53 protein-coding genes, 1 other RNA gene and 2 pseudogenes (2 of these 56 cut by a window edge) are annotated in these 56394 nt (G+C 71.4%); 30 read left to right on the top strand and 26 right to left on the bottom strand.

The genetic code is table 11. The features are described 5' to 3' along the window. Positions 1–650: the 3' portion of a GAF domain-containing sensor histidine kinase gene (locus MMF94_RS23160; protein ID WP_241039247.1), read on the top strand. 571 nt of this gene lie to the left of the window's left edge; 650 of the gene's 1221 nt are visible here — the last part of the coding sequence; its start codon lies off the left edge, out of view; it ends in the stop codon at positions 648–650. Positions 651–655: 5 nt separating this feature from the next. Here MMF94_RS23160 and MMF94_RS23155 read toward each other — a convergent pair whose 3' ends face one another. Continuing rightward, a complete protein-coding gene (locus tag MMF94_RS23155; protein WP_241039246.1) occupies positions 656–1543 on the bottom strand; it encodes a LysR substrate-binding domain-containing protein in 888 nt (295 codons plus the stop codon). Positions 1544–1647: 104 nt separating this feature from the next. On the opposite strand from MMF94_RS23155, the pseudogene MMF94_RS43590 reads away from it, so the two are divergent. After that, a pseudogene (locus MMF94_RS43590) lies at positions 1648–2178 on the top strand (NADH-quinone oxidoreductase subunit C); the annotation flags it as partial. Between the two features lie 43 nt (positions 2179–2221). Here MMF94_RS43590 and MMF94_RS23145 read toward each other — a convergent pair. Continuing rightward, a complete protein-coding gene (locus tag MMF94_RS23145; protein ID WP_241039245.1) occupies positions 2222–3931 on the bottom strand; it encodes an MFS transporter in 1710 nt (569 codons plus the stop codon). A gap of 48 nt (positions 3932–3979) precedes the next feature. After that, positions 3980–4372 carry a hypothetical protein gene (locus MMF94_RS23140; protein WP_241039244.1) on the bottom strand — a complete coding sequence of 131 codons (393 nt, stop codon included), beginning with the start codon at positions 4370–4372 and terminating at the stop codon, positions 3980–3982. Between the two features lie 1208 nt (positions 4373–5580). On the opposite strand from MMF94_RS23140, the gene MMF94_RS23135 reads away from it, so the two are divergent. After that, positions 5581–6174 carry a sigma-70 family RNA polymerase sigma factor gene (locus MMF94_RS23135; RefSeq protein ID WP_277398800.1) on the top strand — a complete coding sequence of 198 codons (594 nt, stop codon included), beginning with the start codon at positions 5581–5583 and terminating at the stop codon, positions 6172–6174. A gap of 23 nt (positions 6175–6197) precedes the next feature. On the opposite strand, the gene MMF94_RS23130 is transcribed toward MMF94_RS23135, so the two are convergent. Further along, entirely contained in the window at positions 6198–7127 is a 930-nt protein-coding gene (locus tag MMF94_RS23130) for a serine hydrolase (RefSeq protein ID WP_241039242.1), read from the bottom strand. 321 nt (positions 7128–7448) lie between these two features. Between MMF94_RS23130 and MMF94_RS23125 the strand changes: the two genes are divergently transcribed. Continuing rightward, positions 7449–8441: an AraC family transcriptional regulator gene (locus MMF94_RS23125; RefSeq protein ID WP_241039241.1), complete on the top strand. Its 993-nt coding sequence runs from the start codon at positions 7449–7451 to the stop codon at positions 8439–8441. 35 nt (positions 8442–8476) lie between these two features. Here the strand turns inward: MMF94_RS23125 and MMF94_RS23120 are convergent, their stop codons facing one another. After that, positions 8477–8662: a hypothetical protein gene (locus tag MMF94_RS23120; RefSeq protein ID WP_241039240.1), complete on the bottom strand. Its 186-nt coding sequence runs from the start codon at positions 8660–8662 to the stop codon at positions 8477–8479. Between the two features lie 132 nt (positions 8663–8794). On the opposite strand from MMF94_RS23120, the gene MMF94_RS23115 reads away from it, so the two are divergent. The 4 genes from MMF94_RS23115 (at position 8795) to MMF94_RS23100 (ending at position 14111) form a co-directional block, all read left to right on the top strand. Next, entirely contained in the window at positions 8795–9382 is a 588-nt protein-coding gene (locus MMF94_RS23115) for a transglutaminase-like domain-containing protein (protein WP_241039239.1), read from the top strand. Positions 9383–10035: 653 nt separating this feature from the next. Then, entirely contained in the window at positions 10036–11133 is a 1098-nt protein-coding gene (locus MMF94_RS23110) for a uroporphyrinogen decarboxylase/cobalamine-independent methonine synthase family protein (protein WP_241039238.1), read from the top strand. 193 nt (positions 11134–11326) lie between these two features. Further along, complete coding sequence (locus tag MMF94_RS23105; protein WP_241039237.1) at positions 11327–12661, top strand: glycosyltransferase; 1335 nt, start codon at positions 11327–11329, stop codon at positions 12659–12661. A 184-nt stretch (positions 12662–12845) separates the two neighbouring features. Next, the gene (locus MMF94_RS23100) at positions 12846–14111 is read left to right on the top strand and encodes an erythromycin esterase family protein (protein WP_241039236.1); all 1266 of its coding nucleotides are present in this window, start codon (positions 12846–12848) and stop codon (positions 14109–14111) included. A 135-nt stretch (positions 14112–14246) separates the two neighbouring features. Here the strand turns inward: MMF94_RS23100 and rnpB are convergent. From rnpB to cobC, 5 genes and pseudogenes are all read right to left on the bottom strand, one after another. Beyond that, positions 14247–14664: RNase P RNA component class A (gene rnpB, locus MMF94_RS23095), an RNA gene on the bottom strand. A gap of 41 nt (positions 14665–14705) precedes the next feature. Then, positions 14706–15796 (bottom strand): annotated as a pseudogene (locus tag MMF94_RS43770) (bifunctional RNase H/acid phosphatase). A gap of 2 nt (positions 15797–15798) precedes the next feature. Further along, positions 15799–16536: a zinc ribbon domain-containing protein gene (locus MMF94_RS23085; protein ID WP_241039235.1), complete on the bottom strand. Its 738-nt coding sequence runs from the start codon at positions 16534–16536 to the stop codon at positions 15799–15801. Positions 16537–16565: 29 nt separating this feature from the next. Continuing rightward, positions 16566–17732: a Nif3-like dinuclear metal center hexameric protein gene (locus MMF94_RS23080; protein WP_241039234.1), complete on the bottom strand. Its 1167-nt coding sequence runs from the start codon at positions 17730–17732 to the stop codon at positions 16566–16568. Next, positions 17729–18808, bottom strand: a complete 1080-nt coding sequence (cobC, locus tag MMF94_RS23075; RefSeq protein ID WP_241039233.1) for an Rv2231c family histidinol phosphate aminotransferase CobC — start codon at positions 18806–18808, stop codon at positions 17729–17731. Before cobC ends, MMF94_RS23080 begins: the two co-directional genes overlap by 4 nt. A 131-nt stretch (positions 18809–18939) precedes the next feature. Between cobC and MMF94_RS23070 the strand changes: the two genes are divergently transcribed. Together MMF94_RS23070 and MMF94_RS23065 are read left to right on the top strand one after the other, a co-directional pair. Continuing rightward, entirely contained in the window at positions 18940–19419 is a 480-nt protein-coding gene (locus MMF94_RS23070; RefSeq protein WP_241039232.1) for a low molecular weight protein-tyrosine-phosphatase, read from the top strand. Continuing rightward, positions 19416–20243 carry a fructosamine kinase family protein gene (locus tag MMF94_RS23065; protein WP_277398799.1) on the top strand — a complete coding sequence of 276 codons (828 nt, stop codon included), beginning with the start codon at positions 19416–19418 and terminating at the stop codon, positions 20241–20243. Before MMF94_RS23070 ends, MMF94_RS23065 begins: the two co-directional genes overlap by 4 nt. Positions 20244–20311: 68 nt before the next feature. Here MMF94_RS23065 and MMF94_RS23060 read toward each other — a convergent pair whose 3' ends face one another. The 4 genes from MMF94_RS23060 to MMF94_RS23045 all read right to left on the bottom strand — a co-directional run bounded on the left by MMF94_RS23060 (position 20312) and on the right by MMF94_RS23045 (position 25493). Then, positions 20312–21238, bottom strand: a complete 927-nt coding sequence (locus tag MMF94_RS23060) for a GNAT family N-acetyltransferase (protein WP_241039231.1) — start codon at positions 21236–21238, stop codon at positions 20312–20314. Between the two features lie 152 nt (positions 21239–21390). Further along, positions 21391–22791: a WS/DGAT/MGAT family O-acyltransferase gene (locus MMF94_RS23055; protein WP_338104325.1), complete on the bottom strand. Its 1401-nt coding sequence runs from the start codon at positions 22789–22791 to the stop codon at positions 21391–21393. Positions 22792–22866: 75 nt separating this feature from the next. Continuing rightward, positions 22867–24096, bottom strand: a complete 1230-nt coding sequence (locus MMF94_RS23050) for an SAM-dependent methyltransferase (protein WP_241039373.1) — start codon at positions 24094–24096, stop codon at positions 22867–22869. Beyond that, a complete protein-coding gene (locus MMF94_RS23045; protein WP_241039230.1) occupies positions 24096–25493 on the bottom strand; it encodes an FAD-binding oxidoreductase in 1398 nt (465 codons plus the stop codon). Before MMF94_RS23045 ends, MMF94_RS23050 begins: the two co-directional genes overlap by 1 nt. Positions 25494–25725: 232 nt before the next feature. Here MMF94_RS23045 and MMF94_RS23040 point away from each other — a divergent pair, with 232 nt between their 5' ends. The 3 genes from MMF94_RS23040 to MMF94_RS23030 are packed head-to-tail and all read left to right on the top strand — an operon-like array spanning position 25726 to position 28538. Further along, positions 25726–26868: an acyl-CoA dehydrogenase family protein gene (locus tag MMF94_RS23040; protein WP_241039229.1), complete on the top strand. Its 1143-nt coding sequence runs from the start codon at positions 25726–25728 to the stop codon at positions 26866–26868. Positions 26869–26905: 37 nt separating this feature from the next. Then, a complete protein-coding gene (locus tag MMF94_RS23035) occupies positions 26906–27541 on the top strand; it encodes a DUF47 domain-containing protein (RefSeq protein WP_241039228.1) in 636 nt (211 codons plus the stop codon). Position 27542: 1 nt separating this feature from the next. Beyond that, positions 27543–28538, top strand: coding sequence for an inorganic phosphate transporter (locus MMF94_RS23030; protein WP_241039227.1), 996 nt, complete (start codon positions 27543–27545; stop codon positions 28536–28538). 276 nt (positions 28539–28814) lie between these two features. Here the strand turns inward: MMF94_RS23030 and MMF94_RS23025 are convergent, their stop codons facing one another. The 4 genes from MMF94_RS23025 to MMF94_RS23010 form a co-directional block, all read right to left on the bottom strand. Continuing rightward, on the bottom strand, positions 28815–29405 hold the full coding sequence (locus MMF94_RS23025) for a Uma2 family endonuclease (RefSeq protein ID WP_241039226.1): 591 nt from the start codon (positions 29403–29405) through the stop codon (positions 28815–28817). A gap of 69 nt (positions 29406–29474) precedes the next feature. Continuing rightward, a complete protein-coding gene (locus MMF94_RS23020; protein WP_241039225.1) occupies positions 29475–30314 on the bottom strand; it encodes an ABC transporter ATP-binding protein in 840 nt (279 codons plus the stop codon). Beyond that, positions 30311–31405, bottom strand: a complete 1095-nt coding sequence (locus MMF94_RS23015) for a FecCD family ABC transporter permease (RefSeq protein ID WP_241039224.1) — start codon at positions 31403–31405, stop codon at positions 30311–30313. Before MMF94_RS23015 ends, MMF94_RS23020 begins: the two co-directional genes overlap by 4 nt. Further along, positions 31405–32454, bottom strand: coding sequence for a FecCD family ABC transporter permease (locus MMF94_RS23010; RefSeq protein WP_241039223.1), 1050 nt, complete (start codon positions 32452–32454; stop codon positions 31405–31407). Before MMF94_RS23010 ends, MMF94_RS23015 begins: the two co-directional genes overlap by 1 nt. A 168-nt stretch (positions 32455–32622) precedes the next feature. Between MMF94_RS23010 and MMF94_RS23005 the strand changes: the two genes are divergently transcribed. The 9 genes from MMF94_RS23005 (at position 32623) to MMF94_RS22965 (ending at position 38047) form a co-directional block, all read left to right on the top strand. Next, positions 32623–33387 carry a pyrimidine reductase family protein gene (locus MMF94_RS23005; RefSeq protein ID WP_241039222.1) on the top strand — a complete coding sequence of 255 codons (765 nt, stop codon included), beginning with the start codon at positions 32623–32625 and terminating at the stop codon, positions 33385–33387. Positions 33388–33459: 72 nt separating this feature from the next. After that, a complete protein-coding gene (locus MMF94_RS23000) occupies positions 33460–33960 on the top strand; it encodes an Asp23/Gls24 family envelope stress response protein (RefSeq protein ID WP_241039221.1) in 501 nt (166 codons plus the stop codon). Between the two features lie 28 nt (positions 33961–33988). Then, the gene (locus tag MMF94_RS22995; protein WP_241039220.1) at positions 33989–34315 is read left to right on the top strand and encodes a hypothetical protein; all 327 of its coding nucleotides are present in this window, start codon (positions 33989–33991) and stop codon (positions 34313–34315) included. Beyond that, positions 34312–34569, top strand: a complete 258-nt coding sequence (locus MMF94_RS22990) for a hypothetical protein (RefSeq protein WP_241039219.1) — start codon at positions 34312–34314, stop codon at positions 34567–34569. Before MMF94_RS22995 ends, MMF94_RS22990 begins: the two co-directional genes overlap by 4 nt. Positions 34570–34588: 19 nt before the next feature. Then, positions 34589–34768, top strand: coding sequence for a hypothetical protein (locus tag MMF94_RS22985; protein WP_241039218.1), 180 nt, complete (start codon positions 34589–34591; stop codon positions 34766–34768). Continuing rightward, on the top strand, positions 34765–35142 hold the full coding sequence (locus MMF94_RS22980) for an Asp23/Gls24 family envelope stress response protein (RefSeq protein ID WP_241039217.1): 378 nt from the start codon (positions 34765–34767) through the stop codon (positions 35140–35142). Before MMF94_RS22985 ends, MMF94_RS22980 begins: the two co-directional genes overlap by 4 nt. Before the next feature lie 21 nt (positions 35143–35163). Continuing rightward, the gene (locus MMF94_RS22975; RefSeq protein ID WP_241039216.1) at positions 35164–35703 is read left to right on the top strand and encodes a DUF6286 domain-containing protein; all 540 of its coding nucleotides are present in this window, start codon (positions 35164–35166) and stop codon (positions 35701–35703) included. Next, the gene (locus MMF94_RS22970) at positions 35700–36377 is read left to right on the top strand and encodes an Asp23/Gls24 family envelope stress response protein (RefSeq protein WP_241039215.1); all 678 of its coding nucleotides are present in this window, start codon (positions 35700–35702) and stop codon (positions 36375–36377) included. Before MMF94_RS22975 ends, MMF94_RS22970 begins: the two co-directional genes overlap by 4 nt. A gap of 89 nt (positions 36378–36466) precedes the next feature. Then, positions 36467–38047, top strand: a complete 1581-nt coding sequence (locus MMF94_RS22965; RefSeq protein ID WP_241039214.1) for an alpha/beta hydrolase — start codon at positions 36467–36469, stop codon at positions 38045–38047. 37 nt (positions 38048–38084) lie between these two features. Here the strand turns inward: MMF94_RS22965 and MMF94_RS22960 are convergent, their stop codons facing one another. From MMF94_RS22960 to MMF94_RS22945, 4 genes are all read right to left on the bottom strand, one after another. Continuing rightward, positions 38085–39362, bottom strand: coding sequence for a DUF732 domain-containing protein (locus MMF94_RS22960; RefSeq protein WP_241039213.1), 1278 nt, complete (start codon positions 39360–39362; stop codon positions 38085–38087). A 230-nt stretch (positions 39363–39592) separates the two neighbouring features. Next, positions 39593–40852 carry an aminotransferase family protein gene (locus MMF94_RS22955; protein WP_241039212.1) on the bottom strand — a complete coding sequence of 420 codons (1260 nt, stop codon included), beginning with the start codon at positions 40850–40852 and terminating at the stop codon, positions 39593–39595. Between the two features lie 81 nt (positions 40853–40933). Then, entirely contained in the window at positions 40934–41353 is a 420-nt protein-coding gene (locus tag MMF94_RS22950) for a VOC family protein (protein ID WP_241039211.1), read from the bottom strand. 84 nt (positions 41354–41437) lie between these two features. Further along, positions 41438–42616: a PucR family transcriptional regulator gene (locus tag MMF94_RS22945; RefSeq protein WP_241039210.1), complete on the bottom strand. Its 1179-nt coding sequence runs from the start codon at positions 42614–42616 to the stop codon at positions 41438–41440. 74 nt (positions 42617–42690) lie between these two features. Here MMF94_RS22945 and MMF94_RS22940 point away from each other — a divergent pair, with 74 nt between their 5' ends. Genes MMF94_RS22940 through MMF94_RS22925 form a run of 4 tightly spaced genes read left to right on the top strand, consistent with a single transcriptional unit; the run spans position 42691 to position 47917 of the window. Next, the gene (locus MMF94_RS22940; protein ID WP_241039209.1) at positions 42691–43269 is read left to right on the top strand and encodes an urease subunit gamma; all 579 of its coding nucleotides are present in this window, start codon (positions 42691–42693) and stop codon (positions 43267–43269) included. Beyond that, entirely contained in the window at positions 43266–44954 is a 1689-nt protein-coding gene (locus MMF94_RS22935; RefSeq protein WP_241039208.1) for an urease subunit alpha, read from the top strand. The genes MMF94_RS22940 and MMF94_RS22935 overlap by 4 nt, the downstream gene beginning before the upstream one ends. A gap of 12 nt (positions 44955–44966) precedes the next feature. Further along, positions 44967–46616: an amidohydrolase gene (locus MMF94_RS22930; RefSeq protein ID WP_241039207.1), complete on the top strand. Its 1650-nt coding sequence runs from the start codon at positions 44967–44969 to the stop codon at positions 46614–46616. A 2-nt stretch (positions 46617–46618) separates the two neighbouring features. After that, positions 46619–47917, top strand: a complete 1299-nt coding sequence (locus tag MMF94_RS22925; RefSeq protein ID WP_241039206.1) for an MFS transporter — start codon at positions 46619–46621, stop codon at positions 47915–47917. A gap of 9 nt (positions 47918–47926) precedes the next feature. Here MMF94_RS22925 and MMF94_RS22920 read toward each other — a convergent pair whose 3' ends face one another. After that, positions 47927–49045: a serine hydrolase domain-containing protein gene (locus MMF94_RS22920; protein ID WP_241039205.1), complete on the bottom strand. Its 1119-nt coding sequence runs from the start codon at positions 49043–49045 to the stop codon at positions 47927–47929. A gap of 104 nt (positions 49046–49149) precedes the next feature. On the opposite strand from MMF94_RS22920, the gene MMF94_RS22915 reads away from it, so the two are divergent. Further along, positions 49150–49851, top strand: a complete 702-nt coding sequence (locus tag MMF94_RS22915) for a class II aldolase/adducin family protein (protein ID WP_241039204.1) — start codon at positions 49150–49152, stop codon at positions 49849–49851. A 33-nt stretch (positions 49852–49884) separates the two neighbouring features. Here MMF94_RS22915 and MMF94_RS22910 read toward each other — a convergent pair whose 3' ends face one another. Further along, entirely contained in the window at positions 49885–51078 is a 1194-nt protein-coding gene (locus MMF94_RS22910; RefSeq protein WP_241039203.1) for a zinc-dependent alcohol dehydrogenase, read from the bottom strand. 121 nt (positions 51079–51199) lie between these two features. Here MMF94_RS22910 and MMF94_RS22905 point away from each other — a divergent pair, with 121 nt between their 5' ends. Beyond that, positions 51200–52000 (top strand): SDR family NAD(P)-dependent oxidoreductase, encoded by an 801-nt coding sequence (locus MMF94_RS22905; protein WP_241039202.1) that lies wholly within the window; start codon positions 51200–51202, stop codon positions 51998–52000. A 54-nt stretch (positions 52001–52054) separates the two neighbouring features. Here the strand turns inward: MMF94_RS22905 and MMF94_RS22900 are convergent, their stop codons facing one another. Next, positions 52055–53515 carry a dihydroorotase gene (locus tag MMF94_RS22900; protein WP_241039201.1) on the bottom strand — a complete coding sequence of 487 codons (1461 nt, stop codon included), beginning with the start codon at positions 53513–53515 and terminating at the stop codon, positions 52055–52057. A 43-nt stretch (positions 53516–53558) separates the two neighbouring features. Next, positions 53559–54911, bottom strand: a complete 1353-nt coding sequence (locus MMF94_RS22895) for an FAD-dependent oxidoreductase (protein ID WP_241039200.1) — start codon at positions 54909–54911, stop codon at positions 53559–53561. A gap of 167 nt (positions 54912–55078) precedes the next feature. Here MMF94_RS22895 and MMF94_RS22890 point away from each other — a divergent pair, with 167 nt between their 5' ends. Further along, positions 55079–55945 carry an IclR family transcriptional regulator gene (locus MMF94_RS22890; protein ID WP_277398798.1) on the top strand — a complete coding sequence of 289 codons (867 nt, stop codon included), beginning with the start codon at positions 55079–55081 and terminating at the stop codon, positions 55943–55945. Further along, positions 55945–56394: the 5' end (the start) of a CaiB/BaiF CoA transferase family protein gene (locus MMF94_RS22885; protein WP_241039372.1), read on the top strand. 759 nt of this gene lie beyond the right edge of the window; only the first 450 of its 1209 coding nucleotides appear in the window; it begins with the start codon at positions 55945–55947; the stop codon falls past the right edge of the window. The genes MMF94_RS22890 and MMF94_RS22885 overlap by 1 nt, the downstream gene beginning before the upstream one ends.

The following is a 56394-nucleotide window of genomic DNA, read 5'->3' as shown; positions in this document are numbered from 1 at the left end:
GGTTCACCGAGCAGGTGATCGCCGCCCAGGAGACCGAACGGCGGCGGCTCGCGGGCGACATCCACGACGGCATCTCCCAGCGCCTGGTCAGCCTCGGCTACCACCTCGACGCCGCGGCAGGCACGCTGCGCAGCGATCCGGCGTACGCCGAGCAGCAGCTGATCCTGGCCCGCGAGCTCGCCGACATCACCGTGGACGAGGCACGGATCGCCATCGGCGGCCTGCGTCCCCCGGTGCTGGACGACCTCGGGCTCGCCGGGGGCCTGACCAGCCTCTCCCGGACGGTGCCCGACCTCGACTGCGAGCTGATCCTCGGTGATGAGCGCCTGCCCGAGCACGTCGAGATCGCGCTCTACCGGATCGCGCAGGAGGCCCTGCAGAACGTGCAGAAGCACGCCAGGGCCACCCGCGTCGAGCTGCGGTTCGCGGTGCGGGAGGGCACGGTCCGGCTCGAGGTCAGCGACGACGGGTGCGGGTTCGACACCGGGGTGGGCGGCTTCGAGGCACGCGACCTGCAGCCGGAGGCCTCCGGCTACGGGATGCGCAGCATGGCCGAGCGGGCCGAACTGGTGGGCGGCACGTTGACGGTGCGCTCGCGGCCCGGTTCGGGCACCACCGTGACCGTGACGGTTCCGGCCACCCCGGCCTGATCCGCTCAGCGCCTGGGCGGCGGAGCGCTCCAGCCCAGCTCGGGCCGAGCCAGCAGGTGGGTCACGAACAGGTCGGTGCCCGCCGTGGCGTGCGGGTGGCTCACCACGTGCCACGGGCGGTTCAGCGGTGTGCCCGGCATCGGCAGCTCCACCAGGTCCCCGGCCTCGATCTGGCGGGCCACGGCCTGGCGGGACACCAACGTGACACCCAGACCGGCCTGGGCCGCGGCGATCACCGCGCCCGGCGAGCCGAGCACGAGCCGTGGAGGGTCGGCGCCCGCCGCCGAGAGCAGCGCCTCGCACGTCTCGCGGGTGCCCGAGCCCGCCTCACGCATCAGCCAGGTCGAGTGAGCCGGCGAGAAACCGGCGGCGAGCGACGGCGGGCCCACCGCCAGCAGCGTGTTGGGGCTGACGGCCCGGATCCCGGCCGCGAGCTCGTCGGGGGGACGTCCGGCGAGCACGAGGTCGACGTCGTGGTGGGCGAGCAGCGGCCACACCCGGGCCCGGTGAGCGACCTCCAGCCGCAGCGTGACCCGCGGATGCCGGCCGCGGAACGAGGCGAGCATCGCCGGAAGCACGTGCTCCCCCGCCGTGGTGACGGCGGCCAGCCGCAGCAGCCCTCGCTCCGGATCGGCCTCGCCGCGGGCGGCCGCCATCGCCTCGTCGTGCAACCCCAGGATCCGGCGGGCGTAGCCCGCGTAGCGCTCCCCGGCCGGGGTGAGCAGCACCCCTCGGCCGTTGCGGCGCACGAGCGGCACTCCCACATCCGCGGCGAGTGCGCTGACCGCTGCCGAGACGGAGGACTCCGTGACCACCAGGCGTTGCGCGGCCGCCCGTACCGAGCCGGTGTCGGCCAGCTCGACCAGGGCCCGCAACCTGGCGTTGGTGGTCATTCCCGCATGGTCCCTGCGGAACAGCCACTGCGGTACCCCCGGGTAGCGGCGCCTGACGCCGCGGAACCTTGGGCAGATGGTTGACGGTCTGCTGACGACTCTTGATGGACGGGGGCAGTTCCGGGCCCCATGGTGGAGCAGCGCCGGGGCAGCCCTCCCCGGGCGAGGGGATGGTGAGGGTGCCTGTGACGGGAGACGGTCGCCGCCCGGCCGCTCGGCTGCGGAACGGCGCAGGTGCGGGAGCGAACGCCGCTGCCGACGAACTCGCCGTGCTGGTCGGCGCCGCACTGGCGATGGGCGAACCGGAGATCGGGCAGCGGCTCGTCACGGTCATCGTCGAGCCCGGCGCGTGGTGCCACGCCCTGGGATGGGCCCGCGACGATCTGGGCTGTTCGTCCTTCGACTACCTCTGCGGAGTCGAGCAGCACGACTCCGCCACGATCCTGGTGACCGCCCATCTGCACAGTCCGGGAGGACGTAACCACGTGCTCGTGCGCACGCTGGTGCCCGCCGACCGGCGCCGGCTGCCCAGCGCGACCGGCCTGTTCCAGGTCGCGCAGCGGCACGAGCGCGAGACGCACGAGTCGGTCGGCGTGCTCTTCACCCACCAGCCGGACCTGCGCCCGCTCCCCGTCCCGGACGGCGACGAGGACCCGTGCACCCGTTCGGTGACCGAGGTCAGACCCGTGCGCTCGTTGCGGCCGGCAGGGGCTGGTCGGGCTCCTGGTAGCGGTACTTCCCGCCCCGCAGCGCCGACGCGACCGCGGCCACCAGGCACGCCGCCGCTGCGAACCCGAGGGCCAGCGTGAGACCTGCCGCGAACGGCCCGGAGATCAGCTCCGGGAAGAACGCGCGTCCGGTGAGAAACTGAGCGTCAGCAGGCGGCAGCGCCCCGAGCACCTGCGGCCCGAGCAGGTTCTGGATCGGGTTGACACCGAGCAGCGCGGCGAAGAGCGTGCCGACCGGAGGTAGACCTGCCACGCGGTTCGCGACGTCCGCGGGAACACCGTGCGCGATGAGACCGGTGGACAGCGTGCCCGGCAACGTCCCGGCGAGGCCGATGATGAGCAGCGAGAAGAACACCCCGATCGACAGCACCGTCGCCGCGTTCTGGAAGGTCGAGGTCATACCGGCGCCGACCCCGCGTTGCGAGGCCTGCAGGCTGTTCATGATCGCGGCCCGGTTCGGTGAGCTGAACATCCCCATCGCCAGCCCGTTCAGCACGAGGAGCAGCGCGAAGATCCGGTAGTCGAAGTCGACGGGCACGAGGTCGAGCAGGAGGAAGCTGACGGCGGCGAGCACCATCCCGCCGGTCGAGAAGGCGCGCGCCCCGAACCGGTCCGACAGAATTCCGGACACCGGACCGGCCACGAGGAAGCCCACGGTCAGCGGCACCATGTAGATACCTGCCCACAACGGCGTCTGCTCGAAGTCGTAGCCGTGCTCGGGCAACCAGATCCCCTGCAGCCAGATGATGAGGATGAACTGCAGCCCACCACGGCCGAGCGCGGCGAGCAGGTTGGCCACGTTGCCTGCGGTGAAGGCGCGTGACCGGAACAGCGACATGCGGAACATGGGCTCCGGCACACGCCTCTCGATCGCCACGAAGCCGGCCAGCACCACGATGCCGCCGATGATCAGACCGAACACCGACGGGCTCGTCCAGCCCATGACGTGCGTGCCGTAGGGCTGGATGCCGTAGGTGATGCCGGTGAGGAGCGCGACGAGCCCGACCGCGAACGTGACGTTGCCCCACCAGTCGAGCTTCGCGGGGACGCGGACACCCGTCTCGCGCAGCTTGTAGTAGGCCCAGATCGTCCCGAAGACGCCGACCGGCACCGACACCAGGAAGATCCAGTGCCAGTTCAGCGGAGCGAGCACTCCACCGATGACGAGCCCGAGGAACGAGCCGGCGATGGCCGCCACCTGGTTGACCCCCAGCGCGAGTCCGCGCTGGTCGGCCGGGAAGGCGTCGGTCAGGATCGCGGTGGAGTTGGCCAGCAGCAGCGCTCCTCCGACGCCCTGCAGCACGCGCATGCCGATCAGCCAGATGGCGGCGGCGTCACCATGGGTCCAGGTGACCGCGAGCAGCACGGAGAAGACCGTGAAGACCGCGAAGCCGAGGTTGTACATGCGGGTGCGCCCGAACATGTCGCCGAGCCGGCCGAAGCTGACCACCAGCACAGCGGTGACCACCAGGTAGCCCATGATCAGCCAGAGCAGGTAGCTGATGTCGGCCGGCGCGAGCGGGTCGATGCCGATCCCGCGGAAGATGTCCGGCAACGCGATGAGCAGGATCGACATGTTGATCGTCACGATCAGCACGCCGAGCGTGGTGTTCGAGAGGGCAATCCACTTGTACCGGCGCGCCGCGGAGTTCGTTAGCATTACGAACAATATACGCCGGGAACGCGACCGGCCGCCGCTTTGGCGCGGTCAGCGAACGCGGAGGATGCGCGTGGTGACGACGGCTGTCGTGGTGAGCACCGCAACCCCGGCGAGCTCCAGAACCAGCGTGGTCGGCACCAACGGCGTCGTGAGCTCGTCGACGAACCCGAAGAGACCCACGGTCAGGGCGAGCGTGAGCGCACCCAGGGTGCCGGCGATGAACAGCCCGCCCAGCGCGGCCGTCAACGGGACGTGCCGCGGCCGGACGGCGATCATCGCGGCCGCCAGGAACAGCGCCCCGGCAGCATTGGCCAGGAACGACACACCGATCCGCGGAATCGCCCCGTATCCGACGAACCAGAGCAGGAGGTGGCTGCCGCCCACCGCGAGGAGCAGCGCGGCGCTCAGGCCGCGGCCGAGGAGCAGGACGATCCGATCCATCGGGTTGGTGGTGCTGCGCGACGGTCGCGCCAGCCCCTCCGGCCCCCGCGGTTCCGGTTCGCCGGTCGACGGCGACAGCCAGGACACGGCGGTCATCCGACTGCGGCGCGGCGCGCTGGGCAGGCTGAGGCGCGCCGCAAGGTCCGTCCCGTCGAGATCGGGGGGACGCCGAGGTTGGCGCGGTACATCTGGACCTCCTGATTGCCGGGTGGCGCCCGGCGGCGCCCTGCAACCCACATGTGATCACGAAGTTCCGAGGCGGAAGGTTCATCGGATCCCCATGTGCTTCGGATCCCATCGGCAAAGGACGGACGCCGCGGTCACCGCCGGGAAGAACGACCGGCTATCGGAATCGCCGGTGATGATGCAACTCACAGCCCGAAAGCCGGATCGTCGCCGTCCGACGACTTTCGGTGAGGTCGACCATGCGGCACGGCCCGCCGACAGCAGGCGATCAGCCCCGCGACCACCGCCACCACCACAGCCGTCGACGTTCTCCGCATCCGCCCACGTCACCGGGCCTCCTGCCCGGCACCGGCCGCGGCGAGGACCCGCAGCGCCCGGTCGCGTCCCGGAGTGGCGCCTGGTTGCACCATTCAGCGGGATCGACACAGCGCAGCAGGCTCAACAGGGGCATCAGCTCCGCAATCTCCCGGCGGCAGTCCACGCAATCAGGGAGATGACGGTCGAACGCGGCACGCTCCGACTTCACGAGACTGCCGACCAGGTAGGCGCCCAGCGAGAGGCAGACATCGTCGTCCTCTCCGCTCACCACGCCACCGCTCCGCGGAAGACATCTGACCGCACCACGTGCCCCCTGACGGTTCCCGGTGTCGTCCGGTTCACTGCGATCCCTGCGTGTGGCCCAGGCCATCGCCACAGATCGCGATCCCCCCGACCAGTCAAAGCGCGCCGCCGACGCGCGGGGCTCGCAACCCCGCCAGACTCCTCGGGGGATCGTCCGGAAATCTCGGCAGAATCATCGCCGCATCCAGAGCGTAAAACTGCGTGAATATCCATGGTCCAGCACGTAACAGACAAACAGGATAATTTCGACAGAACAATGATAGAGATTTACTCAACGCTCTCCCGAGCTATACGTCACACGTATCCCAACAGGGCTCCGATTTACATGGCGCAAGCTAACGAAGCCCGTCGCTCCGGACTTTCTCCGAGGTGGATGTCGATATTGTGGATAGACTGTGCACGTGCCGGCCAAGAAAGACGCCACCCGGAGCGATAATCGTCTTCAGAACAGAGATCCGAGAGCCGCGGCGGCACTCATGCGGCACATCCACGATCAACACGGCCGGGCGCTCTGGTCGTTCGCCATGCGGCTCACCAGGGGCAATACCAGCAAAGCCGAGGACGTCGTCCAGGAGACGATGTTGCGCGCCTGGCGCCATCTCGACGCACTCGAGGAGAGCCGCGGCTCGCAGCGCACCTGGCTGTTCACGGTCGCGCGGCGGATCTCCATCGACGAGTGGCGGTCACGTGGGCAGTTCGTCGAGTTCACCGTGGACGTCGTCCCCGAGGTGATCGCGGAGGACACGATCGACCGGGCCGTCCAGAGCTGGACCGTCGCCGCGGCGCTGAACCGGCTCTCACCGGAGCACCGCACGGCGTTGCACGCGTGCTACTTCCACGGCCACACGGTGCGGGAAGCCGCACGGGAGTTCGGAGTACCCGAGGGCACCGTCAAGTCACGGCTCTACTACGGCCTGCGTGCGATGCGCGCCGAACTGGAGGCCGTGGGCGAGCTGGCGAGCACCTCGAGCGCGCGCTCGACGAGTAACACGTGACCCGGCGCCGCGACTGCCCCAGGTCATCGAGGCTGGGGAATCGCGGCCTCGGCGGCGGCCGTCGCCTTGTTCACGATCGTCCGGGCGGCGGCGGAACCCGCGTTCGCCGGGTTCTTGCTGAGGATCACCACGACGTACCGGTCGTCACTGCCCAGCACGCCGGTGGTGTGGAGGTCGAAGTCGGAGTTGATCCACATCCACCCCTGCTTCGCCGCCACATTCGACTGCCGCGGGGGTGCGATCAGGCCGAAAGCCTGGTCGAACCCGTCGGCTCCCTTGTCCTGCGCATGGCCGAGAGCGTTCATGATCATGCTGCGGCTGGCCGAGGACATCGACTGCAGCACGTAGTTGTAGACGGCGGTCACGTCGCGCGCGGAGATCTTGGTCTCGCCCCACTGCGACGGATCAGCAGGCGGCTGGCTGTCCTTGAGGCCCACCAGGCTGATCGTCTGCGACACCGTCTCGGCCCCACCGAACTTCACCCAGAGTGCATCCATCGCGTTGTCGTCGCTGGCGACGAGGGCCCGCTGGATGTCGTTGCGGTCGGTGGCCGACAGTGTCAGTTTCCCGGCGTCGACCCTGTGCAGGATCGCGACCACGGTGTAGAGCTTCACCACTGACGCCGAGTAGAAGCGGGTCGTCCCGTTGGTGCCGACCGCGAGCATTCCGGTCTTCCGATCGAGGACTGCTGCCCCGATCTGGGTGCGCGGGTTGGCCGCCTGGACGGCATCGGCCCGCTGCACCGCGCTGTCCACGGCGGCCGACGATGCCGCCGCCACCCCGGCGGTGTCACCGGCATCGAGAGCAGGCATCGCCACGGGCGCCATGGCAGTCCGCGACGCGACCGATCCCGGGCTTGCGTCCGCGACACCCGCGTCCGTGCGGCCCTCCAGCAAGAAGGCACCCGCACCGAGGAACACGGCCAGAGCCACCACGAGCAGGGCGGACCTCATCGGTGTGCTTCGACGTTTTCCTTCCACACCTTGATGACGTTGGGCGACGTCTGCCTGTTGCCGTCTGTGGAATCTTCACAGGAGATCAACAGCTTTCTGCAACTCACAGTGATGCGCGCCGCAGAACCTTGAATTCGCCACTCATGCAAGGGGCGACATAAGCGATCCGGACAGGAGAGCGCAAACCCCGTAGCCTGGACCTTCAGCAAATCCCGCATTGTCGTGACAGGGATCATAGATCAACCTGACCCGAACCGCAATCACGCTCATAGCATGGGCCGCAAGAGTGCACGTCGAGCCGGACCGGACCCTGGTTGGCACATGAGCGAGAATGCGCCGCGCGATCCCGGGCGAGCAGGTTCACCGCCCGTCGTCGCGACTACGGCGAACCTGGCACAGAAATGCTTCACCGCTTTCTACCCGGCGCGGTTCGACATTCTCGGCGAGCGCCGGTCCGGCGCGGTGCATCGCTTCAGCCGGATCGGGCCGATCACGATGGGTGACATCACCTACGGCCGGGACGTCCGGCTCGAGCTCGACGAGCTCGGATCGAGCTACCACGTGAACATCCCGGTCGCCGGCCGTCTGGAGTCCCGGCACCGGGGGGTGGACGTGGTGGCGACACGGGAGCGGGCCGCGGTGTATCGGCCCGACGGCGAGGTCATCCTCACCCGCTGGGCCGCTGACTGCCGGCAGCTGTGCGTGAAGCTCGACCGGGTAGCGGTCGACCGCACGCTGGAAGCCCTTCTGGGGCGTCCGGTCTCCGGACGGATCGCGCTCGCCGCCGCCATGGACATCAGGAGCGGCGCTGCCCGGAGCTGGACACAGTTGCTCCTGACGCTCAACGACCAACTTGCCTGCAGCGACAGCATCGTGCGGCAACCACTGGTCGCCGCCCCCCTCGCGGAAGGCGTGGTGCGCGGTTTCCTGCTGGCCGCCGAGCATCCCTATTCGCAGGAACTGAGCACATCCGCGGAGCCCTGCCGTCCGTCGGCGGTTCGCTCGGCGATCGACATCATGGAGACCGATCCGCAAGCGCCCCTGACCACCCCGGTGCTCGCGGCGAGGTGCCACGTCAGCGTCCGCACGCTGCAGGAGGGCTTCCAGCGCCATGTCGGTATGTCGCCGACGACATACCTGCGCCGGATCCGGCTCCACCGCGCACACGAGGAGCTCCGAGCGGCCGACCCCTCCCACACAACCGTCGCGACCGTCGCGCACAAGTGGGGATTCACCCACCTCGGCCGCTTCGCCGCCGCGCACGAAGGGGAGTTCGGAGAGCTGCCCGGCGAGACGCTGCGCGCAACCCGGTGACCATCGGGGCGCCTCAGCGCTCGTAAGGCAGGACGTCATCCGTCCTGGAGGTGCTCGCGCCGCCAGACGGCCGGCGTCGTCCCGTACTGCCGCGTACCTTCGCGAGGAGCGTGGCGGACCGACACCAGCAGCTCGATCGCGGCCCGTCCGGCGTCCAGCCGCTGCGGCGCGGTGAGCTCGTCGGCCACCTCGAACAGCCGACCGAGGTAGCCGGACAGCACGCGCCCGAGGCTAGTTCCGGGACATCCGCCCAGGTAGGAGCACTGCGAGTGCTCTTGGTACTACCAGATTGCCGTACCCGGGCATCGACAAATCGCAGGCGACACAACCCGGCCGCTGCCTACCATCCGCCGGTGACAGTGGACTCGGACGCCCCGGAGGCCTACCTGGGCCAGGACGCGGTCGTCGACTTCGGCCGGCCGGAGATCAGCGAGCTCGCGAGCGGCCTCCGCTCGCAGCACACGGACGACGTCGACTTCGCCCGAGCCGCCTTCGAGCACGTGCGTGACAACATCCGTCACTCCTGGGACGCGCAGGACCCCCGCGTGTCCATCAGCGCATCGGACACGCTCGCTCACGGCACCGGCCTCTGCTTCGCGAAGGCCCACCTGCTGGCCGCCATCCTTCGATCCCAGGGCATACCCACCGGCTTGTGCTACCAGCGGCTGACCGACGACGGGGCCACCTTCATGCTGCACGGGCTCGTCGCTGTGTTCCTGAACGGAAACTGGCACCGGCAAGACGCCCGTGGCAACAAGCCCGGCGTCGACGCCCAGTTCTCACTCGGCGAAGAACGCCTGGCGTGGCCGGTCCGCCGCGAGCTCGGAGAACGGGACTACAACCGGGTCTTCGCCACTCCCAGCCGGAAAGTCATCGAAACCCTCGAAGCAACGAACAACATTCTCGACCTCTGCCGCGGCGGACTCCCCAGCGATCTCTGACACGACACTGAGCTCCGAGGCCTCAGGGCAGGAAATCGGCCACCCGAATCGTTCTGTCGATCTTGCCGAGGATCGGGCGGCCTACATCGAGAGGCTTGAGGTGATCACGGAGCAGGGCGCGCTGACACGCCGCATAACCGACGTCAGTCGCCCCCTGAGCCGGGCCGCGCCACCCACATTTGCAGGCCGGAGCGTAGGCCGTGAATGTCTGCTCTGCACACCGCGCAACATCCGTCCAGCTGTCGCTGTATGTCCCGTTGCGGTACCGACCCGCCACGTAACCCTCGTGCCCGTCAGTACGCAGCATCTGGCCATCTTCCATCCTGGGCGTTGCAGGACAAGAAACTCGGCCGCATCTCACCCCCTCGGTCCAGTACCCGTGTCGAACATCCGTTCCTGTTCGAACGAAGATCGACAACCCGCGCGAACGGCTCTCATGAGGCATCGATTCGAGGCTGCCTGTTCGGGATCGGCGGCAACGACGACATCGAGGCGGTCACGGCGGAGGCACTCGAGGGCCGGCCGTGGTTCCCGCAGGACTCGTCGACCGAGAACGTCAGCCTGAGCACGAGTAGAAGCGGCACCCGACCGATCAGAATTCGCGGGTCGAGGCTGAGAAACCTAACGGGCCCCCCGAATGAGGAGTCGTCACAATGCCCCAGGCCGCACCGATGTCAGAGCCTTCTCCACGAAGAGTCCGGGCTCAGGGAGCTCACCTGGTCGGGAGCGTTCCGCTGGAGAGCGCCGCTGCGGTGTTCCACGCGGCCGGCGAGGTTCTGCCTGAGCATCTTCGGCGCGTCTCCGACGGGGAGACCGGAGTCCGCAGCGGCTGGATCGACTGGCAGGCGTCGGTCTTCCGGAGCCGGCCCGACCTGGTGGAGTCGGAGGCTACCGGCGCCGACGGGAAGTACGGGTCACGGTTGCGCGCCCGCTTCTCCCCGCGGCCCGGCGTCGATCCGGCCCAGCTCCGGTTCGGTGCGCTGGGCTACGCAGATCATGCGCTCTGTTCGTACGTGGAGTTCCGAGCCGCCCTGGACGCAGGCGTCATCCCCCGCCACTGGCGTTTCATGGTGGCGATGCCGACACCGTTGGCCCCGGTCAACCGGTTCATCGAGGCCGACCACCGTGCCGCGTTGGAACCGGCGTACGAGGCGGCGATGGTGGCTGAGCTCGCGACGATCGCTGCGGCCGTCCCACACGAGGATCTGGCGGTCCAGTGGGACGCCCCCCACGAGATCGGGATGTGGGAGGGCCTCTTCCCGCCATTCTTCGACGGGGATCCCCGGGTGGAGACGGTCGCTCGGCTCGCCCGGCTGGCGGCCGCCGTTCCCGACGAGGCGGAGCTCGGCTTCCACCTGTGCTACGGCGACGCGCAGCACCGCCACTTCGTGCAGCCGAAGGACACCGGAATCGCCGTCGCCCTCGCCAACGCGATCGCAGAGGTGGCGGCCCGACCGATCAATTGGCTGCACCTTCCGGTGCCGCGTGACCGCACCGACGATGAGTATTTCGCGCCGCTCATCGGTCTGCGGCTGCATCCGGAGACCGAGCTCTACCTGGGACTCGTCCACCTGACCGACGGCACGGAAGGCACGCGCGAGCGAATCCGCGCTGCGAGCCGGTACCTCGACGCGTTCGGGGTAGCGACGGAGTGCGGCTTCGGCCGCAGGCCCCCCGAGGACGTCCCGGCACTGCTGCGCATCCACCGTGACGTCGCGGGCCCTGCACCAGCGCGAGACCGGACGAGCTGATCATCCCCGGGCCTCGACAGAATGAGGACAGGGAAAGCGCGAAATAGAACGGAATACAACTGAACATTCAGCCGAATACAGGCCGAACCACGAGCACATCGAGTGCTATTCTTCGTGATAGTAGTGGCGATTATCCTCGCCGTAGAAATACCTGCGTTGCCCCGTCACCACATTTCTCGCTATCGTTTCCACCGTGGGCGGCGCACATTCCCGGACACCGAATTCGCGGGATGACCGGTCGGCGGTCCGGGCTCCGTCGGGGGTACCGCCCCGGCTCGAGACGGGCCGCATCACCGGACACGATCCGTCGCAGCTCGGCGCCCGGCACCTCCTCGCTCTGCAGCGGTCGATCGGGAACGCCGCGGTCGGTGCCCTGCTGGATCGGGAGCCGGTCGTGCAGCGGTTGCCGATGGAGGTCAAGAGCTTTGAGGGTGCGCCGCTGGACACCGAGGACGTCGAGGCGATCACGGATTCGGTGCTGAACGGGCTGGTCTACGGCGACTACGGCCATGTCCAGTTACTGTTGGCCGACCTACGGGTCAAGGATCCCAAGGCCTGGGCCGACCTCGACGAGTTCGTCGAGAGGATGCGGCCGCGGATGGCGGCGACCCGGCCCAAGAGGGCGCCGCTCGGAATGGGTTCCTGGCGGGAACGGCCGCGGCCGATAGAGCGGAACGTGCATCGGTTCTGGGCTGGTGGGCCGATGTCGGAGGGCACCAAGGCCAACCTGCTCAAGATGCAAGAGGTCGTGACGCGCAGCGAAGGCTCAGGAACGCCATGGCGGCAGTTCCTCTGGACGAGCAGCATCGTCAACCGGCAACAGGACTTCTTGGGGTTCGGCCGGAAGAACCCTCTGAACGTTCAGCTGAACGAGCTGCGTGCCGCCGGCATCCAGATCGTCGACATGGACAAGGAATGGAATTCGATGACCGTCGCGGCGGTCGGCACGGGCGAGCCCCGTACCGACGTGGAGGAGAAGGGGACCCGCTGGACCCGGGAGGCCAAGGCCGATCTCGACGATAAGAAATACGACAAGGTCAAGTACCTGTCGGACCTCATCCGGCTGGTCGCCGTCAACCGCTTCGGCGGGGTCTACCTGGACACCGACATCGGGCCCGGTGCGCTGAACCTGAGCAACAACGAGCTTTACCACACCGATCCCGAAGGCGAGATCGGCCACCACGCGCCACCGTTTCGGGTGCCGAAGGACTATCAGCGCGTCGCCGACGACGCGGCACTGGGCGACAGTGCACACGAGCGGGTGGCCCGGCACGCCGACAACATGATTCCCGTCCTCAACTACTTCCTCGCCAGCCGTAGCAACACCAAGCACCTGGGGCGGGAGCTCTCGGACCTGTTCGAACGCGACGACCTCACCTCCGGAATGGCATCGTTCGGCCGCCTGTTCGTGCCGATGGATCGGAGCATGCAGGAGAAGCCGACCCCGTACGCACCCACCCAGCAGCGGGTCACGCCGTGGGCCGCGGCGCTGGCCTGGACCACCGACGTCAGCCAGGGCGAGGGTTAGACGGGGTTCCCCCTCCCCCGACACATGTAGCGAGAGCAGGACAATTCCCGACTGGTACGCCATTACAAATCCGTGCACCTCCAGGCCTTTGCCACACCACGACCGCGTCCTACCGACTCGCAACAACGTCAACTGCGATGATCCTTAATCAGGTCGCGAAGTAACAGCCCAGTAGCATGGCCGAATGCCCGATGCGTTCCTTGACTTCGTTGACGACGAGGCAATGATCCTGGACATGCTGAATCCGCAAGCCCCGCTCGACGACCTGGAGCCGCTGGCTGTACGGCTGGCCGGTGCGCGCGTGGTGGCCATCGGCGAAAGCTCGCATCTCGTACGCGAGTTCTGTCTGCTGCGCCACCGGCTGACGCGGTTCCTGGTGGAGCGGATGGGGTTCACCGTCTTCGGCCTGGAATCCGGGTTCAGCGAAGGACTTGCCGTGGACGACTGGGGGCGCGGCGGTCCCGGTGACCTGCGGACGATCGCCGACGACGGGATCACGTACACGTTCGGGCGGTGCGCGGAGATGCGTGCACACCTGCAGTGGATGCGGGAGGCCAACGCCGCCGGGGTGACGCCCGTGCGGTTCTTCGGGATCGACGTACCGGGCTCCGCGGCGTCCCCACTGCGGGCAATGGACAACATCGGGCGCTACCTGAGCGCGGTCGACGGCGACGCGGTCGTCGCTGTCGAGCGGCTCGTCGTGCTGATGGAGAAGTTCGCGGGCGAGCACCCGCTGCCGGTGTACGCCGCGTACGGTCAGCTCGCCCAGGCCGAGCGTGACGGGATCACGGCGATGCTCGCGGAGCTGACGACCCGGTTCGAGGCGCTGCAACTGGAGTACATGTCGGCCGGTGGCGTCGAGTTGTACGAGGTCGCGTGGCGCGAGTTGCGCCTGGTCTGCCTGCTGGACCAGTCATTGCGGAGTACCGCTGCGCGGGTGTCCGGTGACAGGGCGCACCCGAAGGTGACCCCACGCGACCGTGGCATGGCCGAGACGGTGTTCTGGCTGCTCGACCGGTTCGGGCCGGACGCGAAGGTCGTCATCGGTGCGCACAACAGTCACATCCAGCGCATCCCGGTCGTCACGCCGTCGTTCTCGCTGTCGGCGATGGGGCACCATCTGGCAAACAGGTTGGGCGGCGACTACGCGGCGGTGGCGGTGACCAGCACCGCCGGCCGTGCGGTGACCCGCCGGGCGAACCCGGACCGGCCGGGCGGTGTCGAGATCGTCGGAGTCGACCTCGATCCGGTGCGGGAGGGCAGCGTGGAGGCGGCGTTTGCTCCGTTGTCGGGCGTGCGGGCGGTCGACCTGCGCGGGGCACGAGGACGGCTGACCGGTCCCGACCGCATCCGGGTCATGGACACCTATCAGGAGGTACAGCTGCTCGACGCCTACGACCTGGTGGTGAACGTTCCCGAGACCTCGACGACCGAGCAGGTGGCCGGCTGACCGAGCACGTCCCGCCGACACGGGTGGTGTCAACCTGCCGCAGGTCGTCGTGACGGCTCTGTTCGAGCACCTTCGACGGTGCCCCGTCACGCGCTCGGACACCCTGGTGTTTCTGCTCAGGTCACAGGCTTGGGGCGGACGAGCTGGCCTGTAAGCCGGATCCTGTTCCCGGGCGCCTTGCGGCGCACCGTTCGGCGACCATCCATCTGGACCTGCCGTCGCCGGCAGGCTCTAGCGGTCTACCCGCAAGCTCGGACGGGCCGTCCTCGAACGCCTGCGCAGCTCCCCGTCCGAAGACGGAGAGCCTCTTGACCTTGCTCCGGGTGGGGTTTACCGAGCCACCCCGGTCACCCGGGGTGCTGGTGGTCTCTTACACCACCGTTTCACCCTTACCTCGCTCCCGGACGTGGGTCCGGGACGAGGCGGTCTGTTCTCTGTGGCACTGTCCCGCGGGTCGCCCCGGGTTGCCGTTGACAACCACCCTGCCCTGCGGAGTCCGGACTTTCCTCGCCGGTGGCCTGGAGGCCATCGACGCGGCCGCCCGGCCAGCTCGTCCGCGCAGCGATCCTACTCGCAGCCGAGAGTCCGCGGTGATCAGCCCGGGGGGTAGTGGCTGGTGTCGTTGACCAACCGGACGCTGGCGCCGCCGTCCGGGTAGAAGTCCACGATGGACAGCGCGGCCAGGTCGAGATGCAGGCGGTAGAGGATGCTCGGGCCGCCCTGCAGTGCATGGCGCAGCAGCATCTTGATCGGCGTCACGTGGCTGACCACCACCACCGTGGCGCCCGGGAACTCCTCCAGCACGGCGGCCTGCTCGTCGGCGATCCGCCTGCCGACCGCGGCGAAGCTCTCCCCGCCGGGTGGCGCCACGTCCTCGGAGCCGAGCCACGACGCATGCAGTTCGGGGTCGCGCTCCCGGGCCTCGGCGAACGTCAGGCCCTCCCAGGCCCCGAAGTCGGTCTCGATCAACCCCGGCCGGACGACGAGTGGCGCGCCCGTCGCCTCGGCGACGGCGGTCGCGGTCTGCCGGGCGCGCAGCAAGGGCGAGCTGAGCACGGCTGTGACGTCGGGCAGTGCGCCGAGCCGGACGGCGGCCGCGGCGGCCTGTCGCAGGCCGAGCTCGGTGAGCTCGGGGTCGCCGTGCCCGGAGTAGCGGCGCTGCACGGACAACGCGGTCTGTCCGTGCCGCAGGAGCAGGAGCCGCGACGGGGCGCCGACCTGCCCCGTCCACGACGCCGACGCCGGAGCGGTGGCGATGCCGGGCTCGCTCACGGTCCCGTCAACCGGGCCGCTTGCGCGTCCATCGCCTTGTTGGCCAGCGTGTCGGCCCGGGTGTTGCGGGCACGGGGGATCCAGCCGAACCGGACCGAGCCGACCTCGCGCACGAGCCGCCCCGCCTCCAGCGCCAGCGGCTTCATCGCCGGATGCTTGACCTGCCAGCGCCCTGACATCTGCTCGACGACCAGCTTGGAGTCCATCCGGACGTCCACCTCGGTGGCGCCCAGCTCGATCGCCGCCCGCAGCCCGGCGATGAGGCCCTTGTACTCGGCGACGTTGTTGGTGGTGACCCCGAGGCCCTCGGAACACTCGGCGAGCACCTCTTCGGTGGCCGGATCGAGCACCACGGCGCCGTAGCCGGCGGGACCGGGGTTGCCGCGCGAACCGCCGTCGGCCTCGACGATCAGCTTCACAGCCCCGACTCCTTCGACCGGACGAGGATCACGCCGCACTCCTCGCAGTGCACCACTTCGTCATCGGGCGCAGCCCGCAGCTCCGAGATGGCGGTGCGGTCCAGCTCCAACCGGCACGCCTGACAGCGGCGCTGCAGCAGGAGCGCCGCGCCGACACCCCGCTGCTCACGTCGCTTGTCGTACGCGGCGAGCAGGTCGGCCGGGAAACCGGGGAGCGCCTCGTCGCGGGCCCGGCGCCGGCCGGTCTCCGCGGCGTCGATGTCGGAGATCGCCGAGTCGCGCCGCCCGGTGATCTCCGAGAGCTTCTGCTCCGCCGAGGCCAGTGCCGCACGCGAGTGGTCGACGTCGGCGCCGATGGCCTCGCGCTGCTCCATGATCTCGAGCTGCTCGTCCTCCAGGACGCTCTGGCGCCGGGCCAGGGTCTCCAGCTCGTGCTGCAGGTCGGTGGCCTGCTTGGCGCCGATCCCCGCGCCCGTGAGCATCTTGTTGTCGCGCTCGGTGCGCGCGCGGACGCCGTCGACGTCACGCTCGATGCGGCGGATGTCGCGGTCGAGGTCGCCCGCGGCGGTCTCCACCTCGACGAGCTTGTCCTTGGCCGTGCGTACCGCCGCCTCCGCGTCGGTCAGCTCGGCGTGCTCCGGCAGGTTGCGGCGGCGGTGTGCGAGCCTCGTCAGCTCGGCGTCGATCTCGGCGAGATCCAGCAGCCGGCGTTGGACGGCAGGGTCGGCCTTCACGCGGCCATCACATCCATCCCATCCATTTGTCATTGCCTCCCGGTCAGGGGCGCCACCGACCAGGGATCGGTGCAGCGGTGCGAAACGCGGACCTCGACGCTACCGCCAAGCGATTTACCAACGATGTCCGCCGCCTGCAAACACCAGGGCCACTCCGACGCCCAATGGGCGACGTCGACGAGTGCCGGTGTGGGGCGGCCCGCGAGCGTGCCGGCCAGCAGGTGTTCCGACGCCGGATGGTGGCGCAGGTCGGCGGTGACGTAGGCATCGACACCCGCGCGGATCGCGGCGTCCAGTGCGGAGTCCCCTGCCCCGCCGCAGACCGCAACCCGCTCGATCACACGATCGGGATCTCCCGCGGCGCGCACGCCCCACGCCGTGGCCGGTAGCGCCGCGGCCACCCGTTCGGCGAACGTCGCGAGCGACTCCGGCGTCGGCAGCGTGCCGACCCGGCCGAGCCCGCGAGCCGAGGGAAGATCGGCGAGCTCGAGCACGTCGAACGCGGGTTCCTCGTACGGGTGCGACGCCCGTAGCGCGGCGACGACGGCTGCGCGTCGGCTGCGCGGGAGCACCATCTCGAGCTTGGTCTCAGCCACCCGTTCCAGCTTGCCGACCGACCCGATCGTCGGCTGGGCACCCTCGAGGGGCCGGAACTGCCCCGTGCCTGCCGTGGCGAAGGAGCAGTGGCTGTAGTTGCCGACCAGCCCCGCACCCGCCGCGGACAGTGCCTCGTGCACCTCGGTGATCGCCGGACCCACCGGAATGAAGGTGACGATCTTGTCGAACGGCTCGGCCGGGACACCGACCAGCGGACCCGTGACCTCCAGTCCGATCGCCGCTGCCAGCGCGTCCGAGACGCCGGGGTCGGCGGAGTCGGCGTTCGTGTGCGCGGTGTACAGCGCGGTGCCCGAGCGGATCAGCCGGTGCAGCAGCGCACCCTTCGGGGTGTCCGCGCCCACGCCGTGCACGCCACGAAGCAGCAACGGATGGTGGGTGACGAGCATCTGGGCGGCGCCCTCGCTGCCGTCGATCGCCTCGGCGACCGTCTCGGGCACCGGGTCCACGGCGAAGAGCACCGACGACACGGGATCGGCGGGGTCACCGCAGACGAGGCCGACCGCGTCCCAGTCGGCCGCCAGCGACGGCGGGTACGCGGTCTCCAGCGCGGCGATCACATCGGCGACGGTTGCGGTCATGCGCCGACCTCCACGAGCGCATCGGCCAGGACAGCGGCGAGCCGAGCGACCTGTGCCGCCGGCCGCACCGCGACCCGGACGTGGTCCGGGCCGAGACCCGGGAAGGTGTCGCCGCGACGCACCGCGACACCGGCCTGACGCAGCACGGCGCGCACCCGTTCGCCTCTCCCCTCGGGCAGCCGCAGCAGCAGGTAGGGCGCGCGGCCCGGCAGCACCGTGACCCCCGGGACGGCGGCGAGCACCGCAGCCTGCTCGGCGCGGGCGACGACCAGATGTTCCGCGGCCCGCTCGGACTCGGCGACGGCCTCGGGGCCCGCACACGCGATCACGGCCTCCAGCGCGGGCGTCGAGACGGGCCACGGAGGCCGGGGCGCGGCGAGCCGGGCCAGCAGGGCGGGCTCGCCGAGTGCGTATCCGGCGCGCAGCCCCGCGAGCGCCCAGGTCTTGGTGAGGCTGCGGAACACGAGCAGCCCCTGGACGTCCGCGTCACCGGCGAGGGACTCCGGTTCCCCGGGGATCGCGTCGGCGAACGCCTCGTCCACCAGCAGCACCCGGCCCGGCGCCGCCATGGCCCGGACGTCAGCGGCCGGGTGCAGCACGCCGGTGGGGTTGGTGGGGTTGCCGACCACGACGAGATCGGCCTCCGCCGGGACATCGCCGGGATGCAGCCGATGGCCGTCGTACTCGCTGGTCAGGACCCGCACGACCGGCACTCCCGCGCCCCTCAGCACGGCCTCGGGCTCGGTGAACCCCGGGTGCAGCACCGCTGCCAACCGGGGGCGCAGGGCCGGCAACAGTGCGAACCCCTCCGCGCTGCCGGCGAGCACCAACACGTCGTCGGCGCTGCGCCCGTGCCGCGCCGCGACGGACTCGCGGGCGCGAGCGTCGTGGGCGGCGACCGGGTAGCGGCCCAACCCGTCCAGCGTCGCCGCGAGCCGGTCACGCAACCACGCCGGCGGTCCGGCGCCCTGGACGTTGACGGCGAAGTCGAGCAGGCCTGGTTCGGCGTCGACGTCGCCGTGGTGACGCAAGGCTGCGACACCATCCGCAGCGAGGCCATCCGGCGCGTGATCCATCGCCCGAGCCTACGCAGCCCCTTCGTCCCTTCCTCGCAGAGTCGTCGGTCTCCTCACGGACGCCGTGCGCTCTGCGAGGACGACAGTCCCCTGCGAGGACGCCACGCGGGTCGCCCGGCCAGACTCGTCCTATGAGCGACACTCACCAACCGCTGCGTGTGGTCTTCGTCTGCACCGGCAACATCTGCCGCTCCCCCATCGCCGAGAAGGTGTTCGTTCACGAGTTGCAGCGCGCGGGCCTGGCGCACGCCGTGGAGGTCGGCAGCGCGGGTACCGGCAGCTGGCACATCGGATCACCCGCCGACGAACGCGCCGCGGCGTTGCTGCGCGCCGAGGGCTACCCCGACGAGCACACTGCCCGTCAGGTGGACGCCGAGCTGCTCTCGGCCGACCTGCTCGTCGCGCTCGACAACTCCCACCGCCGCGCGTTGCAGTCGATGGTCCCCGAGCCCGAGCGGGTGCGGCTGCTGCGTTCGTTCGACCCCGCCGCGCCTGCCGGGGCCGAGGTGCCGGATCCCTACTACGGCAATGCCGACGGGTTCACCGAGGTGCTCACCATGATCCGGGCGGCCATGCCGGGGATGCTGGATTGGGTGCGGAGCCGGGCGTGAACGTCCTCGGCGTCGCGGTACGCACCAGAGCATCGCTCGGTGGCGGGGCCGTGCGCGCGGAGCTCGCCGACGGGCGCACCGTCGTCGTCAAGAACGCGGAGGAGAGTTCACTCGCCGCCGAAGCGGCCGGGCTGCGGTGGCTGCGGATGCCGGAAGGGACTTCCGTGCCCGCCGTGCTGGACGTCGACCCGCAGCGGCTCGTCACGGAGTTCGTCCCGCGCGGTTCACCCGATGCCGGCGCCGCGGCGGCGTTCGGCCGCAGCCTCGCCCATCTGCACGGCGCCGGGGCCCCTGCTTTCGGCGCCGCGCCGCCCGGCGGGCCGTCCGCGGCCTGGATCGGGCGCGCGCCGATGCGCAACGAGCCGTCCCCGGGCTGGGCGGAGTGGTTCGCAACGGACCGCGTGCTGCCCTACCTGCGTGCAGCGTCGGACGCCGGGGAGCTGACGGGTGCGGAGGCCGCCGTCGTCGAGCAGGTGTGCGACCGCCTCCCTGCGCTCGCCGGGCCGCCCGAACCACCCGCCCGGCTGCACGGCGACCTGTGGTCGGGCAACGTCCTGTGGTCCCCGAGCGGTGCATGGCTGATCGACCCCGCCGCCCACGGCGGGCACCGCGAGACCGACCTGGCGATGCTCGCGCTGTTCGGCTGCCCGCACCTCGACACCGTGCTGCGCGCCTACGACGAGGCCGCGCCGCTCGCCACGGGCTGGCACGAACGGGTGCCGCTTCACCAGCTCTTCCCGCTGCTCGTGCACGTCGTGCTGTTCGGCCGCGGCTACGCCGGGCAGGCCGTGGCGGCGGCGCGGGCGGCGCTACGCCTGGGCTGAGCTGCCACCTCCGGACGATCGGCGCGTCCACCCGGACCGATCGGACGAGAGCGTCGGCGCGCAGGCGGTCAGCGCCAGTCGTCGAGAACGTAGAGGTCCGCGCGGTCGTAGGCGGGCTCGTTGGGCCGGTGCATGGAGACGCCCGCCGTGTCGACGCGGAATCCGGCGCCGAGGAGATGCCGGTGCGCCTCGTGGCGAGCGGTGTTCACCCCCACGGTGAGCCGGCGGGCACCGGCACCCGCGGCGAAGCCCTGGCAGGCGCCGAGCAGAGCGGCGAACACGTCCGCGGTGTGCGGGCCGGGGCGTACGGCGGCGAACTTCACGTAGACCGTGCCACTGCCCGCCTCCGTGCCCGCCCCGGAATGACAGACGGCGAACCCGCTCGGCGCATCGGGCGCGCCGACGAGCACGACCTCGCCGAGACCCTGGTCGAGCACGGCCGTGATCTCGCCGCGGACGTCGAGCCCCGGGTGGATCGAGTCGGTCACCGCGGCGCAGGCGTTCAGCAGTGCCTGACGGCTCGCGGGCGCCGCAGCCGACATGCGCCAGCCCAGCACGGGCTCGTCCCCGCCCACCCGGCGCGACATGATCACCGTGAGGTACCGCGGCCAGAACCCGAACTTGTGATAGAGCCAGTGGTGCATCGGGCTCTGCGGGAACGTGAACAGACCCTGGTGAGTGACGCCCCGCGCGTCGAGCAACTCCGTGGCCGCCGCGACGAGCCGCGTGCCCACACCGCTGTTCCACATGCGCGGGGCCACCGACAAGGGACCGAGGAAACCCACGCTGCCCCACAGTGTCACCAGCGTGGAGCCGACCAGCCCGCCGTCGACCAGGCCTGCGAGCGCGACGGTGTGCGGAGCGCGGAAACGCGTGCGGAACACCTCGGTGTCGTCGTTCATGTCGATGCCGAGGAGGGTGCCGAACGCGTCGCGCAGGATGCCGTCCGCATCGTCCAGTTCGGCTTGGAGGAGCGGCCGCACCTCGATCTGCACCACGAAAGGATGACGCGTTGCTCCGCCGAGCGGAGCACCGGGCTACTCCATTTGCGATCTTGTGACCTCGGCAGGCCGGACCGTCATGACGGAACGGGGCAATTCACCCACGAGGAACCTGCGGCCCGCGCGCCCAGCTCGCGGAGGCCGCGTCAGGCCAGATCCGCCAGCTCGGCCAGCGAGTCGCCCATCGCGGCGGCCAGCACGTCGACGTCGGGCATCGCGTCACGGTCGGCGGTGAGTCCGTAGTGGACGCCGCCGTCGTAGGAGGTGACCCCGATCGCGACGGCCTGGCCGCCGGCGAGCGGCACCACCGGGTACATGTCGAGCATCCGCGCGCCCATCGCGTACAGCGGGCGCGGCGGGCCGGGGACGTTGGTGACCAGCACGTTGTAGAGGCGGCTGGAGAACTGGCTGGCCAGCCGCGCGCCGAGGCTGTGCAGGATCGGCGGGGCGAGGCCCACGAGCCCGACCAGCGCCGACGCACCGACGGCCTGGCCGCTGCGCTTGTGGATCTCCATGGCGTCCCGCACGGCCATGAGGCGAGCCAGCGGGTAGGGCTCGGCGACCGGCAGGTCCACGAGATAGGCGGAGATGCTGTTGCCCGAGCCTTCGCTGCGGCTACGGGCCCGGACGCTCACGGGCACCATCGCGCGGACGCTGGTGTCGGCGGTCAGCGGCTCCCCGCGGCTGATCAACCAGCGGCGCAGCCCGCCCGCGACCACCGCGAGCACCACATCGTTGACGGTGCCGCCGAACGCCTTGCGGACGGCCCGATGGTCGGCCAGCGTGGTGCGTTCCATGCCGTAGCGGCGTTGCTCACCGGTGGCGCCGTTGAGGGGCTGCACCGGGCGCGTCGCCGCCGCGCTGCGCCCGGCGGCGACCACGGCCTCCACCGTGCGCCCGACCGCCGAGGCGGCCTCCCGCACGTCGGCCACCGCCCGCCCGGCGACGTCGAGCGCGGCGCGCGGGCGGCGCAGCGAGTGTGCCGCGGCCATCGCCGCGAGCTCCAGCGCCGACGGCTCGGGCGCGGGGCACCAGTCGTCGGGCGGGCTCTCGCGGGGCTGCGGGGTGAGATCTAGCAGCGCTGCCCCGATGTCCATCGACGCCAACCCGTCGACCATGGCGTGGTGGGTCTTGGTGACCACGGCGAACCGCCCGTCGGCCAGCCCCTCCACGAGGTAGACCTCCCAGAGCGGACGGGAGCGGTCGAGCTGGCGCGCCAGCAGCCTGCCGACGAGATCGCGCAGGACGTCCTCGGTGCCCGGGGCGGGCAGCGCCGACCGTCGCACGTGGAAGCCGAGGTCGAAATCCGGGTCGTCCACCCACACGGGCAGCCCGAGCCGGCCCGGCACGTCCCGCACCTTCTGGCGATAACGCGGGACGAGCGCGAGCCTGCTGCCGATGAGCTCGGTGAACGCATCGGCGTCGAACCGCCCGTGCTCCGGCGGTTCGAACGTCATCACGGCGCCGACGTGCATCGCAGCGGTGCGATGCTCCGCGAAGAGGAACGACGCGTCGAGCGGTGAGAGACGGTCCGGCACGCTGCTCATTGTCTCCGACCTGCACGATCGTGTAAGGGCATGGGTGCTGCAGCACGCATGCCCGCACACGAACGGCTGGAGCTGCTACCAGCCCCGGAGCGGGAAGCCGGAGCGTCCCTGATCGAGCAGTTTCACCCCGAGAACCTGGTGCAGCTGGATGTTGTCGCGCTCGAACCCGAGGCGGGACGCGGCCATGTAGAGCCGCCACACCCGGGCCCGCCCGACGCCGACCTCGGCCACCGCCTCGTCCCAGTGCGCTTCGAGGTTGGCGCACCAACCGGCGAGCGTGAGGGCGTAGTGCTCGCGCAGGTTCTCCTCGTGCCGGACCTCGAAGCCCGAGTCGTTCATCACGGAGATGAGGTGTCCGACCGGCTCCAGCTGCCCGTCCGGGAAGACGTAGCGGGCGATGAACGGGTCGAGCCTGCGGGTCAGCGGGGTGCGCGGCTGGGTGATGCAGTGGTTGAGCAGCCGCCCGCCCGGGCGGAGCCGCTCGTACAGGGACCGGAAGTAGTTCGGCAGCTGGTCCTTGCCGATGTGCTCGGTGAGCCCGATCGAGCTGATCGCGTCGAACTCGGACTCCGGCGCGTCGCGGTAGTCGAGGTGGCGCACCTCGGCGAGATCGCCGAGGCCGCGCCGGACGATCTCGGCCTGGGCCCACTCGGCCTGGTTGCGGGAGAGCGTCACACCCAGCGCCTTGACGCCGTGCTCGGCGGCGGCGTGCATGACCATCCCGCCCCACCCGCAGCCCACGTCCAGCAGCCGCATGCCGGGCTGCAGACCGAGCTTCTGCGACACCAGCTCGTGCTTGGCGGCCTGCGCCTCCTCCAGGGTGGCTGACGCCGTGGGGAAGACCGCGCAGGTGTAGGCCATCGACGGGCCGAGCACCCACTCGTAGAACCGGTTGGAGACGTCGTAGTGGTGCGAGATCGCCTTCCGGTCCCGCGCCCTGGAGTGCAGCCGACCCGGCGGCCGGTACTCGAGAGGGGGCGGCGGCTGGCGGTGCCTGAGCCAGAGCGGCAGCAGACGCCGGGCCAGGCGCACCTGATCGGCGCGCGTCAGGTCGTGCAACGTGAGGTCGGCCATCGCGTCGAGCACTTCGTAGACGTCGCCGTCGACCTCGATCTCACCCGTGACGTAGGCCCTGGCGAGCCCGAGCGTCCCCGGTGCCGTGACGAGCCGGGCGAGCGCCCGCGGCGTGAGGATGCGCAGGGCGACGTCGGAGCTGTCCGGTCCGGCCTTACTGCCGTCGTACGCCACGACCCGAATCGGCACGTCCTGGCCGAGGACGTCCGAGATGAGTTGAGCGACCTGCATCATGCCCTCCCTGAACCGGTGACCTTGGAATAAAGGTCGGGCAGCCGGCCGTGCGGGTCGTAGCGCCGCTTGAGCGCACGGTAGGCGGGCCCGTTGTAGTGCTTCCAGAACTCACCCTCGTCGTAGTGCACTGTGGAGTACAGCGACTTGTGTCCGCCGAGGTCGGCGACGAGTTCCTCCACACGCCGGTTGTGAGCGTCCGGCCGCCCGGGTACCTCCGGGACGGTGGACCAGAATCCGACGTTGACATAGAGCTCGCCGGGCTCCATGGGATACAGCGGCCAACGCTGCTTCCCGCGCAGCCGTAGCGGGCAGAGCCACACCGGCGTGATCCCGACGTCGGTGTGGAACGCGTCGAGGAACTCCGCGAGCCGCTCCACCGGGATCTCGACGTCCTGGATGACCGGCTCTTCCTGCGGCGTGCGGGTGAGCCGGTGGGCCCGGCTGCTGAACCCGATGCGCCGATCGAACGCCACGATCTTGCGGTAGACGTCCGAGCGGCGGTAGCGCCGCGGCCACACCCGGCGCACCAGCGGGTGCTGCACGCCGAAGGCCCGCGAGCACCAGAACCAGTCGGTGTCCCAGCGCCAGATGTAGTCGTGTGCAGTCAGATGGTCGACAGTGCGCTCGCGGATCGACCGGTAGAAGATCTGCTGTCCTGTGTAGTCACTCGGCCCCGGCCCCGGGTCGTCGATGAACCTACCGACGGTGAGGTACTGCTCGCCCGGCGTGAACACGGTGCCGTCGACGAAGTCGGGACCGCCCGCGGCGTCGGGATCACACAGTTCGGTGATCACCGAGGCCAGATCGGACGATGCCACCCGCCGGTGCTCCAGCCGCACGTACGGGGCAACCGGCTGCAGTTCGATCTTCAGTCGCAACGCGTAGCCGAGCGTGCCGTAGGAGTTGGGAAAGCCCTGGAAGAGGTCGGCGTGCTCACCGTTCGGCGTGGCCGTGACGATCTCGCCACCGGGAGTGAGTATGTCCATTTCGAGCACGGACTCGTGCGGAAGACCATGGTGGAACGATGTGGACTCGATGCCCAGCCCCGTGACCGCGCCACCCAGCGTGATCGTCTTCAACTGCGGCACGACCAGCGGCATCATCCCGCGCGCCAGCGTGGCGGAGACGAGGTCCTCGTAGGTCGTCATGCCCTGCACCTCGGCGGTGCGGGACTCCGCGTCGACGCCGAGCACGCCGGTCAGCGCGGAGGTGTCGAGCCGGGTGGTGTCGGCCGCTGCTCCCGCGCCGAACCGGAACAGGTTCGACGACTTCTTCCCGAGCCGCACGCGTGCACCCGGAGGCAGCGCCCGGTACTTGCCGATGAGGTCGTTCACCGCAGCGGCGTGCGCCTCGGGTGACACCGCAGGTGGGGCGGATGATCCGGCCACGGTCATGACGGGGACGCTAGTCGGCGAACGGATGCTGCCCAACCGCTCAGATAGGGCTTTCGTCACAGGAGTTGCCCAGCCGCACACAAGTTGTCCGGTTCGTCCAATCCACAGTGGCCTCTGCCCCGGCGTCATGGTCTGATGTGGACCGTGCCCTCCCCAGGGCTCGCCCCCCGGGGTTCCCGCGAAGCAGCGCGCACTAACACCGGGGTCGAGACGATCGTGTGACACTCCGGCCATGCAGCGCGACATCTTCGACGCCGAACACGATGCCTTCCGCTCCCTGGCGCGCACCTTCATCGCGAAGGAGATCACGCCGTTCCACGACCAGTGGGAGCGGGACGGTCAGGTCAGCCGGGATGTGTGGCTGGCCGCGGGCCGCGCCGGTCTTCTCGGCACGGACGTGCCCGAGGAGTACGGCGGCGGCGGGGTGCCCGACTTCCGGTACAACGCCGTGCTGCTCGAGGAGCTCACCAGGGCGGGTGCGACCGGTATCGGCTTCCCGCTGCAGAACGACGTCGTCGCGCCGTACCTGCTGCGGCTGGCCGACGAGGACCAGAAGAGGCGCTGGCTGCCCGGGTTCTGCTCCGGCGAGATCATCACCGCGATCGCGATGACCGAACCGGGAGCGGGATCCGACCTCCAGGGCATCCAGGCCCACGCCCGCCGCGAGGGCGACGACTGGGTGCTCAACGGCTCGAAGACCTTCATCACCAACGGCATCCTCTCCGACCTGGTGATCGTCGTCGCGCGCACCGACCCGGACGCCGGGAGCCGCGGGTTCAGCCTGCTCGTGGTGGAGCGGGGGATGCGCGGCTTCGAGCGCGGCAGGCGGCTGGAGAAGGTCGGGCTGAAGGCACAGGACACCGCGGAGCTGTCGTTCACCGACGTCCGGGTGCCCGCGGCGAACGTCCTGGGCGCACCGGGTAGCGGATTCGTGTCTCTCATGCAGAACCTGGCGCAGGAGCGGCTCTCGATCGCCGTGGGCAGCGTCGCGGGCGCGGCGCGCGCCCTGGAGCTGACGCTGGACTACACCAAGGAGCGCACCGCCTTCGGCCGGCCGGTCGCGAACTTCCAGAACACCCGCTTCGAGCTGGCCGAGATGGACACGGAGGTGACCGTCGCGCAGGTCTTCGTCGACCGCTGCATCACCGAGCACGTGGCCGGGCGCCTGACGGTGCAGGACGCGGCGAAGGCCAAGTGGTGGGCGAGCGACGTGCAGAGGCGCGTGGTGGACCGCTGCGTGCAGTTGCACGGCGGCTACGGCTACATGCTCGAGTACCCGATCGCCAAGGCCTTCGTCGACTCGCGCGTGCAGGCGATCTACGGCGGCACCAACGAGATCATGAAGGAGATCATCGGACGCGCCCTCGTGGGCTGAACCGGTCGGTACGAACGGACTACGGTAAAACCCCCGAATGGCCTTCCGGTTGACGCCGCATGAACGCGGCTTCTACCCGCTGTTCACCCGAGCCGCGGAGAACATCGTCCGTGCCGCGGACGACCTCGCGGCGCTCGTCGCCGCCGATCCCCCCGATCGGCCCGAGCTGGCGAAACGGGTGAAGGACGCCGAGAACGCGGGTGACGAGCTGACCCACGAGATCCTGGTCAAGCTCAACTCCACGTTCGTCACGCCGTTCGATCGCGAGGACATCTACCGGCTCACCTCGTCCCTCGACGACGTGCTCGACGCCATCGAGGAGGCCGCCGACCGGATCGTGCTGTACCGGCTCGGCGCCCTCCCCGGCGGCGTCGCCCGTCAGGTCGAGGTCCTCCGCCGGGCCGCGGCCGCCACCGCCGAGGCGATGCCACACCTCGCGAGCATGTCGCAGCTCCGCGAGTACTGGGTGCACGTGAACGCCCTCGAGGACGAGGGCGACGCGGTCTACCGGGCGCTGATCGCCGAGCTCCTCTCACCGCCCGACGACGTACCGCCTGCCGGCCTGCTGACGATCCTCAAGACCAAGGAGGTCGTCGAAGTGCTCGAGGAGGCCGCCGACGCGTTCGAGACGGTGGCGAACACCGTCGAGAGCATCGTGGTCAAGGAGTCCTGAGGTGGAGCTCGCCACGATCGTCGTGGTGATCGTCGTGGCGCTCGCCTTCGACTACACCAACGGCTTCCACGACGCCGCCAACGCGATCGCCACCTCCGTGGCGACCCGGGCGCTCACCCCGCGCACCGCGCTCGTCATGGCCGCCTTGATGAACCTGTTCGGGGCGTTCCTCGGCACCGAGGTGGCCACGACGGTGGGGAGCGGCATCATCGAGCCACCGGAAGGGCCCGCCGGGCTGCTGGTGGTGCTGGCCGCGCTGATCGGGGCCATCGTCTGGAACCTCATCACATGGCGGCTGGGGCTGCCGTCCTCGTCCTCGCACGCGCTGATCGGCGGTCTCGTGGGGGCGGCGCTGGCGTCGTCGGGGGGCGTGCACTGGGACGGTGTGCTCGAGAAGGTCGTCATCCCGATGGTGCTCTCGCCGGTGGTGGGTTGCGCCCTCGCCGCCGCGGTGATGCTGGCGATCCTCTGGATCTTCCGCAGGGGCAGGCCCGAGCCGCTGCAGCGCGGCTTCCGGCATGCGCAGACGGTGTCGGCCGCCGCGATGGCGCTGGGCCACGGCCTGCAGGACGCCCAGAAGACGATGGGCGTGATCGTGCTCGCCCTGGTGGTGGGGGGCTACCACCAGGGCTTCGAGATCCCGTGGTGGGTCGTCCTGGTCTCGGCGGGCGCCCTGTCGGCCGGCACGTACGCGGGCGGCTGGCGGATCATGCGGACGCTCGGCAGGCGGATCATCGCGCTCGACCCTCCGCGAGGTTTCGCGGCCGAGGCCACGGCGTCGTCCATCCTCTACACCACCGCCTTCGTGTTCGCCGCACCGATCTCGACCACGCAGACGATCACGGCGTCGATCCTCGGGGTGGGTGCCACGAAGCGGCTCTCCGCGGTGCGCTGGGGTGTGGCCGGCAACATCGCCATCGCCTGGGTGCTCACGCTCCCGATGGCGGCACTCGCCGCCGCGCTGGCGTTCTGGGCCCTGCGTCCGCTGGCCGGCTGACCCCGGCGCCGATGGTCAGGAGACCTTGCTCGCTGCGATGCGGGCCCGCTCGGCGTCGATGTCGAGCCTCGGCTGCGGGAACGGCGGGTCCATCTCGGCGAGGGTCTCGACGAGCAGCGCGGTGACCGGATCCGCCAGAGGACGTCATGCCCGAGCTCCTCCGGCGTGGGCTTCTCGAACGAGGCGATGTGCAGGCCCTGCGGGGTTGACCAGCCCACCGACGTGGCGGATCGTGCCGCCCTTGCTGTCGCGAGCGGCCACCGCCACCGTGGTGGCCTACGCGCCGGCGCGAGCCTCCGGCTCCTCGTCCGGCCCGGCCACGGCCACCAGGTCCAGCTCGAGGACGAACGGCTCCTCGATGCGCAGCTGCTCCCCCGCCCCGGCCCGCGCGTACTCGTGGTAGCGACCGCCGATGATCATGTCGGCCACCGCTGTGGGGCCGTCGTGGTCGATCAGGAGCGAGTACGGGATACGGCTGCGGGCGTAGAGCTGCGGCTTGAACGAGCGGTCGGCGATGCCGTGGTCCCGTCCCACCACCTCGATCACCATCAGCGCCGCCGCGGCCTCGAGTACCTCGTCGTCGCCTTTGCCCTTACTCTCCGTAGCGGCGGTGGTGACCACCAGATCGGGCACCAGCACGCAGTCCGGGCCGAGGCGCAGCGGCACCGCCTCCCGCACCCGCAACCCGTCGGGCAACGCCGACTCGACGGCCTCCCGCACCCGGCCCACCACGTCGGCGCGCTGCTCGGTGGCGGTCGGCCCGATGAACAGGGTTCCGTCCACCACCTCGACATGGCCGTCGTGCGGAAGGTCCAGGAACACGTCCTCGGTCCACGGTCCCTCGTGGTCGAACACTGCAGGATCCACAGCCCCCACCTCTCGGTCGTCCTCCGGCGCTCGGGCGCACATGGTGGCACGCCCGATCGGGGGACATCATCACGACCGCAGGTAACCGCCGATCGGAACGACCAGCGGGGTGCCGGCAACCGGGTCCGGAATCACCCTCGCCGCGAGACCGAAGACCTCCTCGAGCGACTCTTCGGTGATCACCTCGGCGGGCTTCCCGGCGGCCACGATGCGTCCTTCCCGCATGGCGACGAGCCGGTCGGCGTAGCGCGCCGCGAGGTTGAGGTCGTGCAGCACCATGACAACCGTGCGGCCCGCCTCGGAGTGCAGGCGCCGCACGAGCTCGAGCACGTCCACCTGGTGGGCGAGGTCGAGGAACGTGGTGGGCTCGTCGAGAAGCAGCAGGTCGGTGCCCTGCGCGAGCGCCATCGAGATCCACGCGCGCTGCCGCTGGCCGCCGGAGAGCTGGTCGACGGGCCGCTCCGCGAGGTCGGCGATGCCCGTCCAGTCCAGGGCCTGGGCGACGGCGTCCTCGTCGTCGGCCGACCACTGCCGGTACCAGGCTTGATGGGGGTGCCTGCCCCGGGCGACGAGGTCGGCCACCGTGAGTCCCTCGGGTGCGCTCGGGGCCTGCGGCAGCAGCCCGAGAACCTTCGCGACCTCGCGGGTGGGGACCCGGTCGATGCGCTTGCCGTCGAGCACGACCTGCCCCGCGGTCGGCTTGAGCAGCCGCCCGAGCGCCCGCAGCAGCGTGGACTTCCCACAGCCGTTGGGCCCGATCACCGCTGTGATCGTGCCCGCCACGACGTCGAGGTCCAGCCCGTCGACGATCGTGCGGTCGCCGTAGCCCAGCCGGACCTGCTCCGCTCGCAGCCGGACGGTGGGGTCCACCTGCATCCCGGCCTCCGATGAGACGTGCACCTGGGTCATGCGCGGGCCTCCCGGCCGTAACGGGCGATCAGGAACAGCAGGTAGGGCGCTCCGAGCACGGCGGTGACGATGCCGACCGGCAGCTCGGTGGCGCCGAAGGCTGTGCGGGCGATCAGGTCGGCGAGCACGGTGAGAGTGGCCCCCACGACGAGGGACACCCCGATGGGCGGGCGGGCCGACCCGACGAGGCGTTGCGAGATCTGCGGGGCCACCAGCGCCACGAACGCGATCGGGCCTGCCGAGGCGGTGGCCACCGACGCGAGCCCGACCGCGACGACGAGCAGCGCCGTGCGGGCGCGGTCGACCGGGATGCCCAACCCGCGGGCCGTGTCGTCGCCGAACTGGAGGCCGCCGAGCACGTGGGCGAGCACCAGTGCGGCCGGCACCAGGACGGCCAGCGCGATCGCCACCGGCACGACGTGCTCCCACCCGCGGCCGTTGAGGCTGCCGTTGAGCCACACGTAGGCGCGAGCGGCCTCGGTGACATTCGCAACGATGGTCAGCCAGTGGACGAGGGCGGTCAGGGTCACGTCGATGCCGATGCCCACCAGCACCAGCCGGAACCCCTGCACTCCCCGCCGCCACGCCAGCCCGTAGATCGCGAAGGCGCTGAACAGCCCGCCGACGAGGGCGGCCACGGGCAGGCCCACGGCGCCGAGTAACCAGCCGGAGCCACCGAGCACGATCACGCCCACCGCGGCGGCGTTCGCCCCTGCCGTGAAGCCGATCATGTCCGGGCTGGCCAAGGGGTTGCGCGCGATCGACTGCGTGATGGCGCCCGCCACGGCGAGCGCGGCACCGACCAGCAGGCCGGTGAGCGAGCGGGGCAGCCGCAGGTCCATGACGATGAACCGCTGGCCCTGGTCGCCGCCTCCGAACAGCACCGAGAGCACCTCGCCGACGCTGATCGGGAAGTCGCCGCGGCCGATGTTGAGCGCCATGCCGAGCAGCAGCACCACGAGCCCGATGCCGAGCACGAGCACCGTGCGCGGCCTCCAGACCACCGAGAAGGGTCCGAGCCGCATCGCGGGGCGACCGGGGACTCGCTCCCGGGCGGTCCGGGACGGCGATGGCTTGTCCAGTACGGCCATCAGATGGCCACCATCTTCCGCCGCCGTACCAGCCACACGAAGAACGGCCCGCCCACGAGCGCCAGCACGATCCCGACCTGCAGCTCGCCCGGCCGCACGACCACCCGCCCGATGACGTCCGCCACGAGCAGCAGCGCGGCGCCCGCGAGCGCCGACGCCGGAAGCAGCCAGCGGTAGTCGGGGCCGGTGACCATGCGGACGACGTGCGGCACCACGAGCCCGACGAACGCGATAGGCCCGCAGGCCGCGGTGGCCGAGCCCGCCAGCAGGGTGATCGCGACGATTCCGAGAATTCGTGTGCGGAGCACGGAGTGGCCGAGCGAGCGGGCGACGTCGTCGCCGAGAGCGAGCGCGTTGAGCGCGGGCGCGCTTGCCAACCCGATCACCAGCCCGGCGAGCAGGAACCACTGCACCTGGCCCGCAACCGCGGCGTCACGGCCTGCGATCGAGCCCACGGCCCAGAACCGGTAGGCGTCAAGCGCCTGGACGTCGATCAGGATGACCGAGGAGGTGAGCGCGGCCAGCAACGCGGACACCGCGGCCCCGGCGAGCGCCAGCGTGACCGGGGTGGGGCCGCCCCGGCCCACCGACCCGAGAATGAACACCGCGACGCTGGCGACGAGCGCCCCCGCGAAGGCGAACCACACGTAGCCGAGCAGGCCGGTGACGCCGAAGGCGTAGATCCCCGTGACGACGAACAGTGCGGCCCCGTTGTTGATGCCGAGCAGGCCGGGGTCGGCGAGCGGGTTGCGGGTGTGGCCCTGGATCAGCGCGCCTGCCAGCCCGAGAGCGGCGCCCGCCAGCACGCCCAGGATGGTGCGCGGGATCCGCAGCGACCGCACCACGATGTCGTCCTCGGTGCCGGTGGGCGAGACGAGCGCGTGCCAGACGGCGTCCAGCGGGATGGCTTTCGTGCCGATGGCGATGCTGGCGAGGCAGCCGGCCACGAGCACGACGACCAGCAGCGCGAGCCCCGACAGCCGGCGACGCCGCAGCGCGCCGGGTGCAGGGGACGGCGCGGGAGGGGTCAGCACGCTGTGCTCGCCCAAGATGGTCCTCCGCGTTCCGATCATGCACCGGTTCGATGCCGCATCACCATAGGTGAGGCTCGCCTTGGCAAATCCGGCGCGGGTGATCTGTGACTGCCTCGTGATCCCGCCCCGCCGGGTGGGGCGGGTCGGGCTGCCCCGGGTCGCGTCCCGTGCTGGGATGACGGCGTGCACCGCCTCCTGCCGCCCTCCCCCGGCACGCTCGACGCCGCCTCACCCGCTCCGCCTGACGACACCGCGCTGGACGACCGCGCCCTCGCGGCCCACTACGCCTATCCCGACGGGCTCACTGCTCCCTACGTGCGCGTGAACTTCGTGACCAGCGCCGACGGAGCCGTCTCCGTGGAGGGCCGGTCGGGGGGTCTGGCCTCGGCCGCCGACCGCCAGGTCTTCGGAGTCCTGCGCCGGCTCGCCGACGTCGTGCTGGCCGGCGCCGGAACCGTGCGTTCGGAGAACTACGGCGGCGCCCGGAAGCCGACCATGGGGAGGGACACCCCGCCGCCCATCGCCGTTGTGACGGGATCGGCCGACCTGGACCCCGCGAGCAGGCTCTTCACCGAGACCGTCGTGCCCCCGATCATCCTCACCCTCGCCGCGGCCCCGGCGCAGCGCCGCGATGCGCTGGTGGCGGCAGGTGGCGACGTCGTCGTGCTGGAGCGGCTCACCCCCGACCTCGTGCTGGCCGAGCTGGCCCGCCGCGGCCTGCACCGGGTGCTCTGCGAGGGCGGCCCGATGCTGTTCGGCAGCCTCATCGCCGCCGACGCCGTCGACGAGCTCTGCCTCACCGTCGGCCCGCTGCTCGCAGGCGGCACCGCCGGGCGGATCGCCTCAGGGCCGCCCGGGACCGAACCGCGGGCCTTGGAGCTGGTCGGGGCGCTGCACGAGGCCGGCACTCTCCTCCTGAAGTATCGCCGTGCTGCCCCGATCGGGTGACTTCCCGTGAGGTGTTCGCGGGTACAGACATCTGACGGGCGAACACTCCGCACAGTCGAGCACGGAGGGACCATGACCGAAAGCACATCCACCCCCACCCCCACCACCGCCACCAAGACCACCCCGGGCGCCACCGTCTCCTCGCCTGCCCGGCTGGCAGACGAGTCGTCGCAGGGCCGCACCACCATCGCCGCCTCCGTGGTCCAGAAGATCGCGGGCATCGCCGCGCGCGAGATCTCCGGCGTCCACGCGATGGGCGGTGGTGTGTCCCGGGCGTTCGGCGCGATCCGTGAGCGGATCCCCGGAGGCGGAGCCGGCGGCGCCGCCAACATCGCCGGTGTACAGGTCGAGGTGGGCGAGAAGCAGGCAGCGGTCGACCTGGACATCGTGGTCGAATACGGCGCGTCGATCGTCGAGCTGGCCCGCGCGGTGCGCCGTAACGTGATCACTGCGGTCGAGCGCATGACCGGGCTCGAGGTGATCGAGGTCAACATCGCCGTCAACGACATCCACCTGCCCGACATCGACGGCGACGAGGAGATCCCGACCGTGCAGACCGCACGCGTGGAGTGACCCGCCCCGCCCCGCAGGAGAGGTGCTCGTGACAGTCCCGACCACAACCGAGGCCTCGTCGCTGGCCGAGCAGGTGGCCACGGTCGTGACCTCGCACCCGTCGGTCGTGCGGCTGCACGGTGGGGTGTTCGGTGACGTCGCCACCTACCTGCCGGGACGCAAGCTCACGGGGGTGCGCATCGGCATGGGTGAGGAGCCCGTCGAGCTGGGTGTCGTGCTCCGCCTCGACCGGCCGATCCCGCAGGTCGTGCGCGAACTGCGGCAGAAGGTCTCGACGATGTGCGGCGGCGCACCGGTCGACATCACCGTGGGCGACGCGGTGCTCCCGGGCGAGACGGAGCCCGTGGCACCGTGAACGAGCAGCAGAGGTCGGAGTTCCGCGCGTTCGTCCGCGAGCACCATCCGGACCGGGGTGGTGATCCCGAGGTCTTCAAGGCAGGGCTCGCCCGGTTCGGCGTCACGGCACCCGCACCACCGAGTCCCGCCACCGATCCCGACGATCGTTACGACGCACCGGTCGAGGTGGTCCCGCCGTTGCCGTTCGCGGTCCGGGTCGGGGTCGCACTGATCCGCACCTGGCACCGCCAGCGCCGTCGCCGCGTGGAGTAGCACCCGTGAGGAGAAGCAGATGAACTACACCCAGACCGGCCTGCTCGCCGGTCTCGTCCTCGGCCTCGCCGGAGCCTTCGGCGGCTTCGGCGTCTTCCTGATCGTGCTGGTCGTGGGCGTGCTGGGCCTCCTCATCGGCTCGGTGGTCGACGGAAGGCTCGACATCAACACCATGCTCGGCCGAGGTCGGGACCGGTGAACGGCCGGACCCTCCCGGCGGTCGAGGAGCGGGGGCGGCTCGAGATCAACCCGGTCGTCCTGCGGAAGATCGTCGAGCACGCCGCGGACCAGGTTCCGGGCACCCTGCGCCACGAGCGGCGACTCGCCGGGATCGACGTGGGCGAGGCGGGAGCCAGCGCGAAGATCACCACCGGGTCCGGTGACCCGTCCGCCGTCGACGTGCGGCTCGAACTCCACCTGCAGTACCCGGCGGCCGTACGAACGGTGGTGAGCGCCGTGCGTGAGCGGGTGAGCCACGAGCTCGACCGCCTCGCCGGGCACCACGTGCGGGCCTGCACGGTGGTCGTGTCCGGGCTGCGCGGTGCCCATCACCTCGGGCCACGGCCGCGGTAGCCCCAGGCCAGGAGGAACGACATGCGCATGCTGCTTCGTCTGCTCGGCCTGCTGATCGGTCTCTGCATGGCCGCGGCGGGGGTGCTCATCGTGATCGAGGTGATCGCCGCGTGGCTACGCCGCAACGTGGTCACCGGGCTCGTCGTGCCGTGGCACCTCTGGCGGCCCCAGGTCGAGATGACGTCGTGGAACGAGGCCCCCGTTCCGGGGATCGCGATCTCGGTCGCCGTGCTCGGCCTCCTGCTGCTGCTGGTCGGGCTGCTGGCCCGGCGCTCCCACATCAATCTGGACGGCCCGGCGCCGGAGATCACCGCCGTCACCGCGCCCCGGGTGCTGGCCCGGCTCGTGGGCACGCGGGTCCGCGGCACCGACGACATCTTCAGCGCCTCGGTGACCGTGTCGCCGCGGCACGTGTCGGTGATCGCGCAGGCGTGGGGCGCGGCGGATCCGGAGCTGCGCGATGTCGTCCGGGCCCGCGTCGAGGAGTTGCTCGACGAGCTGCCGTTGCACCGCCGCCCGCGGGTGTCCGTCCTCGTCCAGGAACGGCAGGGAACCCGATGACCACGCCCGTCGCACCGGAGAACGGCACCGTCCCTGCCGAGCGTCCCCCACGCCCGACGCCCTCCGACGCCGTGCTGCACAGACGCGCCCGTGCGGCCCTGACCAGGTCCGCAGCGGTCGATCGCACCCTCGCGGTGCTGATCGGGCTCGTCCTCATGGTCGGCGGTGTGCTCGTCGCACTGCTGTCCTACGGCGTCTTCGGCGTCGCCCGGGCCGGGCGGCCGCTGCTCGACCCGATGATCGTCGACGCGATGCGCGTCCAGCCCGACGTCGCGCGCCTGGTGGTCCTCGGCGCCGGCGTGCTGCTCGTGCTCCTGGGGCTGACGTGGGCGGCACGGTCACTGCGGCCCGAGCGGCACCCCGACCTCGTACTCGACGGCGGACCGGACACCGCGATCGTCATCAGCTCCTCGGCCATGGCCGAGGCGATCAGCGCCCAGGTGAGCGCCATCCCCGGTGTGGGACGGGCCAGGGCACGGATGGTCGGCACCGACGACGCGCCTGCCCTGCGCCTCACGCTGTGGCTGGCCGACGACGCCGAGGTGCGAACCGTGCTCGACCGGCTGCACGACGAGGTGCTCGGGGTGGCCCGCGACTCGCTCGGGATCGCGGCGCTGCCCACCGCCGTACGGCTGGAGCTCGACACCTCGACGCCCCATCCCCGGGTGGCCTGACCCTCCGTTCACTCTCCCCACACCGCTGGTGGGGCAGGCTGCCCTGATAGGGCAGTCCTGGGCGCCCACCAGCAGGATCGGGAGGGCACGTGGCACGACCACCGCGTCATGCGGTCGCCGCAGTGCTCGTCTGCCTGGCCGCACTCGTCGCGGGCTGCACCGTCGGCCCGTCACAACGCCCGCCGGTGGCCGTGCGCGGTGAGAACATGCCGGCCGCGCCGACGAGCCCCGCCGATCAGCCACCGCTCCCCGACGTCTCGCTGCCCGCGCCGGAGCAGCAGCACTCCTCGATGCCGTTCACCGACTGCACCGAGGACGAGCTCGCGATGCTGCCCACGCCCGTCCCTTCCGACCGGACGCTGCGGGTCGAGTGCAGCGAGCTCACGGTGCCCGCCGACCCCGACCAGCCGGGGCTCGGCGCCGCCTCGCTCGGCGTGGTGCGCGTCGGCCTGGCCTCGTCTCCGCTGGACAACCCGCCGCTGCTCGCCCTGGGCGACTCTACGGCCGTGCCGTCGGCCCGCAACGCCGTGCGGCTCGCTGAGCAGGTGTCGCCCGAGGTGCTGCAGCAGTACACGCTGATCGGGCTGGATCGCCGCGGCGCAGGCGAGGATCTGCTCGACTGCGCGCCCGACAACGCCCGCGCCGCCCTCGTCGACGCCGATCCCGGGAAGTCGGACGAGTCGACGCTCGACTCGCTGCTGGAGCAGGCCCGTGCGGTCGTGCAGGAGTGCAACCTCGCGCTCGACGGTGGGCTCAGCGGCTACCGCACATCGGCCTCGGCCTCGGACATCGAGCTCCTCCGCGACGCGCTCGGCGTCGACCGGCTCTCCGCGATCGGTGTGGGCGACGGGGCGACGGCGCTCGCCGACTGGGCGCGCACCACACCGACGGCGGTCGGCAGGCTCGTGCTCGACGGTCCCACGCACCCCACCCTCGACGAGCCCGACCTCAGCGAGAGCCGAGCCGGTGCCGCCGAGGCGGCGTTCGGCGCGTTCGCCGTGGCATGTACGGCCCGCGCCGACTGCCCGCTCGGACCGGACCCGCGCGCCACGGTCATCGCGCTGATCCAACGGCTGCGCACGCAACCCCTCGCCGGAGCCGACGGCGAACGGCTCACCGCGGGTGCCACCATCACGGCGCTGCTCGCCGGACTGGCCGAGCCGCGGGACTGGCCCGAGCTCGGCCGGGCGCTGGCCGCGGCGAACACCGGTGACCCCGCTCCCCTGCTCACCCGGCTCGCACCGCTGGTCGGGCCGAGAGGGCAGTTCGACGGCATGCTCGCGGCCAGCTGCAACGATGCCCGGCGGCGCCTGTCCCCGGGGGAGATCAGCGATCTCGCACAGCGGTGGCGCACGACGTACCCGATCTTCGGCGGGACGTTCGCGCTCCGGCTGCTGGACTGCGCCCCATGGCCGGCGGGCGGTCCGGCGCCTGCCACCGGCCAGGCCGACGGCGCACCTCCGATCCTGGTCATCGGCACGGCGGCCGATCCGCGCGGTCCGCAGGACGGCTCCCGGCGCACCGCCGACTCCCTGGCCTCTGCCCGCTTCCTCGGGTGGCAGGGCTCCGGGACGGGGGCCTATCCGCGCACCCCCTGCGTCAGCTCGGTCGTGGACGCCATGCTGGTGGGAGGAATCATCCCGCAAGCCGGAACGCTCTGCCCCCCGTGATCCCCCCACGGGAGCAGAGCGCGCCGACCCCCCAGGCTCAGCAGTAGAGATCCTTCGCGAGGTCGACGACCTCGGCCGCCTGCCTGCGCGGCACCGACGGAAGGGCGGCGGGCACCGTCCTCGCGATCTTGTCCGCGGTGACGCCCTGGCCGAGCTCCTCACAGATCACCGCGGCGGTCTCGATCTCCGCGCGGCCGGACCGGCTCGTCGGGATCTCGGCGGCACGCAGCGCCCGCAGGAAGGTCACGGCGCTCTCGCTCGTCGGGTCGACCTCCACGGGCCCGGCACCCGGGCCGGGCGCGGGCGGCGGCACCTGGACCGCCGGAGGCTGCGGCGCCATCGTGGGAAGCGGCGAGCCGACGTCGGCCGGACGGCGATCGGGCCCGGCACTGACCAGCGCGGCGAGTAGCGCCACGATCGCCAGCACGGCACCGACCCCGACGACCACCAGCACCGGCCGCCGGCCGAAGCGCCGTGGCTGCCGCTCCGCGAGCTTGCGGTCGAGCCGCCGCACGCGCTGGTCCTCGGCCGCGTCCTCGTCGGACTCCGGCTCGTCGTCGAACTCGTCGACGTCGAGGTCCTCCGCGTAGTCCTCGTCGTACTCGTAGTCGCTGTCGTCGACGGGGAAGACGGTGGTCTCCGCCTCGGCGGCCTCGGCCGCGTGCCGGCGAGCCGCACGGCGACCGGCCGTCGCTCCCTCCACCGTCGGAGTCTCGTCCGGCGGCACGTCCCACGGAGCCCGCTCAGGGTGGCCCACGGGGAACATCGAGGGGTACGACGACGCCGGCCCGGGGGGCATCGGACGGCCCGGAGGCAGCGCGCCCATACCCGGCGCCGCGCCCGGCATCACGGTCCATGACCGCGGGCCCTCGTCGGGTCCACCCGCCAGCACCCACGAGGCCTGTCCTGGTCCGGCAGGCGCTCCCTGCCGGATACCGGCACGCAGTGCGGCGCTGGTGCGCTCCTCGGCCGCAGCCGCGGCCGTCGCCTCGTCGGACGCCCGGCCTGCGGCGTCCGCCGCGGCCTCGGCCTCCTCCGCCGCGCGCGCGGCGGCCGCGATGGCCGCAGCAGCCCTGGCCGCAGCGGCGGCGGCATCGATCTCGGCAACCATGGCGGCCTGCTCTGCCGAGGCCCGCCTGCGGGCGAGCTCGTCGAGCGCTTCCATGCTCGCGGGCGGTGTCCTCAGGAGATCGCCCATGTACGGGCGATCCTCGGTCAGAACGCTCTCGCGGCCCTCGGCCAGCACACCGCTCATACCGTCATCGGTCGCGGCGTGCCGGGCCATGGGCCGTCCACTTACCACCTCACCGGCCATCGCACACTCCCCATCCAGGGCCGCCATCCGGCCTTTTCTCACTCGGGTCAACGACCCGATGTGGAAAAGAGCGCGGTCCCGGCGGAAGGGGTGCCTGGCTGAGTGAGACCCGGTACCACCTGTGGCGATTCCCGGGTCGCGATGTCCCACCTTTCTCACCCAATGTGATCGTCAACCCACGACAGAACCGTCCCCTTCGGCGTGTCGTGCGCTCCGGGTAATCAGAGCGATCAAGCGGCGGCGTCGAGTGCGCCGCGAACGGCCGCGGTGAGCAGGTCGAGGTGATCGTCGGTGAGGGTGAGCGGCGGGGAGAACGCGACCGAGCTGATCATGGGCCGGATCAGGACGCCCCGTTCACGCGCGTGGCGTGCGACCACGGCAGGCAACCCGGGTTCCGAGGCCAGCCGCTCGGGGTCGAACTCCAGCGCCCCGAGCACCCCGGTGCCACCGCGGACCTCCGCCACCAGCGGATGGTCACCCAGCGAACGCAGGGCCGCGTGCAGCGTGGTCTCCAACGACTCGGCACGCTTGAGCAGGCCCTCGTCGGCGAGGACGTCGAGGTTGGCCAGGGCGGCGGCACAGACCGTCGGATGCCCGGCGTAGGTGGCGCCGTGCCGGAATGCGGGTGCGCCCGGTTCCCAGAACGGAGCGGCCACGCGTTCGTGGACCACGACTCCGCCCAGCGGCAGGTACCCGCTCGTCACGCCCTTGGCGAAAACGACGAGATCGGGGACGACACCGAAACGGTCGACGCCGAACCAGTCGCCGAGCCGTCCGAAACCGCAGATCACGCTGTCGACCACGAACAGCACGCCGTGGCGGCTGCAGATATCGCGGGTCTGCTCGATATATCCCGGAGGCGGGGGAAGCACGCCGCCCGCACCGATCACCGGCTCCACGAAGAACGCGGCCACCCGCTCCGGCCCGATCAGCTCGATCTCCTTCTCGAGCGCGGCGGGGTCGTCGTAGGCGACGCGGACGACGTCGGGCACGAACGGCGCGGCGACCCGGTTGGCCGGCATGCCGCCGAGCGACGTGCCGAAGCCGTGGGTGCCGTGATAGGCGTACTCGCGGCTGATCAACACCGTGCGCTCCGGCTCACCGGTGCGCGCGAAGTACTCCCGGGACATCTTTGCCGCCGTGTCGATCGCGTCCCCGCCGCCGCTGGCCAGGAAGACCTTGGCCCCGGGCATCGGCGCGAGCGCGGCGAGGCGGCGGCTGAGCTCCTGGGCCGGATGGTTCGCGAAGTCGCCGAACGTCTGGTACGTGGCGAGCTCGCGCATCTGGGCAGCGACCGCCTCGACGATCTCGGCACGCCCGTGCCCGGCGTTGACGCACCACAGGCTCGCCGTGGCGTCCAGGTAGCGGCTCCCCTGCTCGTCGAAGAGCCACACATCCTGGCCGCGGGTGATCACGAACTCGGAGTGGCGAACCGCGCCCATCGGGGCGAAGGGGTGCCAGAAAGCGGTGTCCGTCCCGGTATCGCTCATGCGTGATCACCCTACCCGCGAGCGGGCACACCCACCTCGGGCCGGATACCGGACTCTTCGCAGGACCCCGCGATCCGCGGCCTACTTCGCGAACAGCTGCGACCGGTCCTTGAACGCCTTGAACTCGAGTGCGTTGCCAGCGGGGTCGAGCAGGAACATCGTCCACTGCTCGCCAGGCTCGCCGGCGAACCGCAGGTAGGGCTCGATCACGAACCCCGTGCCCGCCGCGCGGAGCCGCTCGGCCATCTCGTGGAACCGCTCCACGGTGAGCACGAGCCCGAAGTGCGGTACGGGCACGCGGTGACCGTCCACGTCGCTATGGCCGACGGGCCCCGAGCCCGGCGCCCGGTGGGTGACGAACTGGTGGCCGTCGAGGTCCCAGTCCACCCAATGGACATCCGAGCGGCCTTCGGCGAGACCGAGCACGCCGCCGTAGAACTCGCGCGCACGCGCGATGTCGTCGACGGGGACGGCCAGGTGGAAGGGGGACAGTTCCGTCACGTTCGCTCCTGTCACGTTCATTCCTCGATGTCCGGACGCGCTCCGGCGTCCGCCGCCGAGTCGACCACGCGTGCTGCCTCCGCGTCACGCCGGTCGAGGTCCGTGGTCCTCCGAGGCCTGCATCGCGAGGAGGACGACAGCGGCGTCCGTGGGCACCGTGACGTCGCGCCCGGTCAGCTCGGCGAAGCGCTGCAGCCTGCTCCGCACGGTGTTGCGGTGGCAGTACAGGCGCGCCGCGACGTCGGCGACGGAGCCGGAAGCGGCGTAGGCGCGCACGGTCTCCACCAGCCGCTCTCGCTCGCGCGGCGGCGCGAGGGAGAGCCCGGCCAGCTCGGCTCGCACGAGTTCGTCGGCGGTGTCGGCGAGCCTCGCTGCGGCGAGCGGGAGCCACGCATCGGGCAGCTGGCGCGGACCGTCGAGGCCGGGCAGGAGGTCGGCCAGCTCGCCCGCCAGCCGAGCGCTGCGCGGTACTGCCGCGACCCCGTGCGCGAGCGGGCCCACGCCGCACGGCACCCCGGCGAGCGCCGCCCGCACCGGTGCGCCGGTGCCACCCTCCCAGCGCGCGAGGAGCACCACGTGCCGGCCGGTCGACTGCACGTGCACCTCCCGGCCGCCGGCGCCGAGCCGGTCGGCGGCGCGCCGGAGCAACTGCCCCGACGCCGGCAGGGCGGCCGCCACGAGCAGGTCGGCGTCCACCTCCACGTCGAGGGCGACGGCCACCCTGGCCACCTCGTCGCGGGTGGGTGCCTCGTTGTCCAGCAGCGCCGCCACGAGCATCGTGCGCTCACCCAGTAGTTCGTTGGCGAGCAGCGCTGCCTCGACCTGGTAGCTCACCTGGATCTGGGCGGAGTATTCCTCGACGACGTTCCAGACGTCCTCGGCGTGAGCCACGAGCAGTGCCTCGTCGGCCGGGGCGGCGCGATCCCGCAGTGCCGACCAGAGCACGCGGAAGTCCAGCCGCACAGCCGTGAGCAGGTCGTCCAGCGGCACGCCGCGCCGTGCCCGGTCACGGCCGATCGTCGGCGCGATGGAGCGCATACCGTCGGGGAGGGTCTGGCCGGCCAGCCGGCGCAGGAGGACGTCGAAGGTGAGGGTCGCGTCGGTCACCAGCCGGTCCATCGGCACGACGCCGCGCCCGTAGGGCGGGATCGCCTGCACCCGTTCGATGAACGCCACCACCAGCGTCGCCGCGTCGCCGCGCAGCCTGCCGATGAGCGCGGTCCACCGCTCCCGCCCGGCATCCTCAGGGTCGCCATCGTGCATATGCACAACGTAACCGGCGATTTCCGTGCAGAATCACGCTACAAACGCCGTTCCAGAGGGCGCATGCTCATCCGATGCACCTCACGCCCCGGGAGCAGGAGCGCCTGCTCCTGGCGAGCGGCGCCGACCTGGCCCGTCGTCGGCTCGCGCGCGGCGCCCGGCTCGGCGCCCCCGAGGCGGTGGCGCTGGTGTGCGACGAGATCTGCGAGCTCGCCTGGGACGGCCTCCCCTACGACGAGATCGTCGCCCGCGCTCGCGAGGTGCTCCACCCCGGACAGCTCGTCGACGGCGTGCCCTCCGCGGTCCCGGCGCTGCAGGTGGAGGCGCTGTTCCCGCACGGAAGCGTGCTCGTGCACGTCGACGCGCCGTTCGGTCCGCCGCCCGCGGACGGGCCCGGGGCCGTCCGGCCCGCCGCCGGGGACATCGAGCTGGCGCCAGGGCGCGAACGGGCGGCCGCGGTGCTGCGCAACACCGGCCCGTCGGTGATCTGGGTGTCGTCGCACGTTCCGCTCGACCAGCTCAACCCCGCTCTCGACGTGCAGCTGCCCGCATCGGGCCGCTACCGGCTCGACGTCGCCGCAGGCTCCGCGGTGCGCGTGGACCCGGGAGCGCGGCGCGAGGTCGCGGTCGTCCGGATCGGGGGCGGTGCATGACATCGTTACCCCGGGCCGAGTATGCGCGGCTCTACGGACCCACTACCGGCGACCGGATCCGGCTCGCCGACACGGACCTCTGGATCGAGGTCGAGGCCGACGACACCGAGCCGGGCGAGGAGCTGATCGGCGGCTGCGGCAAGACCGCCCGGCACGGCGCGCTGGTGAGCAGCTCCGCCGACCGCGCCTCGGCACTGGACATGATCGTGCTCGGCGTCGTGCTGCTCGACCCCGTGCTCGGGGTCCGCAAGACGTCCATCGGCATCAAGGACGGGCGTGTGGTGGGCGTCGGGCGCGCCGGCAACCCCGACGTGCAGGACGGCGTCGAGCTCGAGGTCGACGCGCACACCGCGATGATCACCGGCGAGGGGCTGATCGCGACACCCGGGATCGTCGACTCGCACGTCCATCTGTCCAACGCAGACCTGGTACCGGCAGCGCTGTCGGCCGGCGTCACGACGATCGTCGGGATGGGCATCGGCGGGGTCTGGGACGTCGGGGCAAACCCCCGCCACAACCTGCACTCCCTCATCGACGGCTGGGCGGGCGTTCCGGTCAACGCTGCCTTCCTGGCGCGCGGCTCGTCCACCTCGGCCGAGCTGCTGGAGGAGGCGGTGCTGTCGGGTTGTGGCGGCTTCAAGGTGCACGAGGACTGGGGCGCCACTCCCCCGGCGATCGACACCTGCCTCACCGTGGCCGAGCAGGTCGACCTGCCGGTGGCGCTGCACACCGACACGCTGAACGAGGCGGGCTACCTCGCCGACACCCTCGCCGCGGTGGACGGCCGCGCTGTGCACGCCTACCACGTTGAGGGCGGCGGCGGGCACCCCGACCTGCTCTCGATCGTCTCCCGCGAGAACATGCTCACCTCGTCGACCACGCCCACGCTGCCGCTCACGCCGTCCACGGTGGCGGAGCTCGGCCCGATGACGCTCACCGTGCACCGCGGCCACGCCCACGTGCCCAGCGACGCCGCGATCGCCGCGAGCCGCATCCGCGAGCACGCCATCTCCGCCGAGAACTGGCTGCACGACCAGGGCGCCATCAGCATCGTCAACTCCGACTCGCTGGGCATGGGCCGCATCGCCGAGACCGCCCGCCGTACGTGGCAGCTCGCGCACGTGCAGGCCACGCTCGCCGGCGAGACCGGCCCGGACGTCGTCAACAACGCCCGGGTCCTGCGCTATCTCGCCAAGCTCACCCACAACCCCGCCGTCGCGCACGGGCTGGCCGCGCACGTCGGGTCCGTGCGGCCCGGGCTGCTGGCCGACATCGCGCTGTGGAACCCGGCGTGGTTCGGGGCCCAGCCGGAGCTGGTGATCAAGTCCGGCTTCGTGGCCTGGGGCGCGGCAGGCTCGGGCTCCGGATCCACCCGGCTCACCCAGCCCCGCCGGATGCGCGCCTTCTACGGAGGGCTGGGCGCCGCACCCGCCCGGCTGGCGCACGTGTTCGTCTCGCAGGCGTGCCTCGACGACGCGAGCGCGCGGGCCGCGCTCCCGGCCGGTCGCCGGTACTCACCCATCGCCGGCAGCCGCGACCTGACCTGCGCGGACATGCTGCACAACACCGCTACCCCGCAGGTGGAGATCGCCCCGGAGCCGGTGCCCGTGCGCGCGGACGGCCGGGAGATCCCGCTGCACCGATCGCCGACGCTGCCGCTGACGCGGCTGCACCACCTGGGATGAGGACGCGCGTACATGGATGTCGATCTGGTGGTGCGGGGCGTCTCCGTCGTGACGATGGACGACGAGCGTCCGCGCGCCCGCAGTCTCGCCGTGCATCACGGGCGCGTGCTCGCCCTCGATGCCGAGGGCCTGCGTGGCCGCACCGAGATCGACGCCCAGGGCGCCGCGCTCGTCCCGGGCTTCGGCGACGCACACAACCACATGGCCTGGTTCGGACACGGGCTCGAGGCCCTCGACCTGTCCGGACTCACCGACCTCGCCACGCTCTACGAGCGCGTGGCCACCCGCGCCGCGGCACTGGACGCGGGCGCGATGGTCGTCGGCACGGGGTACGACGACACCACGATCGGCGGGCACCCGCACCGCCGCGGGCTGGACCGGGCGGCCGGGGGGCGCCCGGTCTGGCTGCAGCACAGGTCGGGGCACGTGTGCACGGTGAACAGTCCACTGCTGGAGCGGATCGGACTGCTGGACGGCTCGGCGAAGGTGCCGACCGGCGGGGTGGTGGTCACCGACGGGTCCGGCGAGCCCACCGGGGTGCTCGAGGAGCAGGCGCAGAACCTGGTCGTGGATCTCATGGTGCCCTACCCCGTCGACGAGCTGGCGCGGGCGATCGGGCGCGCGTCGGCCGTCTACGCCGGGGAGGGCCTGACCCACGTCACCGAGTGCGGGATCGGGGCCGGCTGGATCGGCCGGTCACCGCTCGAGCTGGCCGCCTACCAGCAGGCCCGCGACGCCGGTGAGCTCGGCGTGCGGGTGCAGCTGATGCCGACCGTGGGCGCGTTACGGCCGCTGTCCGGCCACGCCGACGACGCCGTACGGTTCGGCCTGGACCTGGGCGTGCGCACCGGGTTCGGCGACGACCGGCTGCGGATCGGGCCGATGAAGATCTTCCTCGACGGGTCGCTGGTGGCCCGCACCGCCGCGATGCTCGACCCGTTCTGCGACCGGCACTCGCACGGCTACCTCCAGGACGACCCCGACGTCATGCGCTCCCGGATCCTCGACGCGCACGCGTCGGGCTGGCGGATCGCGGCGCACGCGATCGGCGACCGCGCGGTCGACCTTGCCCTGGACGTGTTCGCCGAGGCTCAGGCACGCCACCCGCGCCCCGGCGCGCGGCCGCGGATCGAGCACGCCGCCGTCACCACGCCCGCGCAGATCACGCGGATGGCGCAGCTGGGCGTCACACCTGTGCCCCAGCCCCGGTTCCTGTACGAGATCGGCGACACGATGGCCGCCGCGATCGGGCCGGACCGCACCGACGGCCTCTACCGGCATGCGAGCTTCCTGCGGGCAGGCGTGCGCGTTCCCGGCAGCTCCGATCGTCCGGTCGCGGCGGGGGCACCGCTGCTCGGCATGCAGTCGATGGTGCAGCGGCTCTCGTCGTCGGGCGCGGTCATCGGCCCCGACGAGCGCGTCGACGCCACCACGGCCCTGCGCGCCTACACCCTCGACGCGGCGTGGATCGCGGGCGAGGAGGCCGAGCGGGGCAGCCTCACCCCCGGCAAGCTGGCCGACTTCGTGCTGCTCACCGACGACATCACCGACGAGCGCACGGTGCCTGCGGACCGGATCGGATCCACCGGCGTGATCGCCACCTTCGTCGGTGGGCGCTGCATTCATGGGGCGGCGGCGCTCGGTCTCGATCCGGAGGCGTGACCGTGGCCGAGCCGGTGACCGTCAACGACGCGGACGCCCGCAAGGTCGCGTTCGGCGCATTCGTGGGCACCGCCCTGGAGTGGTACGACTTCTTCCTCTTCGGCACCGCCGCCTCGCTGGTGTTCAACCACCTGTTCTTCGCCAGTGACGACCCCGTGGTGGCCACAGCGGGCGCGTTCGCGTCCTTCGCCGTGGGCTTCGCCGCCCGGCCCCTCGGCGCGATCCTCTTCGGCCACCTCGGTGACCGGATCGGCAGGCGGACGTGTCTGATCATCACGGTCGCGCTGATCGGTGTCGTCACCGGCGTGATCGGGCTGCTGCCCACCTACTTCTCCATCGGCGTCGCCGCGCCCGTGCTCCTCACGCTGCTGCGGCTCCTGCAGGGCGTGGCGGTCGGCGGTGAGTGGGGCGGTGCGGTCACCCTCGCCGTCGAACACGCGCCGAAGGAGCACCGCGGCCGGTACGCGGCCATGCCGCAGATCGGCTCACCGATCGGCACCCTGCTCTCCTCCGGAGCGTTCCTCGCGGTGTCGCTGCTGCCGCCCGAGAGCTTCGACTCCTGGGGCTGGCGTCTCCCGTTCCTCGCCGCGTTCCCGTTGCTCGGCATAGCGCTCTGGATCCGGCGACGGGTGGAGGAGTCGCCGCTGTTCGAGCAGCTTCTGCGCGAGGACGAGCTGGCCCGCTCCCCCGTCACCGAGGTGTTTCGCCGGGCGTTCCCGCAGCTGCTGGTGGGCGCGGGCTCCACGCTGCTGGGAGTCGGCGGCTTCTACCTCGCTACCACCTTCGTGATCAGTTACGGCACCGAGTACCTGGGGGTCGACAGCTCCGTCCTGCTCACCGGCACGCTCGTCGCGGCGGGCGTCGAGATCGTCGTGCTGCTCGTCGGCGGGCGGATGGCCGAGCGGTACGGGCCCGGCCGCGTGACGGTAGCGGGTGGCCTGGTGTCGGCGCTGGTCGCGTTCCCGGCGTTCTGGCTCATCGACACGGCGTCGACCACGCTCGTGATCCTCGGGGTGACGCTGGCCGTGGCCTGCCTCTCGCTCCCCTACGCCGTGTCCGGCGCACTGCTCACCGACCTCTTCCCGGCCCGGCTGCGCTACAGCGGCGTGGCGCTTTCGGCCAACATCGCGAGCGTGATCAGCGGTTTCGTCCCGCTGATCGCCACCGCGTTGCTCGCCGTGAGCGGTGGGCGGTCGTGGACGCCCGCGCTGCTGCTCGTGGTGATCGCGCTGATCACCGCAGGCTCCGGGGCGCTGGCCCCGCGGATCTCGCTCGGGCACGACGAGGTGGTCACCGGCTGAGGCGAAGCGCTAGTGCCGCTTGGCAACGGCCGCGGAGACCTGGTGCATCGTGGTGAAGTCGCCGATCGTGTTCCGGTTCTTCAGCACGGCCACCGCGGTGCCGCTCGCGCGGTCGGCGAACGCGGCGGTCCCTCCGCTGCCGGGCATGCCGAAGACCGCAGGTCCCTCGAACACGCCACCGAGCCCGCCCACGGCGTATCCCAGCCCGCGCTGCACCGGGAACGAGAACACGGCGTCGACGCCCTCCACGGCCAGGGCCGTGGCCTCCCGCAGCCGCGAATCCGAGATGAGCCGCACGCCGTCCACGTCGTGCATGAGTGCCGCGTACATCCGCGCCACCGCGCGGGCGGTCATGGTGCCGGTCGCAGGGATGTCGGCGGCGAGCAGGTCGGCGCGGTTGCCGAACGCGGCGACGGGCGCCGTCGCGGGCGGCGCCCACACCCAGCCTTCGGGAGCGCCCGGCGACGGCAACGCCGGCGGCTCCTCGTCCCCGCTCGCTGCGGACATCGGGTCCTCCAGCCGGGCGAGCCTGCTCAACTGCGTGGGCGGGACACCGAAGAAGAGCTCGTCGGCCACACCGAGGGGCTCGGCCACCTCCTCGTGGAGCACCTGCGAGATCCGCTTCCCGGTGGCCCGCCGGACGATCTCCCCGACGATCCACCCGAACGTCTGCGCGTGGTAGCCGGTGGCCGTCCCCGGTTCCCACCACGGCTCGGCGTCCGCGATCAGGGCGCACATCCCGTCCCAGTCGAGGAAGGCCTCGGGTTGCGTGGCGACCGGGAGCCCCGGAACGCCGGTGCTGTGCGTCAGCGCGTGCCGCAGCGTGGCTCCCTGCTTGCCGTGGGCACCGAACTCCGGCCACAGCTCCACGATCGGGGTGTCGTAGTCGAGCACGCCACGCTCGGCGAGGACGTGCACCACGGTCGCGGTGACACCCTTGCCCGTCGACGTGGCGAAGAACGGGGTGCTCGCCGTGACAGGCCGCCCGGTCTCCACGTCGGCCACACCCGCGACCGCGTCGACCACCTGCTCCCCGTTGCGATAGACGGCCACCTGCAGGCCCCGCTCCGAGCCTGACTCGATGAGCCGGTCGAGTACCGCTTGTACGTCGGCCTGCATGTCGTCCATCGCGTTCATCCCTTCGTGGCGGCGCTGTGTGATGAGGTGTTCTCGGGTACGTCGGTGCCGGGGGCACCCCGCCGCGACAGCCGCCCGAGAGGAGACCGTCCGACATGTTGCTGCCCAACCAGCGCGTCGAGATCGTGCAGTACTGCCGTCAGATGCAGGCCGATGAGCTGACGGTGGGCACCTCGGGCAACCTGTCCGTTCGATACGGCGACCACATCGCCATCACGCCGAGCGGTGTGCCCTACGAGAACCTCACGGCCGCCTCGATCTGCGTGGTCGACCTCGACGGGAGGCCCGTGGAGGAGGGGCTCGCGCCGTCGTCGGAGCTCCCCATGCACACACGCGTCTACGCGGAGACCGACGCCGTGGCCGTGGTGCACACCCATCCGCTGTACGCCACCGCGCTGTCCACGCTGGTGGACGAGCTGCCCGCGATCCACTACATGGTGGCGCTGCTCGGCGGCCCGGTGCGGGTGGCGCCCTACGCCACGTACGGGAGCCCCGAGCTCGCGGAGGGCAGCGTGCGGGCGCTCGCCGGCCGCTACGGCGTGATCCTGCAGAACCACGGCGCCACCACCTACGGCGACACCCTCGAGAAGGCCTACACCCGCAGCATCTACCTGGAGTGGCTCTGCCGCCTGTACCACCAGGCGCAGCTACTCGGGCAACCCCGCCTGCTGCCGCCCGAGGAGATCGAGCGGGTGGCCCGGATGCTCGGCGGCTACGGGCAGAACCCCCTGGGGCACGGGACGAACTCCGATCCGGTGTTTCCCCTTCCGCGCAGCGAACCGGCCGGCCACCACTGAACCGCGCCTCGCCCGCTCTGAGTGCACCGCCTTCTACGCGCGCCCGGGTTGCAGCAGCGTCTTGACCATCCCGTCCTTCTTCGCCTGGAAGGCCTCGTACGCCTCCGGGGCGGCCTCCAGGGGCAGCCGGTGAGTGGCGAAGTCCTCGGTGCCGAGCGGGTCGGCGTCGGTGAGCAGCGGGAGGATCTCGGGCACCCAGCGGTGGACGTTGGCCTGGCCCATCCGCAGCCGGATCTGCTTGTCGAACATCGTCACCATCGGCATCGGGTCGGCCGTACCGCTGTAGACGCCGCTGATCGAGATCGTGCCGCCGCGGCGCACCAGCTCGATCGCCGAGTGGAGCGCGTTCAGCCGATCGGCACCGGCCGTCTCCATCAGCCGTGCCGCCAGTGCGTCCGGCAGCAGGCCCGTGAGCTGCTGGGCTAGCTTCCCGACCGGCGAGCCGTGCGCCTCCATCCCGACGGCGTCCACCACGGCGTCCGGGCCGCGGCCCCCCGTCATCTCGCGGACGTAGTCGCCGAGGTGACGGCCGTGGCCGGTCACGTCCAGCGCCGTGACGCCGCGGGCGCGCACGCGCTCCAGCCGCTCCGGCACGAGGTCCATGCCGATGACCTTCTCGACCCCGCGGTGCAGGGCGATCCGCGTGGCCATGTCACCGATCGGCCCGAGCCCGAGCACCACGAGGGACCCGCCCGGCGGGACGGCGGCGTACTCCACCGCCTGCCATGCCGCAGGCAGCACGTCGGAGAGGTAGACGAACCGGTCGTCGGGCGGCCCCTCGGGAACCGTGATGGGGAGCGTGTTGCCGAACGGGACGCGCAGGTACTCGGCCTGGCCACCCGGCACCTGGCCGTAGAGCTTCGTGTAGCCGAACAGCGCCGCGCCCTTGCCGTGTTCGCGCACCTGGGTGGTCTCGCACTGCGAGTGCAGCCCGCTGCCGCACATGAAGCACGTGCCGCACGAAACGGTGAACGGGATCACTACCCGGTCACCCGGACGCACCTCGGTGACCTGCTCCCCCACCTCCGCGACCACACCCATCGGCTCGTGCCCGAGGATGTCTCCCTCGTCGAGGAACGGCCCCATCACCTCATAGAGGTGCAGGTCGGAGCCGCAGATGCCCGTCGACGTGATCCGCACGATGATGTCCGTGGGGTCCTGGATCGCCGGGTCGGGCACGGTGTCGACCCGCACGTCACGCCTGCCGTGCCAGGTGACCGCTCGCATGGAGCCCTCCTCGTCGCCTCGGCCGGTCGCCGCTCGGCCGGTGATCGCTCGACGCAGACATTCCCCCACCGGAGCGGGGGAAACCGGGCGTAATGCCCCGGCCACGGGGTAGCCGATCCGCATGACCTCTACTGAGAGCAAACCCTTGGCGGTCGTCACAGGCGCGTCGAGCGGGATCGGCCGGGAGCTGGCGAAGCAGCTCGCCAAGAACGGCTTCGATCTCCTCGTCAACGCGGAGGACGACCGCCTGGACGCCGCCGCGGCCGAGCTGCGTGGGTACGGCGCCTGGGTTCGCGCTGTACGGGCGGACCTGCGCACCGCCGAGGGTGTGGAGAAGGTCTACGCGGCCGTCACGGCGATCGGACGCCCGGTCGATGTCGCGGCGCTCAATGCGGGGGTCGGTCAGGGCGGTGCGTTCCTCGACAACGACCTGGCCGACGAGCTCGACATCATCGACCTGAACATCACCTCGACGGTGCGCCTGGCCAAGCGGCTCCTGCACGACATGGTCGTCCGTGACGAGGGCAAGGTGTTGATCACCTCCTCCGTCGTGGCCACGGTGCCGGGCTCGTTCCAGGCCGTCTACAACGCGTCGAAGTCCTTCCTGCAGTCGTTCGGCCAAGCAGTGCAGAACGAGCTCAAGGACACCCGCATCTCCATCACCGTGCTGACGCCCGGCCCAACGGAGACCGATTTCTTCCGCCGCGCCGGCATGCGGGACACGAAGGTGGGCGCGTCGTCGAAGGACGACCCGGCCCGGGTCGCGGAGCAGGGCTTCCGAGCGCTGGTGAAGGGTGACCCGAAGGTCGTGGCCAGGTCGCTGGGCACGAGGGCGCAGGGAGTCGCGGCTGCGCTGCTACCCGATCGGCTGAAGGCAGCCACGCACCGGCAGATGGCGAAGCCCGGCCCGTCCTCCCGCTGAGGACACGCACCGGGCCCGACGCCGCGCCGGGCCCCCGCGCGAGTCGCCCCTCGCTCAGGCCTTCCGAGATCTGTTCAGGTAACGACCGCCCGGAGTGCCGATGATCTTTCCGTCCTGGAACACGAGCTCGCCGCGCAGGAACGTCGAGGTGACCGTGGCGCCGATCTCCATACCGCGGAACGGGGTGTACTGCTGCGTCGACTCCGAGTCGGCCGGATCCACGACGAAGGACGTGTCGGGGTCGACGAGTGCGATGTCGGCGTCGAAGCCGGGGGCGATGTCACCCTTGGCAGGCAGCCCGAACCGGCGTGCCGGGGTGGCGGCCGTCAGCTCCGCGATCCGCGACAGGGACAGGCCCCGCTTGCGGCCCTCCCCCACCAGCCCGGGCAGCAGGTACTCGGTGCCGCCGAAGCCGGACTTGGCCGCGAACACGTCCGCGGGGTCCTCGCCGAACTTGGTCTCCTCCTTGCAGCAGGCGTGGTCGGACACCACCCAGCTGACGTTCCCGGCGAGCAGGTGCTCCCACAGCGCCTCCACGTCGGCGCGCGGGCGCAGCGGCGGGTTCACCTTGCCGCCGATCCCGTCCGCGGTGGTGACGTCGGCGAGCAGGTGCCCGATCGTCACCTCCCTGCGGAAGTCCACGTGCGGGAACGTGCGGGCCATCAGCATCGCCGCCTCCATCGCCTTCGCCGACGACAGGTGCAGCAGGTTGATCGTGGGCAGCCCGGTCTCGTGGGCGAGGTAGGACGCGATGGTGACGGCGAGGCCCTCGGAGTGCGGCGGGCGCGAGGCGCTGTAGGCCTCCAACCCGGACAGGTCACCGGCCTGCTCGACCATCCGCGTGTAGGCGGTCATGATCTCGGCGGTCTCGCAGTGCAACGACAGGGAGATCCGGTCGGCGAGCTCCGGGTGCGCCTCGCGCGCCGCCTGCACGCCGCGCATCACGAACTCGAAGTGCGCGAGGTCGTAGCGCTCCCCCTCGGGGATCATCAGGAACGCGTTCTGGTCCGACGAGCGGCCGTGCAGCCCATGGCTGCCGTAGAACATGAAGATCTTGAACGACGTCACGCCGTGCTCGGCCACCAGCGCGGGGATCTCGTCGATGTGGGACGCCTGCATCGGCGCGAGGTGGAAGCCGTAGTCCACATAGGAGCGTCCCTGCGCCGCGGCGAGCACCTCGGGAAACACCTCCGCGTAGCTCCCGCCCCGGTTCAGGTAGTACTGGCCGGTGCGCATGTAGGTGAGCGACGTGGTGACGCCGCCCTGCGCGCAGGCCCTGCTCTCGGAAGCCGTGTCGTCGGCGAGCGGGTTGTAGATGCCCCAGTGCTGGTGGGCGTCGACGACGCCGGGGAACGCGAGGCGGCCACGGCCGTCGTGCACGGTGGTGCCGGGCTCCGGCTCGATGCGCGGAGCCACCTGCGTGATGCGCCCGTCGGCCACCGCGATGTCGGCGGTGTCGACGTCCTCGACGCCGGGACGGACCACTCTGACGTCACGGATGATGAGGTCGGTCATCGGTCACCTCTCGAGGGCGGTGTGCGGATCGGGTTGTCGCTGGTCATGCAGCGGCCAGGTGGTCGGCCGCAAGATAGGCGAGGCCGAGTGCGGGCAGCAGCCCGTTGCCGGCCAGGTAGCCGGCGGCTCCGTGGCCGGACATGCCGACCGCCGCGCCGCCGGACGCGTACAGGCCACCCAGCGGCGCGCCCGCGGTGTCGAGCACCTGGCCGTGCTCGTCGACCAGCAGGCCGCCCTGGGTGTGGAAGAGCGCGGGGACGACCTCGATCGCCTGGTACGGCGGGGCGAGCGGGGCAGCCACGTGGGTGCGGCCGTGCGGGTCGCTCGCATCTCCCCTGGCCACCGCTGCCATCGCGGCGACCTCGGCGGCCAGGATCGGGGCGGACATCCCCGTGCGCTCCGCGAGCTCGCCGAGGGTGTCGGCGGTACGCACGGCGCCGCTGTCGACGACGTCGCGGAAGTCGGTGAAGCTGAGGCACAGGTCGTTGATGCGCTCGTCGAGCACGATCCAGCCGTACCCGCCGGGCTGCGCGGCCAGCAGCGCCGCGAACTCGGAGTAGCCGAGGGTCTCGTCGCCGAAGCGGCGGCCCTCCCCGTCGACCACCAGCCCACCCTGCATGACCGTCGTCCAGGTGACGAGGGTGCGCGCGGCGGCGGACACCGCGGCGTGGCCCTGGTAGGCATCCAGGCAGCCGGTGGCCGCGCCGAGCGACGCACCGATCCGCAGCGCGTCACCGCGTGAGTGTTCGCTGCCGTGGTAGTCGACGCCGGCGATCTCGGGAAGGTGGGTGCGGACGAGCTCGGGGTCGGCGCCGAAGCCGTTGGTGGCGAGCAGCACGGCCCGCGCGCTGATCTCCTCACTCCGCCCGTCGGGGTACCGGACGACGGCGCTCCGGCTTCCTGTCCGGGCGGTGCCCACGCCGACGAGCCGGGCCGGGGCCAGCAGGTCGATGCGGTCGTGTGCCCGCACGGCGTCGGTCAGGCACTGCAGCAGCACCGACCCGTGCCGTCCGGGCAGGGTGTGCATCCGCCGCGCGCTGTGCCCGGGATAGTCCACGTCACCGGCCAGCTCGATCGGCATCCCGACGTGGTCGGCGAGCCACTCCACGAGCTCTGCGCTGACCGTGGCGAGGGCGGTCGCGACCCGGGGATCGGCCTGCCCGCCGGTCTTGGCGGCGATGTCGTCGAGAAACCCCTCCGGGGAGTCGTCGATGCCGGCAGCACGCTGAAAGCGCGAGCCGGCCCCCGGGATCATCGCCGTGGACATCGACGTGTTGTTGCCGCGCAGGTGGTGCTCGTCGGCCTCGACCACGAGCACGTCCATACCGAGCTGCGCCGTCCGGAGCGCGCCGGCGAGTCCACCGCCCGCTCCGGCGACCACGAGATCGACGTCCATTCGCCCCCTTCGTTCCGCTCACCGGAACGACTTTCAGTCGTTCGATGTCTCTCATCTCTACCTCTCGGGCCATAGAAGGGCAAGGCCTGCGACAGCGCTCCTTGACAGCCGAGAGCGACACCTTCAGGCTTGTTCCGTCAGGCGGTACGTTCGGACAGGCGGGGACAATGGTGACTACCGGGGCGACTACCGGGGCGACGACCGGGGAGCCGAGCGGCGGCACGGAGAGCACTGGGCGGGTCGCAGACGTTCTGTTGATGTTCACCGAGGGCCCGTCGGCGCTCGGCGTCTCGCGGATCGCCCGCGAGCTCGGCCTGAGCAAGGCCGTGGTGCACCGGATCCTGCAGTCGCTGGCAGGCCGGGAGCTCGTGGTGCTCGATCCGGCCACGCGGGAGTACCGGCTCGGACCGGCCGTCGCGGCGCTCGGTGCCAGGGCGCTGCGCGACTCCGACCTGCGCTCCGCAGCGCTCGTCCTGTTGCGGCAGCTCCGCGACGAGTTCGGCGAGACCGCCACCCTCAGCACGCCGGTGCCGCACGGGCGCGTCTACCTCGATCAGGTGACCGGCACCCACGAGATCACGATGTCGGTGGAGCTCGGGCGCCGGTTCCCGCTGCACGCCGGCAGCAGCGGCAAGTGCATGCTCGCCTTCGCCGAGCCCGCGGTGATCGCCGGTGTCCTCGACGCTCCGCTGGAGAAGCTCACCCCGGCCACGATCGTCGACCCGGACGTGCTCGCCGCCGACCTCGCCCTGGTCAGGGAGCGCGGCTTCGCCACCTCCGCAGGCGAGCGGCAGGGCGACGCGGCGTCGGTCGCGGCCCCGATCTTCGGGCTGTCGGACGAGGTGGTCGGCGCGATCTCGGTCTGCGGCCCGCGCTACCGGATGGGCGAGGAGCTCGTCGGGCTGATCGCCCCGCGCGTCGTCGCGGTGGCCGAGCACATCTCGCGGCGCCTCGGCGCCACTCCCGGTGCCCACATGCGATCCGGCACCGGCACGAATGCGACCGCGGGCGCGGTCGCCACGGAAAGGACGTGATCACGACGCCGGACACAGTCACCGGCGACGCTCTCGCAGGCCTGCGGGTCCTCGACGTCGCCACACTCTTCGCCGGGCCGCTGGCCGCCACCATGCTCGGCGACCACGGCGCCGAAGTGATCAAGATCGAGCACCCGCGTGGCGGCGACCCGTCGCGCACCCACGGCGTGCAGCGCGACGGCGTCGGGCTCTGGTGGAAGATGCTCGGCCGCAACAAGAAGTCGGTCACCCTCAACCTCTCCACCCCGCAGGGCCAGGAGCTGTTCCGATCGCTCGCCGCCGACGCCGACGTCGTGATCGAGAACTTCCGGCCCGGCACGCTGGAGCGCTGGGGCATCGGCTGGGACGTGCTCAGCGACCTCAACCCGCGCCTGGTGCTCGCGCGGGTCACGGGTTTCGGCCAGTTCGGGCCGTACTCGAACCGGCCCGGCTTCGGCACCCTGGCCGAG

It is taken from the genome of Pseudonocardia alaniniphila, assembly GCF_022524485.1.
GTDB classification, from domain to species: Bacteria; Actinomycetota; Actinomycetes; order Mycobacteriales; family Pseudonocardiaceae; genus Pseudonocardia; species Pseudonocardia alaniniphila.
Note: the sequence above shows the minus strand (reverse complement) of the source record. Positions and strands in the feature narration are given on the sequence as shown.

Coding starts and splice junctions, on each gene's coding strand:
- MMF94_RS23015 (WP_241039224.1), bottom strand. CDS start 31,405: ATGGCCGTACTGGACAAGCCATCGCCGTCCCGGACCGCCCGGGAGCGA.
- MMF94_RS23070 (WP_241039232.1), top strand. CDS start 18,940: ATGAGCGACACTCACCAACCGCTGCGTGTGGTCTTCGTCTGCACCGGC.
- MMF94_RS23050 (WP_241039373.1), bottom strand. CDS start 24,096: ATGCAGGTCGCTCAACTCATCTCGGACGTCCTCGGCCAGGACGTGCCG.
- MMF94_RS23100 (WP_241039236.1), top strand. CDS start 12,846: ATGCCCGATGCGTTCCTTGACTTCGTTGACGACGAGGCAATGATCCTG.
- cobC (WP_241039233.1), bottom strand. CDS start 18,808: ATGGATCACGCGCCGGATGGCCTCGCTGCGGATGGTGTCGCAGCCTTG.
- MMF94_RS22935 (WP_241039208.1), top strand. CDS start 43,266: ATGACATCGTTACCCCGGGCCGAGTATGCGCGGCTCTACGGACCCACT.
- MMF94_RS22975 (WP_241039216.1), top strand. CDS start 35,164: ATGCGCATGCTGCTTCGTCTGCTCGGCCTGCTGATCGGTCTCTGCATG.
- MMF94_RS22940 (WP_241039209.1), top strand. CDS start 42,691: ATGCACCTCACGCCCCGGGAGCAGGAGCGCCTGCTCCTGGCGAGCGGC.
- MMF94_RS22900 (WP_241039201.1), bottom strand. CDS start 53,515: ATGACCGACCTCATCATCCGTGACGTCAGAGTGGTCCGTCCCGGCGTC.
- MMF94_RS22960 (WP_241039213.1), bottom strand. CDS start 39,362: ATGGCCGGTGAGGTGGTAAGTGGACGGCCCATGGCCCGGCACGCCGCG.
- MMF94_RS23040 (WP_241039229.1), top strand. CDS start 25,726: ATGCAGCGCGACATCTTCGACGCCGAACACGATGCCTTCCGCTCCCTG.
- MMF94_RS22945 (WP_241039210.1), bottom strand. CDS start 42,616: ATGCACGATGGCGACCCTGAGGATGCCGGGCGGGAGCGGTGGACCGCG.
- MMF94_RS23130 (WP_241039242.1), bottom strand. CDS start 7,127: ATGAGGTCCGCCCTGCTCGTGGTGGCTCTGGCCGTGTTCCTCGGTGCG.
- MMF94_RS23110 (WP_241039238.1), top strand. CDS start 10,036: ATGCCCCAGGCCGCACCGATGTCAGAGCCTTCTCCACGAAGAGTCCGG.
- MMF94_RS23020 (WP_241039225.1), bottom strand. CDS start 30,314: ATGACCCAGGTGCACGTCTCATCGGAGGCCGGGATGCAGGTGGACCCC.
- MMF94_RS23055 (WP_338104325.1), bottom strand. CDS start 22,791: ATGAGCAGCGTGCCGGACCGTCTCTCACCGCTCGACGCGTCGTTCCTC.
- MMF94_RS22915 (WP_241039204.1), top strand. CDS start 49,150: ATGTTGCTGCCCAACCAGCGCGTCGAGATCGTGCAGTACTGCCGTCAG.
- MMF94_RS22910 (WP_241039203.1), bottom strand. CDS start 51,078: ATGCGAGCGGTCACCTGGCACGGCAGGCGTGACGTGCGGGTCGACACC.
- MMF94_RS22930 (WP_241039207.1), top strand. CDS start 44,967: ATGGATGTCGATCTGGTGGTGCGGGGCGTCTCCGTCGTGACGATGGAC.
- MMF94_RS23125 (WP_241039241.1), top strand. CDS start 7,449: ATGAGCGAGAATGCGCCGCGCGATCCCGGGCGAGCAGGTTCACCGCCC.
- MMF94_RS22970 (WP_241039215.1), top strand. CDS start 35,700: ATGACCACGCCCGTCGCACCGGAGAACGGCACCGTCCCTGCCGAGCGT.
- MMF94_RS22985 (WP_241039218.1), top strand. CDS start 34,589: ATGAACTACACCCAGACCGGCCTGCTCGCCGGTCTCGTCCTCGGCCTC.
- MMF94_RS22895 (WP_241039200.1), bottom strand. CDS start 54,911: ATGGACGTCGATCTCGTGGTCGCCGGAGCGGGCGGTGGACTCGCCGGC.
- MMF94_RS23045 (WP_241039230.1), bottom strand. CDS start 25,493: ATGACCGTGGCCGGATCATCCGCCCCACCTGCGGTGTCACCCGAGGCG.
- MMF94_RS23145 (WP_241039245.1), bottom strand. CDS start 3,931: ATGCTAACGAACTCCGCGGCGCGCCGGTACAAGTGGATTGCCCTCTCG.
- MMF94_RS22905 (WP_241039202.1), top strand. CDS start 51,200: ATGACCTCTACTGAGAGCAAACCCTTGGCGGTCGTCACAGGCGCGTCG.
- MMF94_RS23080 (WP_241039234.1), bottom strand. CDS start 17,732: ATGACCGCAACCGTCGCCGATGTGATCGCCGCGCTGGAGACCGCGTAC.
- MMF94_RS22890 (WP_277398798.1), top strand. CDS start 55,079: ATGGTGACTACCGGGGCGACTACCGGGGCGACGACCGGGGAGCCGAGC.
- MMF94_RS23035 (WP_241039228.1), top strand. CDS start 26,906: ATGGCCTTCCGGTTGACGCCGCATGAACGCGGCTTCTACCCGCTGTTC.
- MMF94_RS23140 (WP_241039244.1), bottom strand. CDS start 4,372: ATGGATCGGATCGTCCTGCTCCTCGGCCGCGGCCTGAGCGCCGCGCTG.
- MMF94_RS23155 (WP_241039246.1), bottom strand. CDS start 1,543: ATGACCACCAACGCCAGGTTGCGGGCCCTGGTCGAGCTGGCCGACACC.
- MMF94_RS22955 (WP_241039212.1), bottom strand. CDS start 40,852: ATGAGCGATACCGGGACGGACACCGCTTTCTGGCACCCCTTCGCCCCG.
- MMF94_RS22920 (WP_241039205.1), bottom strand. CDS start 49,045: ATGGACGACATGCAGGCCGACGTACAAGCGGTACTCGACCGGCTCATC.
- MMF94_RS23000 (WP_241039221.1), top strand. CDS start 33,460: ATGACCGAAAGCACATCCACCCCCACCCCCACCACCGCCACCAAGACC.